At 61.5% G+C, this 49,264-nt stretch carries 46 protein-coding genes and 3 pseudogenes (1 of these 49 cut by a window edge); 34 read left to right on the top strand and 15 right to left on the bottom strand.

The genetic code is table 11. From position 1 onward, the window contains the following. Positions 1-600: 600 nt before the first annotated feature. Genes ACWUKX_RS06210 through ACWUKX_RS06195 form a run of 4 tightly spaced genes read right to left on the bottom strand, consistent with a single transcriptional unit; the run spans position 601 to position 3,771 of the window. Positions 601-1,284 carry a transporter substrate-binding domain-containing protein gene (locus tag ACWUKX_RS06210; RefSeq protein ID WP_456004882.1) on the bottom strand — a complete coding sequence of 228 codons (684 nt, stop codon included), beginning with the start codon at positions 1,282-1,284 and terminating at the stop codon, positions 601-603. Continuing rightward, positions 1,271-2,062: a 4-hydroxy-2-oxoheptanedioate aldolase gene (gene hpaI, locus ACWUKX_RS06205; protein WP_456004879.1), complete on the bottom strand. Its 792-nt coding sequence runs from the start codon at positions 2,060-2,062 to the stop codon at positions 1,271-1,273. Before hpaI ends, ACWUKX_RS06210 begins: the two co-directional genes overlap by 14 nt. A gap of 8 nt (positions 2,063-2,070) precedes the next feature. After that, the gene (locus ACWUKX_RS06200; RefSeq protein WP_456004877.1) at positions 2,071-2,853 is read right to left on the bottom strand and encodes a fumarylacetoacetate hydrolase family protein; all 783 of its coding nucleotides are present in this window, start codon (positions 2,851-2,853) and stop codon (positions 2,071-2,073) included. A 24-nt stretch (positions 2,854-2,877) separates the two neighbouring features. Next, the gene (locus ACWUKX_RS06195; RefSeq protein WP_456004874.1) at positions 2,878-3,771 is read right to left on the bottom strand and encodes an intradiol ring-cleavage dioxygenase; all 894 of its coding nucleotides are present in this window, start codon (positions 3,769-3,771) and stop codon (positions 2,878-2,880) included. Between the two features lie 247 nt (positions 3,772-4,018). On the opposite strand from ACWUKX_RS06195, the gene ACWUKX_RS06190 reads away from it, so the two are divergent. The 10 genes from ACWUKX_RS06190 to ACWUKX_RS06145 are packed head-to-tail and all read left to right on the top strand — an operon-like array spanning position 4,019 to position 11,389. After that, positions 4,019-4,756 (top strand): GntR family transcriptional regulator, encoded by a 738-nt coding sequence (locus ACWUKX_RS06190; RefSeq protein WP_456004872.1) that lies wholly within the window; start codon positions 4,019-4,021, stop codon positions 4,754-4,756. Next, positions 4,756-5,577 carry a sugar phosphate isomerase/epimerase family protein gene (locus ACWUKX_RS06185; protein WP_456004870.1) on the top strand — a complete coding sequence of 274 codons (822 nt, stop codon included), beginning with the start codon at positions 4,756-4,758 and terminating at the stop codon, positions 5,575-5,577. Before ACWUKX_RS06190 ends, ACWUKX_RS06185 begins: the two co-directional genes overlap by 1 nt. A 46-nt stretch (positions 5,578-5,623) precedes the next feature. Further along, positions 5,624-6,292, top strand: coding sequence for an amino acid ABC transporter permease (locus tag ACWUKX_RS06180; protein ID WP_135935590.1), 669 nt, complete (start codon positions 5,624-5,626; stop codon positions 6,290-6,292). 9 nt (positions 6,293-6,301) lie between these two features. Further along, a complete protein-coding gene (locus tag ACWUKX_RS06175; protein WP_135935591.1) occupies positions 6,302-6,952 on the top strand; it encodes an amino acid ABC transporter permease in 651 nt (216 codons plus the stop codon). A gap of 41 nt (positions 6,953-6,993) precedes the next feature. Then, positions 6,994-7,818, top strand: coding sequence for a transporter substrate-binding domain-containing protein (locus ACWUKX_RS06170; RefSeq protein WP_065009887.1), 825 nt, complete (start codon positions 6,994-6,996; stop codon positions 7,816-7,818). Positions 7,819-7,825: 7 nt separating this feature from the next. Then, entirely contained in the window at positions 7,826-8,599 is a 774-nt protein-coding gene (locus ACWUKX_RS06165) for an amino acid ABC transporter ATP-binding protein (protein WP_456004868.1), read from the top strand. 18 nt (positions 8,600-8,617) lie between these two features. Beyond that, positions 8,618-9,478 (top strand): shikimate dehydrogenase, encoded by an 861-nt coding sequence (locus ACWUKX_RS06160; protein WP_189522427.1) that lies wholly within the window; start codon positions 8,618-8,620, stop codon positions 9,476-9,478. Positions 9,479-9,492: 14 nt separating this feature from the next. Continuing rightward, positions 9,493-9,861 (top strand): 5-carboxymethyl-2-hydroxymuconate Delta-isomerase, encoded by a 369-nt coding sequence (locus tag ACWUKX_RS06155; protein ID WP_287099144.1) that lies wholly within the window; start codon positions 9,493-9,495, stop codon positions 9,859-9,861. Between the two features lie 33 nt (positions 9,862-9,894). Further along, positions 9,895-10,344: a type II 3-dehydroquinate dehydratase gene (gene aroQ, locus ACWUKX_RS06150; RefSeq protein WP_065009891.1), complete on the top strand. Its 450-nt coding sequence runs from the start codon at positions 9,895-9,897 to the stop codon at positions 10,342-10,344. A 7-nt stretch (positions 10,345-10,351) separates the two neighbouring features. After that, positions 10,352-11,389: a Gfo/Idh/MocA family protein gene (locus ACWUKX_RS06145; RefSeq protein WP_456004864.1), complete on the top strand. Its 1,038-nt coding sequence runs from the start codon at positions 10,352-10,354 to the stop codon at positions 11,387-11,389. A gap of 212 nt (positions 11,390-11,601) precedes the next feature. On the opposite strand, the gene ACWUKX_RS06140 is transcribed toward ACWUKX_RS06145, so the two are convergent. Next, positions 11,602-11,847 carry a hypothetical protein gene (locus ACWUKX_RS06140; protein WP_456004862.1) on the bottom strand — a complete coding sequence of 82 codons (246 nt, stop codon included), beginning with the start codon at positions 11,845-11,847 and terminating at the stop codon, positions 11,602-11,604. Between the two features lie 364 nt (positions 11,848-12,211). Between ACWUKX_RS06140 and ACWUKX_RS06135 the strand changes: the two genes are divergently transcribed. From ACWUKX_RS06135 to ACWUKX_RS06120, 4 genes are all read left to right on the top strand, one after another. Next, positions 12,212-13,864 carry an ABC transporter substrate-binding protein gene (locus ACWUKX_RS06135; protein ID WP_456004860.1) on the top strand — a complete coding sequence of 551 codons (1,653 nt, stop codon included), beginning with the start codon at positions 12,212-12,214 and terminating at the stop codon, positions 13,862-13,864. A gap of 224 nt (positions 13,865-14,088) precedes the next feature. Further along, positions 14,089-15,123, top strand: coding sequence for an ABC transporter permease (locus ACWUKX_RS06130; RefSeq protein ID WP_029351580.1), 1,035 nt, complete (start codon positions 14,089-14,091; stop codon positions 15,121-15,123). A 12-nt stretch (positions 15,124-15,135) separates the two neighbouring features. After that, positions 15,136-16,293, top strand: a complete 1,158-nt coding sequence (locus ACWUKX_RS06125; RefSeq protein WP_065009893.1) for an ABC transporter permease — start codon at positions 15,136-15,138, stop codon at positions 16,291-16,293. 52 nt (positions 16,294-16,345) lie between these two features. Beyond that, positions 16,346-18,550 (top strand): dipeptide ABC transporter ATP-binding protein, encoded by a 2,205-nt coding sequence (locus tag ACWUKX_RS06120; protein WP_456004857.1) that lies wholly within the window; start codon positions 16,346-16,348, stop codon positions 18,548-18,550. Positions 18,551-18,563: 13 nt separating this feature from the next. On the opposite strand, the gene ACWUKX_RS06115 is transcribed toward ACWUKX_RS06120, so the two are convergent. Continuing rightward, positions 18,564-19,154 carry a transglycosylase SLT domain-containing protein gene (locus ACWUKX_RS06115; RefSeq protein WP_456004855.1) on the bottom strand — a complete coding sequence of 197 codons (591 nt, stop codon included), beginning with the start codon at positions 19,152-19,154 and terminating at the stop codon, positions 18,564-18,566. Positions 19,155-19,372: 218 nt separating this feature from the next. Here ACWUKX_RS06115 and ACWUKX_RS06110 point away from each other — a divergent pair, with 218 nt between their 5' ends. Both ACWUKX_RS06110 and ACWUKX_RS06105 read left to right on the top strand, forming a co-directional pair. Then, positions 19,373-20,911 carry a trimethylamine methyltransferase family protein gene (locus ACWUKX_RS06110; RefSeq protein WP_456004852.1) on the top strand — a complete coding sequence of 513 codons (1,539 nt, stop codon included), beginning with the start codon at positions 19,373-19,375 and terminating at the stop codon, positions 20,909-20,911. A 118-nt stretch (positions 20,912-21,029) separates the two neighbouring features. Beyond that, positions 21,030-23,471: a GcvT family protein gene (locus ACWUKX_RS06105; RefSeq protein ID WP_456004849.1), complete on the top strand. Its 2,442-nt coding sequence runs from the start codon at positions 21,030-21,032 to the stop codon at positions 23,469-23,471. A gap of 19 nt (positions 23,472-23,490) precedes the next feature. On the opposite strand, the pseudogene ACWUKX_RS06100 reads toward ACWUKX_RS06105, so the two are convergent. Further along, positions 23,491-23,882, bottom strand: a pseudogene (locus tag ACWUKX_RS06100) (DoxX family protein). Positions 23,883-24,077: 195 nt separating this feature from the next. Here ACWUKX_RS06100 and ACWUKX_RS06095 point away from each other — a divergent pair. After that, entirely contained in the window at positions 24,078-24,566 is a 489-nt protein-coding gene (locus ACWUKX_RS06095; RefSeq protein ID WP_456004846.1) for a hypothetical protein, read from the top strand. A gap of 89 nt (positions 24,567-24,655) precedes the next feature. Here the strand turns inward: ACWUKX_RS06095 and ACWUKX_RS06090 are convergent, their stop codons facing one another. After that, positions 24,656-25,432, bottom strand: coding sequence for a VOC family protein (locus ACWUKX_RS06090; protein WP_029351571.1), 777 nt, complete (start codon positions 25,430-25,432; stop codon positions 24,656-24,658). Positions 25,433-25,605: 173 nt separating this feature from the next. On the opposite strand from ACWUKX_RS06090, the pseudogene ACWUKX_RS06085 reads away from it, so the two are divergent. The 6 genes and pseudogenes from ACWUKX_RS06085 to ACWUKX_RS06060 all read left to right on the top strand — a co-directional run bounded on the left by ACWUKX_RS06085 (position 25,606) and on the right by ACWUKX_RS06060 (position 30,937). Continuing rightward, positions 25,606-26,348, top strand: a pseudogene (locus ACWUKX_RS06085) (gamma-glutamylcyclotransferase). Between the two features lie 113 nt (positions 26,349-26,461). Continuing rightward, positions 26,462-27,826: an NAD(P)-dependent oxidoreductase gene (locus ACWUKX_RS06080; protein WP_456004843.1), complete on the top strand. Its 1,365-nt coding sequence runs from the start codon at positions 26,462-26,464 to the stop codon at positions 27,824-27,826. Positions 27,827-27,828: 2 nt separating this feature from the next. Further along, the gene (preA, locus tag ACWUKX_RS06075) at positions 27,829-29,142 is read left to right on the top strand and encodes an NAD-dependent dihydropyrimidine dehydrogenase subunit PreA (protein WP_456004840.1); all 1,314 of its coding nucleotides are present in this window, start codon (positions 27,829-27,831) and stop codon (positions 29,140-29,142) included. A 372-nt stretch (positions 29,143-29,514) separates the two neighbouring features. Then, positions 29,515-30,033: an RrF2 family transcriptional regulator gene (locus ACWUKX_RS06070; protein ID WP_456004838.1), complete on the top strand. Its 519-nt coding sequence runs from the start codon at positions 29,515-29,517 to the stop codon at positions 30,031-30,033. Between the two features lie 12 nt (positions 30,034-30,045). Further along, complete coding sequence (locus ACWUKX_RS06065; RefSeq protein WP_455841296.1) at positions 30,046-30,504, top strand: carboxymuconolactone decarboxylase family protein; 459 nt, start codon at positions 30,046-30,048, stop codon at positions 30,502-30,504. A 56-nt stretch (positions 30,505-30,560) separates the two neighbouring features. Further along, a pseudogene (locus ACWUKX_RS06060) lies at positions 30,561-30,937 on the top strand (DoxX family protein). 128 nt (positions 30,938-31,065) lie between these two features. Here the strand turns inward: ACWUKX_RS06060 and ACWUKX_RS06055 are convergent. Together ACWUKX_RS06055 and ACWUKX_RS06050 are read right to left on the bottom strand one after the other, a co-directional pair. Continuing rightward, positions 31,066-31,899, bottom strand: coding sequence for an SDR family oxidoreductase (locus ACWUKX_RS06055; protein ID WP_456004835.1), 834 nt, complete (start codon positions 31,897-31,899; stop codon positions 31,066-31,068). Between the two features lie 327 nt (positions 31,900-32,226). Beyond that, complete coding sequence (locus tag ACWUKX_RS06050; RefSeq protein WP_455841299.1) at positions 32,227-32,856, bottom strand: TetR family transcriptional regulator C-terminal domain-containing protein; 630 nt, start codon at positions 32,854-32,856, stop codon at positions 32,227-32,229. A 255-nt stretch (positions 32,857-33,111) separates the two neighbouring features. On the opposite strand from ACWUKX_RS06050, the gene ACWUKX_RS06045 reads away from it, so the two are divergent. The 5 genes from ACWUKX_RS06045 (at position 33,112) to ACWUKX_RS06025 (ending at position 38,130) form a co-directional block, all read left to right on the top strand. Further along, the gene (locus ACWUKX_RS06045; protein WP_456004833.1) at positions 33,112-34,440 is read left to right on the top strand and encodes an aminotransferase class III-fold pyridoxal phosphate-dependent enzyme; all 1,329 of its coding nucleotides are present in this window, start codon (positions 33,112-33,114) and stop codon (positions 34,438-34,440) included. Between the two features lie 112 nt (positions 34,441-34,552). After that, entirely contained in the window at positions 34,553-34,993 is a 441-nt protein-coding gene (locus tag ACWUKX_RS06040) for an endonuclease domain-containing protein (RefSeq protein ID WP_456004831.1), read from the top strand. Continuing rightward, positions 34,994-36,244: a Zn-dependent hydrolase gene (locus tag ACWUKX_RS06035; protein WP_456004829.1), complete on the top strand. Its 1,251-nt coding sequence runs from the start codon at positions 34,994-34,996 to the stop codon at positions 36,242-36,244. Positions 36,245-36,307: 63 nt separating this feature from the next. Next, positions 36,308-37,759, top strand: a complete 1,452-nt coding sequence (gene hydA, locus ACWUKX_RS06030) for a dihydropyrimidinase (protein ID WP_456004826.1) — start codon at positions 36,308-36,310, stop codon at positions 37,757-37,759. Beyond that, positions 37,756-38,130, top strand: coding sequence for a hypothetical protein (locus tag ACWUKX_RS06025; protein ID WP_240992766.1), 375 nt, complete (start codon positions 37,756-37,758; stop codon positions 38,128-38,130). The genes hydA and ACWUKX_RS06025 overlap by 4 nt, the downstream gene beginning before the upstream one ends. 35 nt (positions 38,131-38,165) lie before the next feature. Here ACWUKX_RS06025 and ACWUKX_RS06020 read toward each other — a convergent pair whose 3' ends face one another. Next, positions 38,166-38,570, bottom strand: coding sequence for a cupin domain-containing protein (locus tag ACWUKX_RS06020; RefSeq protein WP_029351539.1), 405 nt, complete (start codon positions 38,568-38,570; stop codon positions 38,166-38,168). Positions 38,571-38,704: 134 nt separating this feature from the next. Between ACWUKX_RS06020 and ACWUKX_RS06015 the strand changes: the two genes are divergently transcribed. The 5 genes from ACWUKX_RS06015 (at position 38,705) to ACWUKX_RS05995 (ending at position 43,711) form a co-directional block, all read left to right on the top strand. Beyond that, complete coding sequence (locus ACWUKX_RS06015) at positions 38,705-39,496, top strand: ABC transporter ATP-binding protein (RefSeq protein WP_095518685.1); 792 nt, start codon at positions 38,705-38,707, stop codon at positions 39,494-39,496. Between the two features lie 504 nt (positions 39,497-40,000). After that, the gene (locus tag ACWUKX_RS06010; RefSeq protein ID WP_456004823.1) at positions 40,001-40,879 is read left to right on the top strand and encodes an ABC transporter permease; all 879 of its coding nucleotides are present in this window, start codon (positions 40,001-40,003) and stop codon (positions 40,877-40,879) included. Beyond that, positions 40,876-42,012 carry an ABC transporter permease gene (locus tag ACWUKX_RS06005; protein ID WP_456004820.1) on the top strand — a complete coding sequence of 379 codons (1,137 nt, stop codon included), beginning with the start codon at positions 40,876-40,878 and terminating at the stop codon, positions 42,010-42,012. The genes ACWUKX_RS06010 and ACWUKX_RS06005 overlap by 4 nt, the downstream gene beginning before the upstream one ends. Before the next feature lie 80 nt (positions 42,013-42,092). Beyond that, a complete protein-coding gene (locus ACWUKX_RS06000) occupies positions 42,093-43,064 on the top strand; it encodes an ABC transporter substrate-binding protein (RefSeq protein ID WP_029351531.1) in 972 nt (323 codons plus the stop codon). A 197-nt stretch (positions 43,065-43,261) separates the two neighbouring features. Next, complete coding sequence (locus ACWUKX_RS05995) at positions 43,262-43,711, top strand: CHRD domain-containing protein (protein WP_456004816.1); 450 nt, start codon at positions 43,262-43,264, stop codon at positions 43,709-43,711. Between the two features lie 42 nt (positions 43,712-43,753). Here the strand turns inward: ACWUKX_RS05995 and ACWUKX_RS05990 are convergent, their stop codons facing one another. From ACWUKX_RS05990 to ACWUKX_RS05980, 3 genes are all read right to left on the bottom strand, one after another. Further along, positions 43,754-45,403, bottom strand: coding sequence for a thiamine pyrophosphate-binding protein (locus tag ACWUKX_RS05990; protein WP_456004813.1), 1,650 nt, complete (start codon positions 45,401-45,403; stop codon positions 43,754-43,756). Continuing rightward, positions 45,400-46,575 (bottom strand): CaiB/BaiF CoA transferase family protein, encoded by a 1,176-nt coding sequence (locus ACWUKX_RS05985; protein WP_456004810.1) that lies wholly within the window; start codon positions 46,573-46,575, stop codon positions 45,400-45,402. The genes ACWUKX_RS05990 and ACWUKX_RS05985 overlap by 4 nt, the downstream gene beginning before the upstream one ends. 97 nt (positions 46,576-46,672) lie before the next feature. Next, complete coding sequence (locus ACWUKX_RS05980; RefSeq protein WP_456004807.1) at positions 46,673-47,608, bottom strand: alpha/beta fold hydrolase; 936 nt, start codon at positions 47,606-47,608, stop codon at positions 46,673-46,675. Between the two features lie 200 nt (positions 47,609-47,808). On the opposite strand from ACWUKX_RS05980, the gene ACWUKX_RS05975 reads away from it, so the two are divergent. Beyond that, positions 47,809-48,834, top strand: a complete 1,026-nt coding sequence (locus ACWUKX_RS05975; protein WP_456004804.1) for a ribonuclease T2 family protein — start codon at positions 47,809-47,811, stop codon at positions 48,832-48,834. Between the two features lie 21 nt (positions 48,835-48,855). On the opposite strand, the gene ACWUKX_RS05970 is transcribed toward ACWUKX_RS05975, so the two are convergent. Beyond that, positions 48,856-49,264: the 3' end of a diguanylate cyclase gene (locus ACWUKX_RS05970; protein ID WP_456004802.1), read on the bottom strand. It continues 887 nt past the right edge of the window; 409 of the gene's 1,296 nt are visible here — the last part of the coding sequence; its start codon lies off the right edge, out of view — the gene reads right to left on this strand; the stop codon is at positions 48,856-48,858.

The raw sequence follows: 49,264 nt of genomic DNA, 5'->3' as shown, positions 1-49,264 counted from the left end.
TCAGGACATCGAATCTGATTTGCGCAAACTTGGGAATCCAGATTCAGTCAAAAGGCGAAGCGCTCTAGCGGGCATCAACGTTCTCACACGGCAACTCAAACCACACCGCGCTCCTCTTCGGCGTGCGCTTCTGGAGAGGCCGATAGTCCTACGCAGTCGTACCACCCGGCAATAAACCGCCGACCGGCTTCCGCGCCGCCGCCTGATGATGCTCACCCAGTCGGTCGCTATCGCGCTCGCAGTTTTCCCTGGCGTTCATGGTGCTGGGGGAGGAGCGCCGATCTGGGCCATTCTCGCGGTGGCGGCGGGGCGTGGCCGACGCGCGCGGGCACATCCACACGGTCGTCAGGACGCCGAATGGCAACGACTACGGCAAGGACTTGCTGCGCCAGCACCACGAAGCACACGCCCATGATCCAGGGCCACGGCCACCCCCAACCCTTCGGAACAAGAGTTGCTCGACATCGTACGCTAAGGCTCAACGAAACATGAACTTCCGAGTCAAAACGCTTGAGAGGGAAGAGGATTCCAATTGACTATTCGGGAGTTAACGTGTCGCGTCCCCTCGACCTGGCTCCCTCGCATGTCCCGCCAACTGCTTCAGTTGCTCGGCTTACCCGCACTGCAATGCTGTTGGATGAAGTCCGACAGGAAGGTTGAAGCGTGAACACACCTCCGATGCACAGCGATCGCCTGAGGCACTTTCGAGAATGTCCCCTCAACAATGCGGAAACCTGGATTCTCTTCGCAGAAACGTGACAGGGACTCGGTCAAGCCCGCAGCCGCATCGCACTGGGAGGCTACAAGCATGTCCAGGGCGGAGGCGAAATTTTCGGTATGGAGGACAATTGCATTTCTAACCTGTCGCTCAAGCTGCTTTGTATACGCTGCGGTTCTGGCGGCGGCAATGCGCACCCCTTCGACGTCAACATGCTCCACGCTGCCTAGCGGGCTACTGTCTGGCACCAGAAAGCTGGCGGTCACCGCGGTATAGGGGGGCGAGAAGGAGAACCTGTCGGCACGTGATGGATCGGAAGCAATGAACGCAACGTCCCACTCGTTGCCTTCGGCAGCCGCAAGAATGTCAGCGGCCGATCCGTATTGAACCAGCGACAAACCGCAGTCGAGTTCTGCCGCAAGTTCGATCGCGATCTGCGCGCTCGGCCCTGTTAGAAAGCCTGTCACTGGATCGAGTTGGACAAGTGCGGCATTCGACATGTTGACCGCCGCTCTGATGACTCCCGTCGGTGCGATTTCAGTGAGGAGCTCATCACGTTCCGACATCGTGGTACACTCCCTGAGATGCAAATCGTGCCGCGAGTGCTTCCGATCCCCTTGCCAGAACAGCGACATCGACACCAACGGCAGTAAATAGTGTTCCCAGCGAGAGGCACCGTGCCGCGAACTTCTCATCCGGGGTAAGAATGCCCGCAGGCTTGCCCAACGATTTCAGGCGTTCGATCGCGCCAACAATTGCATCGACCACCTCCGGGTGGCTCGGTTGGCCCCTGTGTCCGAAACTCGCTGCCAGGTCTGCCGGTCCTACGAATACGCCATCCACTCCCTCTACCGACGCAATCGACTCGAGGTTGCCAAGCGCTTCCCGCGTCTCAACTTGCAGCAACAGGCAAATTTCCCGTTCCGCATTTTGCGCATAGTTCGCAACTCGGCCGAAACGAGTGGCGCGCGTCAGGGCAGAAACACCACGAATTCCATCCGGAGGATATCGCACGGCCGCGACTGCGGCTTTCGCCTCTTCTGCGTTCTGAATGTGGGGAATGAGCAGTGTCTGAACGCCAATATCCAGGAAACGTTTGATGAGAACGGGGTCGTTGATGGCCGGGCGGACGACTGGGGAAACGTCGTATGGTGCGACCGCTTGCAATTGCGGCAGGACGGTCAGAACGTCACCTGGAGAATGTTCCGTGTCGAACAGGAGCCAATCGAAACCTGAAGGCGCGACGATTTCCGCGGCGTAGTTTCCCGGCAAGCCACACCACAGGCCGATCTGACTTTGACCAGAGAGAAGCTTCTGCTTGAATCGATTGACAGGATGTTCCATCTAGCACCTCACACAAACGACACGCCGATGGAGCCAACAGGGCCATAGTCGGCCTGAATGACATCACCTTTCGCGATATCGACAGGACGCGTGAAGGAGCCGGCCAGGACTATTTGTCCCTTCTTCAGGCCACCGCCCACAGCATAAAGTTTGTTGACCAGCCACGCGATGCCGGCTGCCGGATGTCCCATGATCGCCGCCGACACGCCCGACTCCTCGATGATGCCGTTCTTGGAAAGAGTCGCTCCGACCCATCGGATATCGATGTCCATCGGGCGAATTACACGGCCGCCAACGACGAGGGCGCCGAAAGCTGCGTTGTCCGCAATGGTGTCGGTGATCGCTCGAGGGACTTCGGTCCGGTAGTCGATAATCTCGATCGCCGGGACAACGAACTCGGTCGCACGCATGACGTCATAGATCTTGGTGCCGAGCCCGACGAGATCCTCACCCATAACAAAGGCCAGCTCGACCTCGAGGCGCGGCTTGATAAACAAGTCAGCCCTGATCTGCGCTCCGTCGTTGTAAAGAGCATCGTCAAGAATGCAGCCGTAGTCCGGCTCCGTCATTTTCGAAGCCATCTGCATTGCGCGTGACGTCAGGCCGATCTTATGCCCGACGATCCGTGCGCCCTTGGCCACCCTCGCCTCCGCCCACAAAGCCTGAATCCGGTAGGCGTCCTCGAGTTCGAGGTTCGGGTAGGTCTCGCTAGGCTGTATGATCGGCTTCCGCTCGATTTCAGCTTTGAGCAGCGCGTCTGCCGCGGCCTGGCGTTCTTCTTCGGTGATCATATCGTTTGCTCTGCTGATAGTGATTTATTTGATCGGGGGACGCGGCAAAACGGCTTCGCCGGGTTCCATGACATAGGTGTAGTGGAGCGAGAACCATGGGCCAGGAATATCCGTTTCGGTCGGATGGGGCGCCTCATGGCGAGTGAAGTCGCCGGTCAGGGCTGCCGTGACACCGAACTGAACATCGGAGTCGATGTTCGGGTCGCTGGGGTCAAAGACCTGGGAAATCAGCGTCTTGTATCCGTGCTTGAAGATCAGTGCGTGCAGGTGCGCTGGTCTGTACGGATGGCGTCCCTGAGCTTTGAGCAGGCGTCCGACCACGCCATCGACCGGTATGGGATACCCGACCATCTTGACGGTCCTGAACCAGAACCGACCTTGCTCGTCGGTCATGAATTTGCCGCGCAAGTTCATCTCGGCCTGGTCCGGGTCCTGGTTTTCGTAAAGACCGACGGGAGATGCATGCCACACATCCACTTCGGCGCCGGCAATTGGCTTACCGTCGCGGTCAACGACCCTGGCATGCACGAACAAGGGAGTGCCCGGCGTCTCGGATCGCATAATCGTCCCGCCATTTTCGACTCGCGGAGAGTTGAGGCGCCAGAATGGGCCCAACAGCGACTGGGAGGTCTCAGTCTGTCCCCTGTCGCCATTGTTCAGTAGGCAGACAAGTGAAGACACGCCAAGAGAACCGGCCATCAGCACAAACTCGTTGTGGTGATCAGTATGCAGTTGCCCGATCTCATTCAGCATGGCTGTCGCCTCCCGAAACTCGACCTCCGTCAGTCGAACCTCGCGCACGAAGGCATGAAGATGCGTGACCATCGCCACGAGGATTTCTCGCAGGCGGGGGTCTTCAGTGCGATTCATCACAGCGAGGACGGCTGGCGTCAGATCGCTTTCATTTTTGATCACCATGTGGGCTACCTCCCGATTTCCCCGACTATCCAAATAATCGATTATCTGTCAAGGCCACCGTACATTCTCGCGACTCCCACAAGTCGGGATAAAACAGGATATCGCATATAGTTGATTGATTTTATTATGTTTTATTCGCATAAAAGAAGCTAAGGCTGGACTTTTTGCAGATTTCAGCGCACTCAAGTTGACAGGAATAATCGTTTATTATATCGATCAGTTGGTTCGGGGAGCCTTGGGAGGAACAATGGTACCGGATGACGACGGCGCATTTGCTCCGACGACAGAAGATGCTCCATCGTCTTCTGGCTTTCTCGATGATGGCAAAAACACAATTGGGAGCCAGCTTGCATCCCGTCTTCGTGAAGCGATCATCTCCGGCGAGCTTCAGGCCGGCAGCAAGATCAATCTCGACAAGGCGCGCAAGACGTTCAACGTGAGCCTCAGTCCGCTGCGTGAAGGGTTGGCGCGGCTGATATCGGATGGTCTAGTGGAGTTCGAGGACAATCGCGGCTACCGCGTTTCATCAATTTCCTTGGCCAATCTGGAAGAGATAACCACCCTGCGCGAAGAGTTTGAAGTCTTTGCGCTTCGCGAGTCCGTGCGGGTCGGCGATGTGGAGTGGGAGGGTAACGTCATGCGCGCGCTGCATCGCCTTAACCGCACCAATCGTGACGCGGCTCGGCCAGAGACACTGGAGCGCTGGGAAGAGCTCCACCGCGAATTTCATCTGACACTCGTATCTGGCTGCGGGAAGCCGATCCTGCTCCATTTCTGCAGACTGCTTCTTAATCTCAACGACCGTTATCGCCGGGTGTTTCTGACCCGCACGTCGGGTGACCGCAACGTCAGCCAGGAGCACAGTGAGATTGCTCAGGGAGCCGTCGCCCGGGATCTGGACTATTCGTGCGATAGGTTGCGTGAGCATATTCACCGCACGGGAACCAATCTGCGCAATCACCTCGCGACAAAGGGGATCTTGTGATGACCGTCGCGACGCCAAGACCGGACCTTGGACTGGGCGTGGCGCATTTTTCATCCATCGCGCTGCCGCCCAAGGAATTCGCCGTGATAGCTGCTCGGGCGGGTTTTGCGTCGATAGGGCTGCGTCTGCACCCCGCCTTTCCCGGAGCCCCTTTCTACGAGTTGCCGGTGGGCAGCCAGAGTGCCCAGGAATTCAAGACAATTGCCGATGGCGAAGGCGTCAAGGTGTTCGATATCGAGTTCTTCGTGATCGACGAGAGCTTCGTCGCGGGCTCCCATGAGGCGACCGTGGCAGCCGCTGCGAACATAGGGGCGCGCCGGCTGAGTGTTTGCGGCGATGATCGAGACGGCGGCCGTCTTGCCACAAACCTTTCAGAGTTTTGCGCCCTCGCAGCGCGATATGGCATGTCAGTCGACATCGAAAACATGGGCTGGCGGACGGTAAGAACCTTTGGCGACAGCGTCGAGGTCGTGAATTCCTGTGGGGCAGAGAACGCCGGTGCTCTCGTTGATGGGGTTCACTTCTTTCGAAACGGCGCCTCGATCAACGAGCTTCGCGGAAATGCAGGGAAGGTAAAACACGTCCAGCTTTGCGACGTCCGCGGGCCTGCTCCTAAAACGTCGGACGCAATGATCGCCGAGGCGAGAAGCGGTAGGTTCGCTCCTGGAGAAGGCGAATTGCCATTGAAGGACCTCTGGGCTGCAACCGAATACGGTACTGCTATGTCGGTTGAAGTGCCACTCGTCGGGTCGGTGGACCCGGAGGCACATCTAAAACATCTCCATGACAGCGCACTGGGAATTTTGAAACCGGATCAGTGATCCGGCGCCAACGCGGCGTGGGCCGGTCGGAAGGAGGAAGTCTTACATGCCTTATACGTTCGATTTCGGTGCGGTCCTCGACCGGGCCCCGGAATTGCTATGGGGTTCGCTTGGAACGCTTGGCCTTGCGCTGGCTGGGATGCTCCTCGCACTCGTCATCGGAATCCTGGGCGTTGTTGCAAGGACTTCCAAGAGCGAGATCACGCGCACTTCCGTGATCGTTTTCGTTGAGGTCGTGCGTAATACGCCATTCCTCGTGCAGATCTTCTTCATATATTTTGCCCTTCCTCTCATGGGCATACGGCTCAATCCGACCGTTACGGCGATCATTGCCCTCGGCATCAATGGTGGGGCGTACGCAATCGAGATCATCCGAGGCGGGGTCGAGAGCGTGTCGCGCGGCCAGATCGAGGCAGGTTTCGCACTTGGACTGCACAAGGCGGACGTCTTCCGGCTCATCGTGCTCAAGCCGGCACTGCGGGCGATTTATCCCTCGCTCACAAGCCAGTTCATCATGCTGACACTGACAACGTCTGTCTGCACGTCAATCGCCGCTTACGAACTGACCTCGGCCGCTCAGCGCATTGAGTCTGACACCTTCCGCAGCTTCGAAGTCTATTTCACGGCGACCGCTATCTACCTGGTTATTTCGACGCTGATGATGGGCCTCTTTGCCCTCATTTCTCGCCACTACTTCAACTACCCGACGCGATAGGAGGCAGCCATGGGTCCCATCGGCGAAAATGAATTCTTCTTTTTGATGCAGGGTTTGAAGTGGACCGTGCTGCTCGCGATCGTGGGCTTCATCGGTGGGGGGATGTTCGGAATCCTGATCGCGCTGCTGCGCACCTCGAAGAAGAAGGTCGCCCGGACGATCACCGCAGGATATATCGGCATCTTCCAGGGCACGCCCCTTCTGATGCAGCTCTTCGTTGTCTATTACGGCGTTGCGCTGTTGGGCGTCGAGGTCAACGCGTGGATCGCGGTCGCAATCGCCTTCACGCTCCATGCTAGTGCCTTCCTGGGCGAGATCTGGCGCGGCTCCATCGAGGCTGTACCGAAGGGCCAGACGGAAGCCGCCAACGCCCTCGGTCTGCATTATGTCTCGCGGATGAAAGACATCATCTTGCCGCAGGCCCTGAAAATCTCGATGCCGGCCACGATCGGCTTCCTTGTCCAGCTCATCAAGGGCACGTCGCTAGCAGCAATCGTCGGCTTCATTGAACTGACTCGTGTCGGCCAGATCATTTCAAACCAGACCTATCGTCCGCTGCTCGTCTTCGGGATCGTCGGCGCAATCTACTTCATCATTTGCTGGCCGCTCTCCCATGCCGGAAGTGGCCTCGAAAAACGGATGGCGAAAGCTGCCCGCTAACCGCTTCGCTCGAAGCAAAACTCTTGAGGAGGAGAATAAGCATGCATAACAATCGTAGGAATTTTCTCGGACTTGCACTGGCAACCGTTGCCTTCGCAACCGTTGGCGCTGCCGCCGCCTCTGCGGCAACTGTAGAGGAAATCAAGGCAAAGGGCACGCTTGTGGTCGGCATCCAGGGCGACAATGCGCCATGGGGGTTCGTCAACACAAGCGGCCTGCAGGACGGCTTCGACGCTGACGTCGCCAACCTTTTTGCCAAGGAGTTGGGCGTGAAGGTTCAATTCCAGCCGCTCGCCGTTGCCAACCGAATTCCGGCGCTTACGACCGGGAAAGTCGACATCCTGTTCGCAACGATGGCGATGACGGAAGAACGTGCGAAATCAATTCAATACAGCAAGCCCTACGCCGCTAACACGATTTCGCTTTATGCGGCGAAGTCCGACACGGTTACGAAGCCTGAAGACGTTGCGGGATGGGAGATCGGCGTTCCGAAGTCCAGTTCGCAGGATAAGGCAGTAACGGACGCCGTCGGATCCACCGCAACGGTTCGCCGCTTTGATGACGATGCCACAACCATCCAGGCTCTCATCTCCGGACAGGTAAAGGCGGTTGGCGGCAACCAGTTCTATGGTCAGCGTCTGGATGCCGCGAATGCCGGCACCTATGAGCGCAAGATTAACTTTCTGACGACCTACAACGGCGTCGGGACCCGGCTCGGCGAGAAGGACTGGAACGAAGCCGTCAACGCCTTCATCGACAAGATCAAGGCCAATGGTGAGCTTGCCGCCATCACGAAGAAGTGGATGGCGATCGAGCTGCCACAGTTCCCTGAATCCATTCCGAACATCCCGTTCACCGTCAATTAAAGCCCAAATGGAGAGTTCCGTGCTCAATTCTGCAAAAGATCAATCGACGCTGATTTCCCTTGAGGACGTGCAGAAGTGGTACGGCGATTTCCATGCTTTGAAATCCATCAGTCTGTCGGTCCGCAAAGGCGAAAAAATCGTCCTCTGCGGGCCGTCAGGCTCCGGGAAATCAACGTTAATCCGCTGCATCAATGCCCTCGAAACGATCGAGGACGGCAAAATCGTCGTCGAGGGTCAGGTACTGGACGGAAGCACCAAATCCGTCGATGCGATACGTCGCGAAGTGGGAATGGTCTTCCAGAGCTTCAATCTCTTCCCGCACATGACTGTACTTCAGAACTGTACACTCGCCCCGATGCGTGTTCGAGGCACAACCCACACTGACGCAGAGCGACTGGCTCGAAAATATCTCGAGCGCGTTCGAATCCTTGACCAGGCCGAAAAGTTTCCTGCACAGCTATCCGGCGGGCAACAACAACGCGTTGCCATCGCTCGCGCGCTCTGCATGGAGCCGAAGGTCATGCTCTTCGACGAACCAACCTCTGCCCTCGATCCGGAAATGGTGAAGGAAGTGCTCGACACCATGATCGGGCTCGCCCGTGACGGCATGACGATGATCTGTGTCACGCACGAAATGGGCTTTGCCCGCCAGGTCGCTGATCGCGTCATCTTCATGGCCTCAGGAGAAATCGTCGAAGAGGCCGAACCGGAGATCTTCTTCAAGTCTCCCAAGCACGAACGCACGAAAACCTTCCTCGGCGAAATCCTTGCCCACCACTGACGTTCGAAAGCGATACCAATGCATGACAAGAAATTCCTCGTAGGGCTGATCGGGGCCGACATCCTAATGTCAAAGTCCCCGGCGCTCCACGAAACGGAGGCTCGACATCAGGGCTTCGATTACCGTTACGAGCTTCTCGATCTGGCCGAGCGAGGCCTTCCTGCCTCGGCGCTACCGGACCTCCTCGACGAGGAAGAGCGGCGCGGTTTTGCCGGGAGCAACATTACACATCCGTGCAAGCAGTCTGTGATCGCCCACCTCAGCCGCCTTTCCGAGGATGCAGAGATGCTCGGTGCGGTCAACACCGTGGTCTTTCGTGACGGCGAGAGGATCGGCCACAACACTGATTGGTACGGTTTCTACGAGAATTTCCAGCGCGGCCTTCCGCACGTCGCGAAGTCGCATGCCGTCCTGCTTGGCGCCGGCGGTGCCGGTGTCGCCGTGGCGCATGCTGCAATCAAGCTCGGTATTAAGCGATTGTCGATCTTTGATCAGGATTCGAAACGAGCAGAAACCTTGGCGGGGCAGTTGAACGATCGGTTCTCAAGGGATTGCGCTCGTGCCACGACGGATGTGGGCAGCACCCTGCGCTCCGCGGACGGCCTTATTCACGCGACACCGACGGGTATGAAGAGCCATCCTGGTTCGCCGATCGACCCGGAATGGCTTCTTTCACGGCATTGGGTCGCCGACATCGTCTATATGCCGCTCGTCACAGAGCTCCTTGCTCTCGCCGAAAGAAAAGGCTGCCGGACCCTTCGTGGCGGCGGCATGACCGTCTACCAGGCAGCAGCGGCTTTCGAATTGTTCACCGGGATAGCACCCGACGCAGAGCGCATGTCCCGTCACTTTATGGACTTGTGCCGCCTGTCGGCTTGATGGGGAGATCCCAAATGCCGCATATCATCATCGATTATAGCCGGGGCGCAGGCGAGCATGTAGCCATGGACCGGCTCACGCTGACCGTGCATCGCTGCGTTCGCGATGGCGGCCTTGTGAAACCTTCTGTCGTGCGCACGCTTGCGCGGGAAGCGACATATTCCTGCGTGGGCGATGAGCATGTCGATAATCATTTCATCCAAATTATCGTGCGGATGGCACCGGGTCGTACTGCAGAGACTAAGCAGAAGCTTCTCACTGCCGTTCTCGAGGCCGCGCGGGCGATCGCCGCGCCTGCTCTCGAAGCTGGAAGGCTCGGCTTGCGCGCAGATCTCTACGAGTCGGACCCTGATTTTGCTGTTCAAGCAATCGCGTTCGTCTGACCAGGACAGCGTGCTCAAGAAGGAAATTATACTATGAGCCTGATCTACGTTCTCAATGGACCAAACCTCAATCTGCTTGGCAAACGCCAGCCGCACATCTACGGGCATGAAACGCTCGCAGACGTAGAGGCGGACTGCCGCAAACTGGCGGCCGAACTCCGCCATGAAATCCGCTTTCACCAGAGCAACCGGGAATACGAGATCATCGATTGGATTCATGAGGCGCGCGAGGACGGTGCGGGCATCGTCATCAATCCGGCAGCCTTTACCCATACCTCACTCGCCATCCTCGACGCTCTGAACACATTTGAAGGGCCTGTAATCGAGATCCACATCTCCAATGTGCACAAGCGCGAAAGCTTCCGACACCATTCGTTCGTTTCGCACCGCGCGGACGGCGTGATCTGCGGCCTTGGAACAGAAGGATACCAGCTTGGCATCCGGCGCGCGGCGACAATGATCAAGGCGGCGAGCAAGGGCTGAGGTGACCATGACCCAACGGGTTAAGCTGGCCGTACTTGGCGCAGGCCTCATCGGTAAGCGCCATATTCAGCACGTCCTGGCCGAGCCCTCGGCGCAACTCAGTGCCGTGGTCGATCCCTCGCTGGTTGGCGAGACTATTGCCAAGGAAGCCAGCGTGAAGTGGTTTACAAGCTTCGCGGACATGGTTGCCGCAGACCGACCTGATGGGATCATCGTGGCTACGCCCAACCAGGCTCACGTCCAGAACGGGTTGGAAGCCGTTGAAGCCGGCGTTCCCGCACTCATCGAGAAGCCTATCGCCGACGACATTATATCCGGGGAAAAGCTGATTGCAGCGGCTGAGGCAAAAGGTGTTCCTCTTTTGGCTGGCCATCACCGCCGACACAATCCGGTGATGCAGAAGGCAAAGGAAGTCATCGAAAGCGGGAAGCTCGGCCGCGTTCTTGTTGTCAATGCGATGTTCTGGCTGTTCAAGCCCGACGATTACTTCGACATCTCGTGGCGTCGTGAGCGCGGTGCGGGGCCGGTTTTCCTCAATCTCATCCACGATGTCGATAATCTGCGTTACCTTTTCGGCGATGTGGCCGCGGTTCAGGCACGCGAGTCCAACGCAGTGCGCGGCAACGCAGTTGAGGAAACGGCTGTGATCCTGATCGAGTTCAAGAATGGAGTTTTGGGAACTGCGACAGTCTCGGACTCGGTGGTCGCACCGTGGAGCTGGGAGATGACAACCGGAGAGAATCCGGCCTACCCCAGAACCGAGCAATCCTGTTACATGATCGGAGGAACGCACGGGTCGCTGGCTGTTCCGTCGCTCGAGGTCTGGCGCAATCCTGGTAAACGGAGCTGGTGGGAGCCACTTGACCAAAAGCGTATCGAGGTCGACGACGAGGACCCGCTCGTCCTGCAGATCAGGCAATTCTGCAACGTGATCCGCGGAGACGAACCGCCGCTTGTCAGCGGGCGTGAGGGGCTCGAAACCTTAAGGGTAATCGATGCGGTAAAACGCTCGGCGGCAACGGGAGAACGTATTGAGTTGAACTGACGCCTGAGCAATGTGTAACGCAACCGCCTGCTCGCCCTTCGTGTCTCCTTGCATCCGATGCGAGGAGAACGCCGGCTCAACACCGACGAACGAGCAGTTGCGGCGGTCCTGTTTTCGAGCGCTCCTGTTCGAGACCGCTGGCAGTTAAGCCACTTCGACATTCCTCAAATCGGCTGCATGCGCCGCATGTCGGATAGCTGGCCACCCTCGACTTAGGCATCGCCCTTCTGGCGGAGGAAATCGTCGCCGAGGATTTGGCCGATGGCCGTCTGCGTCACTGCCGCCGCTCTGTCTTCGCCACCATCGAAACGCGCCCGCTTCCGGCAACGACGCAACGCTTCATCGAATTTCTGGGTGACTGCTTGGAGCCGACTTAGGCGAGAAATCAACGTCCGCCTTGAGCGTACCTTTTTGTCATTCGGTACTTGGGTCCGGATGTCCGCAACGGGTCGCAGCATGCCGTCCCCGAGGTGCCCATCTAACCACCGTTGTTTGGCGGCGGCCATATCCCCGTCGTGTGAACGTTGCCATGACGCTTAAACTAATAGGGATTATGCGCGAAATCAAAGTGCTACAGCGTCCTTTGCGCGCCCCAGAGGACGCGCGGCGCTGTCGTGAATGTCTCAGTTTGATCGATCCCGGAGATTCGAACGAAATCTGCCGGGCGATAGCAATTTTGCGCCAAGACTGTCGTTATCACGCGAACTGCTTCCCTTCCAAAGTTGCACATTCCTTGGCATGTTCCCAAGCCGTGCCGTTTTTGACATCATGGCCCGGATGCGGAATGGTAAAAGGCAGAAAGCCAACAATGGGAGTTTCGTGATGACAATCTACAGGAGTAATGGCGATCGCGTTCCGGATCACATCCATGCAATGGCCGAAGAAGCCAAGGCCGGACGTGTCGATCGCCGCGAGTTTCTGGCTCTGGCCAGCGTCTTCGGCGCGTCCACGGCGATGGCCTATGGAATGCTCGGCCTCGCCGACCCGACGCCGGCGAGAGCGCAGGACGTACAGGGCAAGAAGGGCGGCATATTGAAGGTCGCCATGTGGATCAAGGATCCGAAGGATCCGCGCAAGGCCGACTGGTCGGAAATCGCCAATGCCGAGCGCCAGGCACTCGAGCCGTTGGTCAAGTACACAAACGAATTCACGTTCCGCCCCTACCTGCTCGAGAGTTGGGACGTTAACGACGACGCCACCGAATACACGCTGCATGTGCGCAAGGGCGTCACCTGGAACAACGGCGATCCGTTCACCGCGGATGACGTCATCTTCAACTTCAAGCGTTGGGCCGACAAGAAAGCCGAAGGCAATTCCATGCCCGGTCGTCTCGGCTCGCTGGTCAAGGACGACAAGCTGGATGAGAGCGCAGTCACCAAGGTCGATGAACACACGGTCAAGCTAAAGCTCAGCACGCCTGATATCGCGCTCATTCCCAACGTGTGCGACTATCCCGGCCTCATCGTCCACAAGACCTTCGACGAAAAGGGCGGCGATTTCAAAGCCTGCCCGATCGGCACCGGCCCGTTCGAGCTCGTCTCCTACGATGTCGGCCAGAAAGTCGTCTACAAGCGCCGCGAAGACAACAAGTGGTGGGACGGCGAGGTCTTCCTCGACGGCATTGAGTTCATCGACTACGGCACCGATCCCGCGGCTACGGTCAGCGCCTTCGAATCGGGAGAGGTCCATACCAATTTCGAGACGTCAGCCGACTACGTGTCGATCCTCGACGGTGTCGACCTGGTCAAGTACGAGGTGGTCACCGCAGCGACCATCGTCTGCCGCACCAATGTGGCCAACAAGCCTTATGACGATCAGAAGGTCCGCAACGCGCTGCAGCTAGCAGTCGACAACGCCGTCGTGCTGCAGCTTGGCATGGCCAATGCCGGTACTGTCGCCGAAAACCACCATGTCTCGCCGATCCATCCGGAATATTACGAACTGCCGAAGATTGCCCGCGATCCGGCCAAGGCGAAGGCGCTGATGGAGGAAGCCGGTCAGGCCGATTTCGAGCACGAGCTGATCACGGTCGACGAAGACTGGCACAAGAATACCGGCGATGCGATCGCCGCGCAGATGCGCGACGCCGGCATCAAGGTGAAGCGCACGGTGCTGCCGGGTTCGACGTTCTGGAACGACTGGACGAAGTATCCGCTGTCGATGACCAACTGGAACATGCGGCCGCTCGGCGTCCAGGTTCTGGCGATCGGCTACCGCACCGGAGAAGCCTGGAACGAAACCGCCTGGTCGAATCCCGAATGGGATGCCAAGCTCAACGCCGCGCTTGCGGTCGCCGACGCCGCCAAGCGCAAGGAGATGATGAAGGACATCGAGCAGATCCTGCAGGATTCCGGCATCATCATCCAGCCCTACTGGCGCAAGCTCTACAGTCACTCGGTGGCTGCCGTTAAGAACTACGCCATGCACCCAACCTTCGAGCGCGATTACGGCAAGGTCTGGCTCGACGAGGCCTGATCGGATCGATCGTGGAAGGGGCGGTTCGCCCCTTCCACCCACGCCATGCATGGTTCCAGAACCGAAGTAGGCGCAGCAAGAAAGGCGCGGACTCTTCGGATAGGGGCGTGCAATAACAGGGTTGATCGCATTCTGAGGGTCCGTTTGACAGCCAACTCTGCCGCTAGCGGCTGAAGTGGCGCCAAGCCGGCCTCAACCCCAACCAGACCGGCAGGGGGACCGCCATGCTTTCTTTCATCCTTCGACGCCTCGGCACCATGGCATTGACGATGCTGTGCCTGACGTTGGTCGTCTTCTTCCTGATCAATCTCGACCCCAATCTGAAAAAACTGGCGATCAGCCAGACCGAAATGCACACCTCGGCCGAGCAGCTCGAAAGCTGGCTGGTCAACCATGGCTATCGCCAGAATTTCTTCTCCCGCTATGGCCAATGGCTGGGTATCGTGCCCAAACAGCCGGTCACAGACCCGGCAACGGGCAAACCCGCGCGACGTTTTTCCTTCTGCAACGATCCTGTCGAGCCAACGTTCTCCGGCGTGCTACAGGGTGATTTCGGCTGCTCGACGAAGTTCAAAACGACGGTCGCGTCGAAGCTTTTCCCGGCGCTCGGCGCCACCGGTATCCTGATGTTCTGGGTGCTTGTGGTGATGGTGCCGATCTCGCTTCTGATCGGCATCCTCGCCGGCATGCGCGAAGGCTCGCGAACCGATCGAACGTTGTCCGTCGCCTCGATCGCCTCGACGGCGACGCCCGAATATGTCTCGGGCGTCATTTTCACCGTCATTTTCGCCTCATGGCTCGGCCTGCTGAACGGTTCGGCGGCTTCGGCCAGCCGGGGCATCACCTTCTACAATTTCACTTTGCCTGTGATGACGCTGGCGATCTACGGCATCGGCTACATCGCCCGCATGACCCGCGCCTCGATGGTCGAGGTGATGACGCAGCAATATATCCGCACCGCGCGGTTGAAGGGCCTCTCCTTCGGCAGCGTCGTGGTCAAGCATGCGCTGCGCAACGCGCTAATCGCGCCGTTCACAGTCATCATGCTGCAATTTCCCTGGCTGCTCACCGGCGTCGTCATCGTCGAGGTGATGTTCCGCTACCAGGGGTTTGGCTACACGCTGGTCGAGGCGGCCGGCAACAACGACATCGATCTTTTGCTTGGCTGCTCCCTGGTCTCGGTGTTCATCGTCCTGATCACGCAGCTCATTTCCGACGTCGGTTACGCGTTTCTCAATCCGCGTATCAGAGTTCAATAGGGGATCGGGCGGATGCAGCTTGAATATATCGGCGCCTTCGATGTGGTGCTTGGCGTGCTTGCGCGTTTCTGGCCGGTCTGGATCGCTCTCGTCCTGGTGATGGGGGCGAGCTTCGCCTACAAGAAGAGGCTTGGCCTCTACGGTCAGCTGTTCGACAGCAGCGTCGGCATCGTCGGCGTCGGCATCTGCCTGTTCTGGCTGTTCACGGCGATTTTCGCGTCGACCATCTCGCCCTTCAATCCGCTTGTCCAGATCCCGATCATGAAGGATGCACTGCCGGGCGCGATCGAGCCGCAATCGGGACTTGTCTACCTGTTCGGCGGCGACAAGCTTGCCCGCGACGTGTTCAGCCGCATGGTCTATGGCAGCCAGATCGTGCTGATCATTGCGCCGGCGGCGACCGGTTTCGCGCTGATGGTCGGCATCACGCTTGGCCTGCCGGCCGGCTATTATGGCGGCAGGATCGATACGGTGCTGTCATTCCTCGCCAACCTGGTGCTCGCCTTCCCGGTGATTCTCCTGTTCTACCTCTTGGTGACGCCGGGCATCATGGAGACGCCGATCCCCTATGCGATGGCCGGGCTGTTCTTCCTGTTCCCGATCATCTTCTTCAGCGTGCTGTTCTGGACGCGCTACAAGAAGCGGCCGGACCGCCTTTACATCCTCCTGGGACTGACCCTTGTCATTGGCGGCTGGGTCTATGCCGGCCTGGTCTTCGATGCCGACCCGTTCAGGATCATCCATATCGATCCCAACCAGCTCAACATCTTCGTGGCGGTGGTGTTCGCCTCCAGCCCTGGCGTGTTCCGCATCGTGCGCGGCCTTGTCATGGACATCAAGACGCGCGACTATGTGGCGGCGGCGCAGACGCGCGGTGAATCGCCCTGGTATATCATGCTGTGGGAGATACTTCCCAATGCACGCGGGCCGCTGATCGTCGATGCCTGCCTGCGTATCGGCTACACCACGATCCTGCTCGGCACGCTCGGCTATTTCGGCCTGGGGCTGGCGCCTGAGAGCCCGGACTGGGGCACCGCGATCAAGGACGCCAGCCGGCTGCTGCGCTCCTTCATCCATCCGGCGCTGCCGCCGACGATCGCGCTGATGTCGTTCGTGCTGGGCCTTAATCTCTTGGCCGACTCGCTGCGTGAACAATCGATGAAAGATTGATGGACGGGTTCTCGACCCGATATGCTTGAAAGAACAAGGATTGGAGCGACCCATGAATGAGGCAGTTCGAAATCCCGCCGAGCCGATCATCGAGATCGAGAACCTGTCGATCTCCTTCTTCACCCGCAAGGGTGAAATACCGGCCGTTATGGACTTCTCTTGCACGGTCATGCCTGGCGAAGCGATGGGCATCGTCGGCGAATCCGGCTGCGGCAAGTCGACCGTGTCGCTCGGCATCATGCGCGACCTCTCCAACATCGGAAAGATTGTCGGCGGCCGGATAAAGTTCCAGGGCAAGGACATGGGCGAGCTGTCCGACGAGGAACTGCGCGCCATCCGCGGCAACAAGATCGCGATGATCTACCAGGAGCCGATGGCCAGCCTGAACCCGGCGATGAAGGTCGGCCAGCAACTGATGGAAGTGCCGCTGATCCACGACAAGGTGTCGAAGGAAGAGGCTTATAGACGCGCGCTGGAAATGGTGCGCGCGGTCAGGCTGCCCGATCCAGAGCGCATGATGCGCTCCTTTCCGCACCAGCTTTCCGGTGGCCAGCAACAGCGTATCGTCATCGCCATGGCGCTGCTGTCGAAGCCGGCGCTGCTCCTGCTCGACGAGCCGACGACGGCGCTCGACGTGACGGTGGAAGCCGGCATCGTCGACCTGGTCAAGGGGCTTGGCGAGAAGTTCGGCACCTCGATGATCTTCGTGTCGCATAATCTCGGCCTGATCCTGGAAACCTGCGACCGCATCACGGTGATGTATTCGGGCGAAGCGGTGGAGACCGGCAAGATCAAGGACGTCTTCGACCGGATGCGCCATCCCTACACCCAAGGCCTGTTCCGCTCGATCCCGCTGCCCGGCGCCGACAAGAATTCGCGGCCTCTGATCTCCATCCCGGGGCAATTGCCGCTGCCGCACGAGCGGCCGAAGGGCTGCAATTTCGGCCCCCGCTGCCACCATTTCGTCGAGGGCGTCTGCAACGCCGCCGAAATCCCGATGATCGCGGTCGACGGCCATGAAGGCCATTTTTCGCGCTGCGTGCGCTTCAACGAGATCGACTGGGAGGCGCTGCCGCCCGGCGCCAAGAAGGTCAACGAGCGCGTCGAGCCCGGCGCGCCGGTGCTCAAGATCGAGGACCTCAAAAAGTACTACAAGGTCGGCGGCAGCGAAGTGTTCGGCTCAAGCGAAGGCCGCGTCGTCAAGGCCAACGAGACGATCTCCTTCATGGCGCGCGAATCCGAGACCGTCGCCATTGTCGGCGAGTCCGGTTGTGGGAAGTCGACGCTGGCCAAGGTGCTGCTCGGGCTGGAGACGGCAAGCTCGGGCAGCGTGACGCTCGGCAACCAACAGATCCAGTCGACCGGCGTCGAGAAGCGCAGTGTCGAGACGGTGTCGTCGATCCAGATGGTGTTCCAGAATCCGTTCGACACGCTCAATCCCAGCCATACGGTCGGTTCGCAGATCATCCGCACGCTGGAAAAGTTCAATGTCGGCAACACGGTCGCCGATCGCCGTCAGCGCATGCTGGAGCTTCTCGACCTGGTGAAGCTGCCGCGAGCATTCGAGACCCGCAAGCCGCGCCAGCTTTCCGGCGGCCAGAAACAGCGCATTGGCGTGGCGCGGGCCTTTGCCGGCGACGCCAAGGTGGTGGTGGCCGACGAGCCGGTCTCGGCGCTCGACGTGTCGGTGCAGGCGGCGGTGACTGAGCTCCTGATGGACATCCAGCGCAAGAACAAGACGACGATGCTGTTCATCAGCCACGACCTGTCGGTGGTGCGCTACATCGCCGATCGTGTAGTCGTCATGTATCTCGGCTATATCGTCGAGCAGGGCACGACCGACCAGATCTTTTCGCCGCCCTATCACCCCTATACCGAGGCGCTGCTCTCGGCGATCCCGATCGCCGACACCAGCGTGATCAAGAAGCACATCGTGCTGGAGGGCGACATCCCATCGGCGATGAACCCGCCAACCGGCTGTCCGTTCCAGACGCGCTGCGGCTACAAGAAGCTGGTGCCGGACAATCTTTGCGAGACGCAGGTGCCGCCGGTGAAGAATCTCGGCGACGGTCATATGAGCCTGTGCTGGCTTGCCGACGACGTGCTGGCGAAAATGGAGCCGGTGATCAAATTCGACAAGGAGCATGCCGCCCATGAGGGGTTGCCGGACGACGCGCCGCAAGGCATCGGTCCTGGCTTTGCCGGCGCTCCGCCCAAGCGTCCGCGCGGAAAAAGGCCGAAGCTGACGGATGGCTAGATCCTTCGCTTCATCAACGCGCGCATTGGCGTAGCTGCGCGGCATAATCCCGAGCCATCTTCTCGGTGGCTCGCGCATAGCGCTGCACGCCGGCATCGCCGCGATTCCCGCGGCCATAGGCCGTCCAGCCGAGATAATAGGCCAGGTAGAGGTTGTAGGTGTCGTTGCGGGCGACGCCGAGCGTGTCTGATGTCTTGGAATGATACCAGCCGACGAAATCGACGGCATCGGCAAAGCTGGTGCGGCGCGCCGCCCAGCTGCCGGTCTCGCTTTGATACTGCGCCCAGGTGCCGTCGAGCGCCTGCGAGAAGCCGGTGGCGCTGGAGACACGTTTCCAGGGAATGAAGCCGAGAAGCTTGGTGCGCGGCGGCCTGGCGTTGCTCTTGAAACCGGATTCGTTCCGCACCGTCGCCATCAGCACGGGAACCGGCACGCCGTGCTTCTGTTCGGCGCGTTCGGCCGCCGCCTGCCAGTTGTCGAACCAACCGTCATTCTGCTCGAACACGGCGCAGACATCGTTGATATGGCGTGGCGGCGTCGCGCAGGCCGACAGCGCCAGCAACACGGTAACAGCTATAATTTTACTAAAACTCGATCTTCCCATTGCAAGAGGATTAGGCCGAAAACATAAAAGGAATCTTGCTGCGTTCCTTAACGGCCCATCGGCCGCTTTGGTCGCGGCAGAGGGAGGATAGATATTCCGACGTTTTATGTCGCTTTTGTCGGCGTGAAATTCCCGATATGCCGCCTTGGCTAAAATCACGCCCGCGGGTGGCGGATTTCTGACAGCCCGATCCTCGTGCCGGCGCTTTGATGCCCCGCATGAACGAACCGAGACGCAAGCGCGGCGCCGAGCGAACCAGCAACAGGGGACCGGCCGCCATTCCGCAACTGCCGTTGCGCCGCGTGACAAATCCCTATCCGCCAATGGCGATGCTCTCGGCCGAACAGATCGAGGCGATCCACCAGGCGTCGATGCACATTTTGGAGAATTTCGGCATCGAGGTGATGAGCCCGCGGGCGCTCTTGCTGTTCGAGAATGCCGGAGCCAAGGTCGATCACGCGTCGATGACTGTCCGCATCGACCGCGGCATGATTGATGAGGCACTGAAGACGACGCAGTCGAGCTACACGCTGACGCCGCGCAACCCGGCCCATGCCGTCCATCTCGGCGGCAACACCATCAACTTCACCCTGGTTGCCGGGCCGCCCAATGTGCATGACATGGAACGCGGCCGCCGCGCCGGAAACCTGCGCGACTATTGCGATCTCACCCGGCTGGCGCAGCATTTCAACTGCATCCACATGCTGGGCAACCAGGTCTGCGCCCCGGTGGAACTGCCGGCCAATTCACGCCATCTCGACACCTATTTCGCCAATCTGACGCTGGCCGACAAAAGTTTTCACGTCTCGGCGATCGGCCGCGGCAGGGCGCTCGACGGCATCGAAATGATGGCAATCGCGCGCGGATTGACGCTTGATGAGATGCGCGACGATCCCGGCATCACCACCATCATTTCGGTCAACTCGCCGCGCCGCTTCGACGAGATGATGGCCGAAGGGCTGATGACCATGGCCGAATTCGGCCAATCGGTCGCGGTGACGCCGTTCACGCTGATGGGGGCGATGAGCCCGGTGACGCTTGCCGGCGCGCTCGCCCAACAGAACGCCGAGGCGCTGTTCGGCGTGCTCTTGACGCAGCTTGTCCGCCCTGGCGCCCCGGTCATGTATGGCGCCTTCACCTCCAATGTCGACATGAAGTCCGGTGCACCGGCGTTCGGCACGCCGGAGAACACCAAAGCCAACATCGCCTCCGGGCAGCTGGCGCGGCGCTATGGACTGCCCTACCGGACGACGCCGGGCTCGGCCTCCAACGCCGCCGACGCGCAAGGCGCCTATGAGACGCTGATGGCCCTGTGGGGCGCGGTGCTCGGCCACGGCAATCTCGTCTACCACGCCGCCGGCTGGCAGGAGGGCGGGCTGACCGCGTCGTTCGAAAAGTTCATCATCGACGTCGAAATGATCCAGCACATGATGGAGTTTTTGCGCCCGATCGAAGTCAACGAGGCCGAACTCGCCGTCGAGGCATTGGGGGCGGTGCCGACCGGCGGCCATTTCTTCGGCGAGCCGCACACGCTGGAGCGCTACGCCACCGCCTTCTATCAGCCGATGCTCTCCAATTGGCAGAATTACGAGGCCTGGCAGGAGGCCGGCGGGCTCGACGCCACCGCGCGGGCGACGCGGCTGTGGAAGAAAGCGCTGGAAGATCATGTCGAGCCGGCGATGGATATTTCCGTGCGCGAGGCGCTGGAGGCGTATGTGGCAAAGCGCAAGGAAGCGATCGGGCAGGGCGAGCCGTGATGTTGTGTCGTGCGTCCTCGAGAACCCCCTCTGGCCTGCCGGCCAGAGGGGGTGATTTAGCTCCTTCCATCCCGATTCACCTCACCCGTCCAACCCACTGAAATAAACGAGAAAATCCATGAAATCGCATGCAAAGGTCGTGGTCATTGGCGGAGGCGTCGTCGGCTGTTCCGTGCTGTTCCATCTCGCCCGTCACGGCTGGACCGACATTTTGCTTCTGGAGCGTGACGAGCTGACCTCCGGCTCGACCTGGCATGCGGCCGGCGGCATGCATACGATCAATGGCGATCCCAACGTCGCCAAGCTGCAGAAATACACGATCTCGCTCTATAAGGAGATCGAGGAGCTGTCCGGCCAGGCGACCGGCGTGCATCTGACCGGCGGCGTGCTTTTGGCGGCGACCGAGGCGCGGCTCGACTGGCTGCGCGGCGTCGTCGCCAAGGGCCGCTATCTCGGCATCGATCTGGAGGAGATTTCGCCTGATGAGGCGGCCGAACTGATGCCGCTGCTCGATCCGAAGCAGTTCGTCGGCGCCGTCCGCAACAAGGAGGACGGTCATCTCGATCCATCGGGCGTCACCCATGCCTATGCCAAGGCCGCGAGAAAACTTGGCGCGGAGGTTGAGCGCTTCACCAAGGTCGAGGGCATCGTGCGCCGCCCCGACGGGCTGTGGCGCGTCATCACCAACAAGGGCGACGTGGTGGCCGAGCATGTCGTCAACGCCGGCGGTCTATGGGCGCGCGAGGTCGGCCGCATGATCGGGCTGGAACTGCCGGTGCTGGCCATGGAGCACATGTACCTGATCACCGAGGACATGCCGGAAGTCGCCGCCTGGAACCAGAAGACCGGCACGGAGATCATCCACGCGGTCGACTTCGACGGCGAGCTGTATCTGCGCCAGGAGCGCGGCGGCATGCTGATGGGTACCTATGAGAAGGCCAATAAGACATGGTCCGAATTTTCCACGCCGTGGAATTTCGGCCACGAACTGCTGGAGCCCGACATCGACCGCATCGCGCCGTCGCTGGAAGTCGGCTTCAGGCATTTCCCGGCCTTCCAGAACACCGGCATCAAGCAGATCATCAACGGTCCCTTCACCTTCGCGCCGGACGGCAACCCGCTGGTCGGACCGGTGCGCGGCCTGCCGGGTTTCTGGGTCGCCTGCGGCGTCATGGCGGGTTTCTCACAGGGCGGCGGCGTCGGCCTGGCGCTGGCGAACTGGATGATCGAGGGCGATCCGGGCGCCGACATCTGGGCGATGGATGTCTCGCGCTACGGCGACTGGGCGACGATGGCCTACACCAACGCCAAGGTGCGAGAGAATTATTCGCGGCGTTTTTCCATCCGCTTCCCCAATGAGGAGCTGCCTGCCGGGCGGCCGCTCAAGACCACGCCGGTCTATGACCTTTTGTCGGCCAAGGGCGCGCAATGGGGCGTGGCCTATGGGCTGGAAGTGCCGCTGTGGTATGCGCCCGAGGGCGTCAAGGACGAGTTCTCGTGGCGGCGCTCGAGCGATTTCCAGCATGTCGCAAAAGAGGTGAAGACGGTGCGGACACGTGTCGGCCTGTCGGAAATCTCGTCATTCGCCAAATACAGGGTGACGGGCGAGGGCGCGGCGGACTGGCTCGACCGCCTGCTTGCCTGCAAGCTGCCAAAACCCGGCCGCATGACGCTGGCGCCGATGCTGAAGGAAGACGGCAGGCTGATCGGCGACTTTTCGCTGGCCAATCTCGGCAGTCCCAATTCCAACGGGGAGGACTGGTTCCTCGCCGGCTCCGGCATTGCCGAGCAGTATCACATGCGCTGGTTCGAGGCGCATCTGCCGCAAGATGGCTCGGTCCGTATCGAGGCGCTGGGGGCGAAGCTGACGGGCCTGTCGATCGCAGGACCCAAGGCGCGGGACGTGTTGGCCAGAGTTACGCGGGCGGATGTGTCGAATGCGGCGTTTCCGTTCATGGCTACGGCCAAGATGGATGTCGGCATGGCGCCGTGCCTGGTCGGCCGCGTCAGCTACACCGGCGATCTCGGCTACGAGATCTGGGTGGCACCGGAGTATCAGCGTGCCGCGTACCAGACCTTGATGGCGGCGGGCGAAGAATTCGGCATCGGCCTGTTCGGCTCACGCGCGCTCAACGCGCTGCGGCTTGAGAAGAACTACGGCTCGTGGGCGCGCGAATACCGGCCGATCTACGGGCCGCTCGAAGCCGGCCTCGACCGTTTCGTCGCCTATGGCAAGGAGGCCGATTTCATCGGCAAGGAGGCTGCAGTGGCTGAGCGCCAGCAAGGCGGCAAGCTACGGCTGCGCGCCTTTGTCGTCGATGCGGCGGACGCCGACGTCATCGGCGACGAGCCGATCTGGTTCGACGGCACCGTGCGCGGCTGGGTCACGTCAGGCGGCTACGCGCACCATTCGGAGACGTCTGTGGCCATGGGCTATGTCCCGAAGGAAATCGCCGACGAGGCCGACGGTTTCCAGATTGAGCTGTTGGGCAAGTGCTTTCCCGCGCGCGTGCAGTCGACACCGCTGTTCGACGCGAATCTCGAGCGGATGCGGGGGTAAAGGCGCCGCTGGTGGCGGCTCAAGCGCTGCGGCGGTTGTCCAGCGCCAAGGCGCCGGGACCGGCGAACACAAGATAGAGGAAGATGAAGCAGAAGGAGATTGCCGCATCGCCGCCATTGTTGACCGGGAAGAAGTCATGCGGCATGTGGGCCATGAAATAGGCGATCGCCATCTGGCCGCTGAGAAGGAACGCGACCGGCTTGGTGAACAGCCCCAAACCAGCAGGATGCCGCCGACGAATTCGAGGACGCCCGCGGTGAGCGATAGCCCACTCAGGGCGCCGGCAGAATCGCTGACGGGAAAATTGAACAGTTTCTGGGTGCCGTGCTCCATAAACTGCAGCGCCGTCATGATGCGCAATGCCGCGAGAGCCTGCGGCTGGTATCTGGCGAGACCGTCAAAAAACTTCATCAAAAGCTCCATTCCACTCGTCGGGATCGGCCATAAATTATGGCCAGGCCATGGACCACTCAATTGCCATGGCCTGCCATCAACAATCGGTGGTTGGAAATGGTTTACCTCATTTATTTTTTCTCTCTATGGTTGCATTAGTATCTCTGTGGTTGTATTGATGTGTAGCTTCAAACCATGCGGGTTACCTTTGCCATGAAAAAAGTCGTCGTCAGCCTATTCGCAATCCTTGCAGGCACGAGCGTCGCCATAGCCGACGACGCCAGCTGTGCTGCTTTCAAATGGCCGGTGACGCGCGAGCAGGCCCTGTTTGCGGCAGCGCCCGCCGCGCAGTCCGGGGCTGACCTTTCGGTCGGCGAGGCTGCAGATGTGGCGTTGGCGCCGGTCGACACGATCAGCTTCACAATTCCGCCGGAACGCGCGCCGGCAGCCGGTACATTCGGCGCGACGGCAAGCGTGGCCGTGCCCCCTGAGGGAGAGCTCCAGATCAGCCTGTCTGATGAGGCCTGGGTCGATGTCGTTCAGGACGGCAGAGCCGTGAAGTCGGCGGCTTTCAGTCGTATGAAGACCTGTCCGGGGATTCGCAAGAGTGTGCGCTTCAAGCTGGCCGCCGGTCCGGCCACCGTGCAGTTCAGCGGCGCGAAAAAAGATACCCTCAAGGTCGCGGTGCTGACGCCGGAGTAATTCTCGAGGGGCCGGAAGGACAGGGCTCCTCCTTGTCCTGCCGGACATCTCCCCCAATCGGGGGAGATCGGCCACTGCTGCCGACGTTGTTACCGCACCGGCGCCGTTAGCGCGAAATGGGCGCCTTGCGGGTCCGTGCACATTACGATCCAGCTTCCACCCGGAACCTCCATCGGGCCCACCAGGATCTGACCGCCATTGTCGGTCACGCGCTTGGCCGCCGCGTCGATGCTAGGTACATTGAAATAGAACTGCCAGACCGGCACGGGGATCTGCTCGGGCTTGTTCATCATGCCGCCAATAGGTTCGCCGCCGGCGGTAAAGAGCTGGTAGATGCCCATCGGCCCCATATCCATGGCATCGCCCGTTTCCCAGCCGAACTGGTCGGAGTAGAAATCGAGGGCCGCCTTCCAGTCTGATGTATAGAGCTCATGCCAGCCGATACTGCCAGGAGTGGTGGCCGGCAGGGCAGGCTGGTCCGGACCGTCGGGCTGCAGGAAATTGAACACCGCGCCTTGCGGATCGGCGACGACGGCAAAACGACCGACACCGGGGATGTCGTCGGGTTCGCGGTGAACAGTGCCGCCCGCCGCCTTCAACGACTTCGTCGCGGCGTCGACATCCCTGGTATGGATGTAGCCGACCCAGGCCGGCGGCATGCCCGTCTTGCGTACTTCTTCTGGCTGCGCCATCAGCCCGGCAACGCCGCGCTCGCCGACATTCATGACAATGTAACGAGGCATGCCTGGCGCCCCGTCGAAAACCTGCGCTTTCCAGCCGACCACATTCGTGTAGAAGGCCTCGGCAGCGTCGAGATCGGTGGTCATTAGCTCGTACCAGAAGAAGGGCATGGGGGATTCTGGCATCGTCGTGCTCCTTGCGTTTCTGTCGTTGATCGTGTGCGATCCATCCTAGGACGATCTTCGCGACGTGAATCCGACACCTGGGTCAAGAATCGACCGAGGCAAGGCACCGCCGTTCAAGTCTTGCGTACTTCGCGGTTTTCGCCTTTCCTTTAGTCAACGAGGGGTGTTGGTCCATGCGCCGGATGTCGCTCACTTCAGAGCTTGTCGCGCTATGCCATCGGAGGAGGCCGATCCCGGTCCCGATGGAAGCTGGACGCAACTGAACGATGAGGATTTCCAGACCCTCGCGTCGCGGCTATCGAGCGAAGCAGGCGCGGGCCCCTTGTGGGTGTTCGCCTATGGCTCGCTGATCTGGAAGCCGGCTTTCGAGTCCGTCGAACGACAGCGCGCTACCGCTTTCGGCTGGCACCGGTCCTTCTGTCTCGACATTGCCCGCTGGCGCGGCAGCGCTGCGCAGCCGGGACTGATGATGGCGCTAGAACGAGGTGGCCGATGCGATGGTGTGATCTACCGCTTGCCGGAGGGGGAAAAGCCGCTGCAGATCGAAAAACTGTTGCGGCGCGAGATCGACGATCACGAGAGTGTCGGCTCGGTCAGGTGGCTTCCGGTGCGTACGGCTCAAGGCACGCTCAGCGCGCTGGGCTTCTGGGTCGGCGTAACCGGCAGGGGCACCTCGCTCAATCAGCCCTTGGAAAATGTGGCGCGGGTGCTGGCCAGGGCATGCGGGCATGTCGGGTCCGGCGCCGAATACCTCTACAACACCGTGAGTCACCTGGAAGAATTCGGCATTCGTGACCGCAATTTGTGGCGGCTGCAGGAACTGGTCGCGGACGAGATCAGGTCGATCCATGGCAGCACCCCCCGGAATGGGCCTGCTCTCCACACAGTGATCGCGCGTGAAATCTCGATAACATGAGTTTATTTATCATATTTTATTGTGGGTTTTCAGCGGCTTGCGTCGAAAATTGACCAATTGATAAAAAAACAAAACGTGTTAGCCTTCCTCAACACTCAAGAATGGGGAGCGGAATGGCGACTGGTCATTTCAAGCAGGGCATTGCCGGCGGCCGGCTTTCGCCCGAACAGTATGCCGATAATTTTTCCGACCTGCATCCGCCGCTCGATCATCACGAGGCGCTGGTCGAGTCCGATCGCTGCTATTTCTGCTACGACGCTCCGTGCATGAACGCATGCCCGACCTCGATCGACATCCCGTTGTTCATCCGCCAGATCTCGACAGGCAATCCGATCGGCTCGGCCAAGACGATTTTCGACCAGAACATGTTGGGCGGCATGTGCGCTCGCGTCTGTCCGACCGAGACGCTGTGCGAAGAGGTCTGCGTGCGCGAAGTGGCGGAAGGCAAGCCGGTGCAGATCGGCCGGCTGCAGCGTTATGCAACCGATGTCGCCATGGCTGAGAATAAGCAGTTTTATGCGCGCGCCGCGCCGACCGGCAAGACGGTCGCCGTGGTCGGCGCCGGACCGGCAGGTCTTGCCGCCGCCCATCGGCTTGCCCGCCATGGTCATGAGGTGACCATCCTCGAAGCCCGTCCGAAAGCCGGCGGTCTCAATGAATACGGCATCGCCGCCTACAAGAGCATCGACAATTTTGCCCAGGCCGAGGTCGATTATGTCCTGTCGATCGGCGGCATCGACGTCCAAAATGGCAAGGCGCTCGGCCGCGACTATCAATTGTCGGACCTGACCAGGAATTATGACGCGGTGTTTCTCGGCATGGGGCTTGGCGGCGTCAATGCGTTGCGCGCCGACGGCGAGGACGCGCAAGGCGTCACCAATGCGGTGGAGTTCATAGCGGAGCTTCGCCAGGCCAGTGACCTTGCCAGCCTGCCGGTCGGCCGGCGCGTCGTCGTCATCGGCGGCGGCATGACGGCGATCGATGCGGCGGTGCAGTCGAAGCTGCTCGGCGCCGAAGAGGTGACGATCTGCTACCGGCGCGGGCAGGAGCACATGAACGCTTCCGAATTCGAGCAGGATCTGGCTGCCGCCAACGGCGTCGTCATCCGTCACTGGCTGCAACCGAAGCGGGTCATTGCCGAAGGCGGCAAGGTCTCGGGCATCGAACTCGAATACACGGCGATGGATGGCGACAAGCTCGTCGGCACCGGCGAGCGGCTGACACTGGTCGCGGACCAGGTGTTCAAGGCGATCGGCCAGAGCTTCGTCCCGGCTGCGCTCAACGGCAGCGGCGCCTTGCTTGCTTTGGAAGCCGGCCGCATCAAAGTCGATGCCGAAGGCCGCACCTCGCTGGCCAATGTCTGGGCCGGCGGCGACTGCATCTTTGGCGGCGACGATCTGACCGTCTCGGCCGTGGCGCAAGGCCGCGACGCGGCCGAATCGATCCACCGGGCACTGACCTCAATCGGGAGGGCATGAGCATGGCAGATATCAGAAACAATTTCGTCGGCATCAAATCGCCGAATCCGTTCTGGCTGGCCTCTGCCCCGCCGACCGACAAGGCTTACAACGTCATCCGCGCCTTCAAGGCGGGCTGGGGCGGCGTGGTGTGGAAGACGCTCGGCGAAGAGGGGCCGCCGGTGGTCAACGTCAACGGTCCGCGCTACGGCGCGATCTGGGGCGCCGACCGCCGCCTGCTCGGCTTGAACAACATCGAGCTGATCACCGACCGCGACCTGCAGGTCAATCTGCGCGAGATCAAGCAGGTCAAGATGGACTGGCCCGACCGCGCCATCGTCGTCTCGCTGATGGTGCCTTGCGAGGAGCATGCGTGGAAGGCGATCCTGCCGGTGGTCGAGGAGACGGGGGCCGACGGCATCGAGCTCAATTTCGGCTGTCCGCACGGCATGTCGGAACGCGGCATGGGCGCCGCCGTCGGCCAGGTGCCGGAATACATCGAAATGGTGGTGCGCTGGTGCAAGGCCAACACCCGCATGCCGGTTATCACCAAGCTGACGCCCAACATCACCGACATACGCAAGCCGGCGCGTGCCGCTCTTGCCGGCGGCACCGACGCGGTGTCGCTGATCAACACCATCAATTCGATCACCGGCGTCAATCTCGATAGTTTCGCGCCGGAGCCGACGATCGACGGCAAGGGTTCGCATGGCGGCTATTGCGGCCCGGCGGTGAAGCCGATCGCCATGAACATGGTGGCCGAGATCGCCCGCGATCCGGAAACGCATGGCCTGCCGATCTCCGGTATCGGCGGCATCACCACGTGGCGCGACGCTGCCGAATTCATGGCGCTTGGCGCCGGCAATGTGCAGGTCTGCACGGCGGCGATGACCTATGGCTTCAAGATCGTGCAGGAGATGATCGCCGGCCTGGAGAACTGGATGGACGAGAAGGGCCATGCCTCGCTCGATGACATCATCGGCCGCGCCACGCCCAATGTCACCGACTGGCAATATCTCAACCTCAATTACGTCGCCAAGGCGCATATCGACCAGGAGGCCTGCATCAAATGCGGCCGCTGCCACATCGCCTGCGAGGACACCTCGCACCAGGCGATCACCGCAATCGTCGATGGCGTCAGGCATTTCGAGGTGATCGAGGCCGAATGCGTCGGCTGCAATCTCTGCGTCAATGTCTGCCCGGTCGAGAACTGCATCACCATGGAGCCGCTGGCGGCTGGCGTGATGGACCAGCGCACCGGCAGACCGGTGTCGCCGGTCTACGCCAACTGGACGACGCATCCAAACAACCCGATGGCCAAGGTGGCGGCGGAGTAGGGCTCGCTTCAGCCGGAGTTCCTCGCCCCACGAAGTGGGGAGAGGTGGCCCGGCGAAGCCGGGACGGAGAGGGGTCTTCGGGGCGACTGGGAATGGCTCCCTGATGGCCTTTTATCCTGCGCCTCATCCTTCACCGTTTCTGTCATCGCAAACGTCATGCCCCTCTCCGTCCCGGCTTCGCCGGGCCACCTCTCCCCGCTCTGCGGGGGCGAGGAACAGAAGTCGCGTGCTGCGTGTCGAAAGCCGCCAGACCTTCGCTCTTCGGCAATCTCTCTTTCGCGGCCATCGCAAACACGCAGAGATTTTTCATTTTCATATTGCGGATAAAAATTATCCACGATAAACTGTATCCATGAATCGGAGATCAGCACGATGAAGCTGGGCGAGGGCGTCGAAGCGGCCATCCACTGCGCCGCGATGCTTGCCGGAATGGAAGGCGCGGCGACCATGCCGGGTGCTGCCATGGCGGAAGCGTTCGGCCTGTCGCCGAGCTATCTCCTCAAGCATCTCAACGCGCTGAAGACGTCGGGCATTCTGGAATCGGTGCCCGGGCCATCGGGCGGTTACCGGCTGGCGCGGCCGGCGGAGCGCATAACGCTGCTCGACATCGTGCAAGCCGTCGAAGGACGTGAACCGGCCTTCCGCTGCGGTGAAATCCGTCAGCGCGGGCCGGTCAGGCTCGATGCCGCGGCCTATGTCAAACCCTGCGGCATCAACGTCGCGATGCTGAAGGCCGAGGGCGCCTATCGCGCGGCTCTTGCCGAAGCCCGTCTTTCCGACATCGTGGCGCAGTATAGGAGCGATGCCGATCCCCGTTCAGTCGCCGCGAACTGCGCCTTTGTCGAACGCCATCAGCGACCGCAGAAATCGATTTCAACCAAGCAAGCGTGAAAGGTGAAGACGATGAAACAGAGGCTGCAATTCTTCGGCGCGGCGCCGGAAATCATGAAAGCGGTATCGGCGCTCAACAAGGCGGTCGACGAATGCGGGCTCGAGGCAAGCCTGTTGCACCTGATCAAGCTGCGGGCGTCGCAGATCAATGGCTGTTCGTATTGCGTCGAGATGCACAGCCGCGAGGCGCGCCATGACGGCGAGACCGAACAGCGGCTTTACCTCGTCTCCGCCTGGAAGGAATCGCCGCTGTTTTCCGAGCGCGAACGCGCTGCCTTCGCCTGGACCGAAACGGTGACGAAGATCGCCGATAACGGTGTTTCGGACGAACTCTATGCGCGGACGCTCGAGCATTTCTCGGAAGAGGAATTGGTAAAGCTGTCTGTCGCGCTTGGCATGATCAACACCTGGAACCGGCTTTGCATCCCGTTCCAGGCCATTCATCCGATGCCGGCGGCGAACGCCGCCTGAGCGGTCGAACCGGCGCGCGGCCTTGCGCCGCGAGCCTTTTTGCTGGGATCAAGAACATGTTGTCGAATTTTGAGAATGAGATTCTTCTTGCCGCCCGTCTGTTGCTTGGCGGCGCGTTCGTCTTTGCCGGCCTGCGCAACGTCCAGAACGCAACCTTCCTTACCAGTTGATGGCGACACGCGGCGTGCCGCAGGCGCGGCTGATGCTGTGGCTGGGGATCGTCCTCCAGATCGTCGCCGGAGTTCTGGTGATATCGGGTGTCTGGACCGCTGCCGCCGCTCTGTGCCTCGTGCTGTTCCTAATTGTCGCCACCCCGATGTTCCACAATTTCTGGGATCATCAGGGGCCCGAGCGCGCGTCCCGTATCAATGGCTTTGTCGGCAATGTGGCGTTGACCGGAGGGTTCCTGGCGTTGGCGGCGCAGCCGCTTTGACGGTTTGGATGGCCGCCTCGTGGAGGCCGCCGCCACGGTCTTTGGCGTCAGCCAGCTTCCGCGCCGCGCGGCCGATGCGGAAGAGCCGCCGACGATCACGGCATGTGAGGGTTTCTCGCTCGTGAACGTTATCTCGAGGTTACGGGGGCTGACTGACGCCCGACGAGGTCGAGGCTCAATGTCCGCAATTGCTGTCTTGCCTTTGCGTCATAGGCCTGTGCATTGGCGCGAGATTCTCTCTGGCCGTCGAAATAGAGGCCGCTCCGCCCTTCGAGCGCGGGCGACGTGGCAAGGTTGAGGATGGCGTCAGCGCCGGTCTCGACCGAACTCCACGGCGTGATGCCTGCCTGCCGGACCATGGTGGTGTTCATGTAGCTTGCGGGATGCAGGCTGTTGACGGTCACATTGGTGCCCTTCAGTTCCTGCGCCAGATCGATGGTGAACATGATTTGCGCCAGCTTGCTCTGGCTGTAAGCGCGAACGCCGTCATAGTTGCGGGTCAGCATGACATCGTCGAAATCGATCGCCTGCTGGCCGGCCGAGGCGACATTGACGATGCGCGCCGGCGCGCTCGCCTTGAGCAGCGGCAGAAGCTCCGATGTGAGCAGGAAGCCGGCGAGATAGTTGACGGCAAAGCGCAGTTCGTAGCCGTCGGCGCTGACCTGTCGTTTGGTGCCTGCGGTGCCAATGCCGGCGTTGTTGATGAGAATGTCGAGCCGGTCAGTCCTGGCGCGCACGGCCTCGGCGAGGCGGCGGACCTCGACCATTGACGAGAGGTCGGCGACGAGAAGCTCGGCCTTGCCACCAGCGGCTTCGATCTCGGCGACCGCCGCCTGGCCCCGTGTCGCATCGCGACCATGCACCAGGAGCCGCGCGCCGCCCGCGCCGAGCCTTTGCGCGACCAAGCGGCCGACGCCGTCGGTCGATCCGGTGATGAGGACGGTCTTGTCTTTCAGTTCCATGCTTGGAGCCTCCGTGTCGTTGCTCTGAGTGGAAGATGGGACGTCCGGCACGCGTCAAACAGGTCAACCTTTATCGATACTGCTAATGACGCCGATGGGTCCCCGACGCATTCAGCCGATGGTGGCCGCAGCGAAGCGGCGTCGCGAAGACCGGGGATCTATGCCGTGACATCAACGAGGAATGCCGCGGAGTAGAATTCTGCCCCTCAGCAGCGCTGTGAGGTCACGGCATGGATCTTGGGGTCTGCGCTGCGTCGCTCCGCTCCTTGCTGCGCCCAGGATGACGAAACGAAGAGCGCTTCGGCCAATCTCCACGATACCCGAGAGTCAGCTTTTTGGCTTCAGCCCGTCGACGAACAATTGCTCGAGAAACCTTGCCGCATCCTCGAAGCGGCCGTCGCCGCCGCGGTTGGGGCCGAGCACGGCGCGGACCTGAACGTCGAAATCGGCATAGTGCTGCGTCGTCGCCCAGATCGAGAAGATCAGGTGCCAGGGGTCGGTGCGGGCGATCTTGCCGGCGCGCATCCAACCCTTGATGATGGCGGCCTTCTCGTCGACCAGAGTCTTCAGCTCGCCTTCAAGCATCGGCATGATGCGCGGCGCGCCCTGCAGGATCTCGTTGGCGAACAGCCGGCTTTCCCTAGGAAAATCGCGCGCCATTTCGAGTTTGCGCCTGATGTAGCTGCGCAATTCGGTTAGGGGATCGCCGATGTCGTCCAGTTCGCGCAACGGCGCCAGCCAGGTGTCCAGAAGCCGCTGCATCAGCGTCTCGTGGATGTCCTCCTTGCGGCGGAAATAGTAGAGCAGATTCGGCTTCGACATGCCGGCGGCTTCAGCGATCTGGTCGATGGTCGAGCCGCGAAAGCCGTTGGTTGAGAAGACCTCGAGCGCCGCCTCCAGGATGAGCTCGCGCTTTTCCTGCTGGATGCGGGTGCGGCGCGGGGCAGGGGTGTCCATGCCTGTCGTCATCCCCGCAGGACATTGCCGCGAGGGTCATCTGGACCAATTCTCTGGACCAGTTTTTCTCCGGCCTGTGGAGCGCGCCTCAGCTGCCGCATTTCCGCTAGTAATCCCTTGACCGCCGACAGGGCGGTGCTAACGTTTGTCCAATCGGTCAAAAATTTGCGTAGCACGAAAACGCAGTAGAGACCAAGTGTCGGGAAGACCAAGCGTTAGCCGCACCGAAACAGGTTACAAGGGGAAGTCTTGGTCATGTCCAACCGGCTGAAAGTCACGCCGAACGATCTCAGCGCATTCTGGATGCCGTTCACGGCGAACCGGCAATTCAAACAGGCGCCTCGCATGATGGTGTCCGCCAAGGACATGCATTACACGACCAGCGACGGGCGCAAGGTTCTCGACGGCACCGCCGGCCTGTGGTGCGTCAATGCCGGCCACTGCCGGCCGAAGATCACCGAGGCGATCCAGCAACAGGCCGCCGAACTCGACTATGCGCCTGCCTTTCAGATGGGCCACCCGATCGTCTTCGAACTGGCGAACCGTTTGGTCGACCTCGCGCCGAAGGGCATGGACCACGTGTTCTTCACCAATTCCGGATCGGAATCGGTGGAGACCGCGCTGAAGATGGCGATCGCCTACCATCGCGCCAAAGGTGAAGGCTCACGCACCCGCCTGATCGGCCGCGAGCGCGGCTATCACGGCGTCAATTTCGGCGGCATCTCGGTCGGCGGTATCGTCACCAATCGCAAGATGTTCGGCACGCTGCTCGGTGGCGTCGACCACATGCCGCACACGCATCTTCCCGAGAAGAATTCGTTCACCAAGGGCGTGCCCGAGCATGGCGCGGAATTGGCCAACGAGCTGGAGCGCATCGTTGCGCTGCATGATGCCTCGACCATCGCGGCCGTCATCGTCGAGCCGGTGGCCGGTTCCACCGGCGTCATCCTGCCGCCGAAGGGCTATCTCGAGAGGCTACGCGAGATTTGCACCAAGCACGGCATCCTGTTGATCTTCGACGAGGTCATCACCGGCTTCGGCCGCCTCGGCACGCCGTTTGCCGCCGACTATTTCGGCGTCACCCCCGATATTATGACGACCGCCAAGGGCGTCTCCAATGGCGTCATCCCGATGGGCGCGGTGTTCGTCAAGAAGGAGATCCACGACGCCTTCATGACCGGCCCCGAGCATATGATCGAGTTCTTCCACGGCTACACCTATTCGGGCAATCCGATCGCCTGTGCGGCTGCGCTCGGCACGCTCGACACCTACAAGGATGAGGGGCTGCTGACCCGCGGCGAGGAACTGGCGCCGTATTGGGAAGACGCGCTGCATTCGCTGAAGGGCGAGCCGAACGTCATCGATATCCGCAACATCGGCCTGATCGGCGCGATCGAGCTGGCACCCATTCCCGGCAGTCCGACCAAGCGTGCCTTCTCGGCCTTCGTCAAGGCGTTCGAGCGCGGCGCCCTGATCCGCACCACCGGCGACATCATCGCGCTGTCGCCGCCGCTGATCATCACCAAGGGCCAGATCAACGAATTGATCGACCATGTGCGTGAAGTGCTGAGGGCGATCGATTGAAGAACTGGGCGCGGATATCCCTCCCCCTCGAGGGGAGGGTGGCCGCGAAGCGGTCGGGTGGGGTCGGTGCGGCAGTGCGCCGACCTGATCTTTTGCCGCGAGGTCTCTGCTGATGCCTCGTTCCCGCGTGAGTTTCGAAATGCGCCAAAAGGCGCGCGCGCTTCGAGTTCACGCGACCAAGGGCGAATCCTTGCTGTGGTATGAACTGCGCGCGCTGAAATCGGCCGGCATCAAGTTTCGTCGCCAGTGCCCGATCGGACGCTATGTCGTCGACTTCGCTTGCCTCGCTGTGAAGCTGGTGGTGGAAGTGGATGGCGACTTGCACGAACAGGAGAGGGGCAAGCGGCACGACGCCGTCCGTGACGCCTATCTGCGATCGCTCGGGTTCGATATCTTTCGCGTCGACGAGCCCGATGTCATAAACAGTGCCTGGCATGTCGCGCAGGTGGTGAAGGAGAAGGTCGTGCGCATGTCAGGCGACCCCACCCGACCGCTTCGCGGCCACCCTCCCCTCGAGGGGGAGGGGGACGCCGCGCAAACGATGAGGTTTTGAATGGCCGCTCCCGGCGAGAATCTGCGAATCAATTCAGACCGTTTGTGGGATTCGATAATGGAGATGGCGAAGATCGGCCCCGGCATTGCCGGCGGCAACAATCGCCAGACATTGACCGACGAGGACGGCGAGGGGCGGCATCTGTTCAGGCGCTGGTGCGAGGCGGCGGGGCTCGAAATGGGCCTCGACGAGATGGGCACGATGTTTGCCCGCCGCGAAGGCGCCGACCCTGATCTGCCGCCGGTCTATGTCGGCAGCCATCTCGACACCCAGCCGACCGGCGGCAAGTATGACGGCGTGCTCGGCGTGCTTGGCGGGTTGGAGATCGTGCGCTCGCTCAACGAGCTCGGCATCAAGACGAAACATCCGATCGTCGTCACAAACTGGACGAACGAAGAAGGCGCGCGTTTCGCGCCGGCCATGATGGCATCCGGCGTCTTCGCCGGCGTCCTCGACCAGGCCGACGTCTATTCGCATGTCGACAAGGACGGCAAGAAATTTGGCGAGGAGCTCGAACGCATCGGCTGGAAGGGCACCGAGAAAGTCGGCGCGCGCCAAATCCACGCCTTCTTCGAGCTGCATATCGAGCAAGGTCCGATCCTCGAGGACGAAGGTATCGACATCGGCGTCGTCACCCATGGCCAGGGACTGAAATGGCTGCAGGTGACGTTGACCGGCAGGGAGGCGCATACCGGCTCGACGCCGATGCCGAAGCGCCGCAACGCCGGGCTCGGCATGGCGCGGGTGATCGAGCTGGTGCACGAGATCGCCATGGACTACCAGCCCGATGCCGTAGGCGCGGTCGGCCACATGGAAGCCTATCCGAACTCGCGCAACATCATCGCCGGACGCACCGTCTTCACCATCGACATCCGCTCGCCGGAAAAGGAGGTGCTCGACGCGATGGACGCGCGCATCCGCGAAGGCATCGACACGATCTGCGAGGCGCTCGATATCAAATATCAAATCGAGCAGGTCGGTCATTTCGATCCGGTCGCTTTCGATGCGGGCTGCGTCAAGGCTGTGCGGGATGCGGCGGAGCGCTTGGGTTATACGCATCGCAACATCGTCTCCGGCGCCGGCCACGACGCCTGCTGGATCAACCGCGTCGCGCCCACCGCAATGGTGATGTGCCCGTGCGTCGATGGGCTGTCGCACAATGAGGCCGAGGAAATCACCAAGGAATGGGCGGCGGCCGGCGCCGACGTGCTGTTCCACGCGGTGGTGGAAACAGCGGTGATTGTGGAGTGAACTAGAAACCAAGATTCCGAATGCCGCTCACCAAGAAGCGCGAGAAAAACAAGGGAACAAAAAATGTCCAAAGTCATCAAGAACGGCACCATCGTCACCGCCGACCGCACCTGGAAGGCCGACGTGCTGTTCAAGCACGGCAAGATCATCGCCATCGGCCCGGACCTGCATGGCGACCACGAGTTCGATGCCACCGGCTGCTATGTGATGCCGGGCGGCATCGATCCGCATACCCATCTCGAAATGCCGTTCATGGGCACCTACTCGGCCGATGATTTCGAGAGCGGCACGCGCGCCGCACTTGCCGGCGGCACGACGATGGTCGTCGATTTTTGTCTGCCGTCGCCGCAGCAGTCGCTGCTCGAGGCCTTGCAGATGTGGGACAACAAGACCTCGAAAGCCTCCTGCGACTATTCCTTCCACATGGCGATCACCTGGTGGGGCAGGCAGGTATTCGACGAGATGGCCACCGTCGTCGACAAGGGCATAACCTCGTTCAAGCACTTCATGGCCTACAAGGGCGCGCTGATGGTCGACGACGACGAGATGTATTCGTCGTTCCAGCGCTGCGCCGACCTCGGCGCGCTGCCGTTGGTTCATGCCGAGAATGGCGATGTGGTGGCCGCGCTTTCGCAGAAGCTTCTGGCTGCCGGCAACAACGGCCCGGAGGGGCATGCCTATTCGCGCCCGCCGGAGGTCGAAGGCGAGGCGACCAACCGCGCCATCATGATCGCCGACATGGCCGGCGTGCCGCTCTATGTCGTGCATGTCTCCTGCGAGCAGGCTCACGAAGCCATTCGGCGGGCGCGGCAGAAAGGCATGCGCGTCTTCGGCGAGCCGCTGATCCAGCATTTGACACTCGACGAGAGCGAATATTTCAACAAGGACTGGGATCATGCGGCGCGCCGCGTGATGAGCCCGCCCTTCCGCAACAAATTGCATCAGGATTCGCTGTGGGCCGGCCTGCAGGCCGGATCGCTGCAAGTGGTGGCGACAGACCATTGCGCCTTCACCACCAGCCAAAAGCGCAACGGCGTCGGCGATTTCACCAAAATCCCGAACGGCACCGGCGGGCTCGAGGACCGCTTGCCGGTGCTGTGGACGACGGGCGTCAACACCGGCCGGCTGACGATGAACGAATTCGTCGCGGTGACCTCGACCAACATCGCCAAGATCCTCAACATGTATCCGAAGAAGGGCGCCATCGTTGAAGGTGCGGACGCCGACATCCTCGTCTGGGACCCGAAGCGCAAGAAGAAGATCACGGCCAAAAAGCAGCAGTCGGTGATCGACTATAACGTCTTCGAAGGTTTTGAGGTGACCGGCCTGCCGCGCTTTGTCTTCTCGCGCGGCGAACTGTCGATCCAGGAAGCTGAGGTCAAGGCGAAGCCCGGCCATGGGGAGTTCGTCGCTCGCGAGCCGAATGCAGCGGTCAACCGGGCGCTGTCGACCTGGAAGGAAATTTCCGCACCGCGCAAGGTGGAACGCACCGGCATTCCGGCGACCGGGGTGTGAGCTTGGCGCGTTCGGCAGCGATCGCCTCACTGGTTGTGGCGAGCATTACCGGCGTACCGGCAGCGGCTGAGGTTCTTGCCGGTTCCTATGGCAATGATGTCGGTTGTGCCGGTGTATGGCTCGGCTATCAGGACAGCGATGCCTATGTCGTGCTGACCGCCGACGGCGTCGAAACCTATGGCAGCGGCTGCCGGTTCGCGCGGCAACTGGTGACGGCGCCTGGTACGCAGTCGTTGAGCTCGACCTGTTTCGCTGAAGGCGAGGAGGGAACGACGACTGAGACCGTCAAGGTCACCAACAAGGGAGCTGACGGTTTCTTCGTGACCATTCCCGGCCTTGAAGAGATAGGGCCGTTGAAATCATGTTCGTGACGGTGCCGATGATGGCCTCTCCGTCGATGCCGACCTCAGGCGACCAGCCCATCCAGTTCCGGCAGCAGGACGACACTTTCCTGTTCGTTGGGATCGGTGCGGGCGATGACCGCCGAGGCCGAACTGTCGCTCAGATTGGCCGGCAGATGCGGCACCCCGGCAGGAATGTAGAAGAGGTCGCCGGCCTTGACCACGATCTGCTGTTCGAGCCGGTCGCCATACCAGGTATGAACCTCGCCGGAGAGCACATAGATCGCCGTTTCATGGCTTTCGTGCATATGCGCCTTGGCGCGGGCACCGGGCGGCATGGTCAGCAGGTGCATGCAGATGCCGGTCGAGCCGACCGTCTCGGCGGCGATACCGGTGAAATAACTCAGTCCCTGCTTGCCTTCATAAGAGCTTTCAGGGCGGATAAGATGACAAGTGGGTTTGGACGACATCTGGGATGCTCTGGGCGTCGATCGAGTGGGAACTCTCAGTCGGATAGGACGGGGCGAGTGGAAAGCAACATCGCGGCAAAATCAACCGGATTCCGCCCGGCGCAGCAGCGGCGCGAAAAGGCAGGCTGCGGCCTATGACGGGAACATCGCCAGCCGTCGTTTCGGCAAGCAAGCTCGGCCTGACCTTCCAGACCAATGACGGCCCAGTGCAGGCGCTGTCGAATGTCGACCTGACCATCGGCAAAGGTGAATTCGTCTCCTTCATCGGGCCGTCCGGCTGCGGCAAGACGACCCTGCTGCGGGTCATCGCCGATCTGGAAAAACCGACATCGGGAAGCATCTCCGTCAACGGCATGACGCCGGAGCAGGCGCGCCAGAGCCGCGCCTACGGCTATGTCTTCCAGGCGGCGGCGCTTTATCCGTGGCGTACGATCGAGCGCAACGTGGCGCTGCCGCTGGAAATCATGGGCCTGTCGAAGACAGAGCAGGCGGCGCGGATCAAGCGCACGCTCGACCTCGTCAACCTGGGCGGCTTCGAGCAGAAATACCCGTGGCAGCTTTCCGGCGGCATGCAGCAGCGCGCCTCGATCGCGCGGGCGCTGGCCTTCGACGCCGATCTCCTGTTGATGGACGAGCCGTTCGGCGCGCTCGACGAGATCGTGCGCGACCATCTCAACCAACAGCTTCTGGAGCTTTGGGAGCGGACCAACAAGACCATCTGCTTCGTCACCCATTCCATTCCCGAGGCGGTCTACCTCTCGACGCGGATCATCGTCATGTCGCCGCGTCCGGGCCGCGTCAGCGACGTCATCGAATCGACGCTGCCCAAGCAGCGGCCGCTCGACATCCGCGAGACGCCGGAGTTCCTGGCGATCGCGGCACGCGTGCGCGACGGGCTCAGGGCAGGACACAGCTATGATGATTGAGGTGAAGCGGCACTGGCTTGCGCCTTCAACGCAGGAGGTGCATCGCCCTAGCGAGGCAGACGCTAACCGTGCTTTCGTCATCCTAGGGCGGAGCCGCCGCGAAGCGGCGTGCGCAGACCCTAGGATCCATTCCGTGACTTCGGCCGAAAGGCCCAAACGGTTCAGAATGTCCGCCACGCAGGCGACGACGGCTGACGTTTTCTTCAGGTCGGGAGCATTGTTCCGCACCGTTGCGGAGCGCGAAAGTTACGGCATGGATCCTAGGGTCTGCGCCGCGTCGCTTCGCTCCTTGCTTCGCCCTAGGATGACGAAGGCGTGGTTGGCCGCTCCCTCTACGCACGCCGCTTTCCGGCTCCGCCCTAGGATGACGAAGAACAGGCATGGCCACATACGCGGCAGCGCTGCCAGCAGAGGGTGGTTGGCGGCGTTGCAGCCGATGTCACCCGGCCTCCGCTTCGCTCCGGCCACCCTCTCCCCGTTGGGGAGAGGAGGGGGACGCCGCTGATGGACTCCTTTCGCGACAAGATCGTTCCGGTGACCTCGATCCTCGTTGGCGTGGTCGTTGTCTGGTATGTTTTCGCCGTCATCCTCAACGCGCCGTTCCAGCGCGATCTCGACCGACGTGCCGGCGAGACGCCGGGGGTTGTGGAATTCATCGGCAAGACGATGTCGCAGCCGAAGCCGACGCTGCCGGCGCCGCATCAGGTGGCTGTGAATTTCTTCGAGAACACGTTTCTGCGCAGCGTCACCAGCAACCGCAGCCTTGTCTACAATGCCTGGGTGACTTTGTCCTCGACGCTGCTCGGCTTTGCCTTCGGCACGGCGCTCGGCATCGTGATTGCCGTCGGTATCGTGCATGTGGCGACGCTCGACCGCAGCCTGATGCCGTGGATCATCGCCTCGCAGACCATTCCGATCCTGGCGGTGGCGCCGATGATCATCGTCGTGCTGGCGGCGATCGGCGTCACCGGGCTGATCCCGAAGGCGCTGATCTCGACCTATCTGTCGTTCTTCCCGGTGGCTGTCGGCATGGTCAAGGGTTTGCGTTCGCCCGAGCTCACCCATCTCGATCTGATGCACACCTACAATGCCAGCCCCTCGCAGACCTTTTGGAAGTTGCGCGTGCCGGCGTCGGTGCCGTTCCTGTTCACCTCGATGAAGGTGGCGGTCGCCGCCAGCCTGGTCGGCGCCATCGTCGGCGAACTGCCGACCGGCGCCGTCGCCGGCATCGGCGCCAAGCTGCTCGCCGGCGCCTATTACAGCCAGACCATCGACATCTGGTCGGCGCTGGTGGCCGGCTCGGTCGTGGCGGCCTTGCTGGTGATGGTGGTCGGCATTGCCGGGCGCATCGTCGATCGCGCCATGGGCGGGAGGCCGGCATGAGCGATCTCCTCAGCCTTTCGTCGATCACGCCCCGCTCGTGGCAAGGGTATGCAGCGCTTGCGCTTCTTGCCGGGGCGATCCTTCTTTGGCCGCTTGTCGATGCGGCGCCCGGTTATGGCGTCGCCATCGCTGCTTTGATTTTCTTGTTGCTGCTTCTGGCAATCGAGGCCGATAATTTCCCACCGGCAATTGGGGTGGTGTTGCTCTTTCTTGGCGCGCATGGCGCGGCGTGGCTGCTGCTCGCCGGCATAACCGGCAACGAAGGCACCGCTCGCGCATCGTTCTATCTGCTGCTTGCCGCGGCATGGCTTCTGGCCTGGCGATGCGTGACAGCCCTGTCCGCGCTTCGCCCGACCTCGCGCTGGGCGGCGACCGCTTTGAGGCTGATCATTCCGGCTATCTTCGGCGCCTGGATCCTGATCATCTGGGAGGCGGTGACGCGCGGCGCGGGCATCCCCTTCATTCTGCTGCCGCCGCCAAGCGCCATCGGCGTGCGCATCGCCAATTCGCTGCCGGTGCTGGCCGCCGACGTGCGGCAGACCATCTTCAAGGCGGTGATCTTCGGCTATGTGGTTGGCAGCGGCGCCGGCTTCCTCGCCGCCATCGCGGCCGACCGCGTGCCGTTCCTGCGGCGCGGGCTTTTGCCGATCGGCAACATGGTGTCGGCGCTGCCGATCATCGGCGTGGCGCCGATCATGGTCATGTGGTTCGGCTTCGACTGGCAGTCGAAGGCCGCCGTCGTCATCATCATGACCTTCTTCCCGATGCTGGTGAATACGGTCGCGGGCCTTGCCGCCTCCGGCCACATGGAGCGCGACCTGATGCGCACCTATGCGTCGAGTTACTGGCAGACGCTGTTCAAGTTGCGGTTGCCGGCGGCAGCCCCCTTCATCTTCAACGCGCTGAAGATCAATTCGACGCTGGCGCTGATCGGCGCCATTGTCGCGGAGTTCTTCGGCACGCCGGTGGTCGGCATGGGATTCAGGATTTCGACCGAAGTCGGGCGAATGAACATCGATATGGTCTGGGCCGAAATCGCAGTTGCAGCACTTGCGGGTTCGGTCTTTTATGGCGTGGTCGCTCTTTTCGAGAGAGCCGTTACGTTTTGGCATCCCTCCGTCCGTGGTGGATAGAGCGGTGGCGGGTTTGGAATCAGGAGCGCATTGAAGGTCCTGATCCTAAGGGTGAACACTTAACTTCAGAGGGTAAAAGCATGAAAAGACTTGTTATTTCGATGCTGGCCGGCGCGATGTCGCTTGCCGCGTTCCAGGCGATGGCCGCGGACAAGGTGACGCTGCAGCTGAAATGGGTCACGCAGGCCCAGTTCGCCGGCTACTACGTCGCCAAGGACAAGGGGTTCTACGAGGCCGAGGGCCTCGACGTCGAGATCAAGCCGGGCGGCCCCGATATCGCGCCGGAGCAGGTGATCGCCGGCGGCGGCGCCGACGTCATCGTTGACTGGATGGGCGGCGCGCTCGCCGCCCGCGAAAAGGGTGTGCCGCTGGTCAATATCGCCCAACCGTTCAAGAAGGCCGGCATGCAGCTGGTCTGCCCGAAGGACGGCCCGGTCAAGACCGAAGCCGACTTCAAGGGCCATACGCTCGGCGTCTGGTTCTTCGGCAACGAATATCCGTTCTACGCCTGGATGAACAAACTCGGCCTGAAGACCGACGGCGGCCCGGACGGCGTCACCGTGCTGAAGCAGAGTTTCGACGTGCAGCCGCTGATCCAGAAGCAGGCGGATTGCATTTCGGTCATGACCTACAACGAATATTGGCAGCTCATCGATGCCGGCTACAAGCCGGAAGAGCTGATCGTGTTCAACTACTCCGCTATGGGCAACGACCTGCTTGAGGACGGGCTCTATGCCCTGGAGGACAAGCTCAAGGATCCGGCCTTCGAGGACAAGATGGTGCGTTTCGTGCGCGCCTCGATGAAGGGCTGGAAATACGCCGTCGACAATTCCGACGAGGCGGCCGGCATCGTCATGGACAATGGCGGCCAGGACGAGAACCACCAAAAGCGCATGATGGGCGAAGTCGCCAAGCTGATCGACAATGCCGACGGCAAGCTCGACCCGGCGACCTACGCGCGCACCGCCAAGGCGCTGCTCGACCAGAAGATCATCACCAAGGAGCCGACCGGCGCCTACACGACCGCCATCACCGACAAGGCGATCAAGTAGGGCAGGGCCATCAATAGGGCGGTCGGGTAGAGGCGATCAACCTGGCCTCTGCAGCCTGCAATTCGGAAAGGGGCGGGCGACCGCCCCTTTTTGCTGGGATGTAAAATAGCCGTTACCGGTGGAAACATCCGCTCGCCACAACCGTTGTTCCAGTGCATCCAGCTTCAGCGGATGTCACCGCCACAACGGAGATTCCCATGCGCATACAATCCTTCTCGCCGAAGCTTTCGGCGCTGGCCGTTTCGGCTTCCGTCCTATGCGCTTCACCGGCCTTGGCCGACATGATGAAGATGAAGGCGACGCTCGATGGCGCTCAGCAGAATCCGCCCATCACTACGGAGGGCAAGGGCACCGCCGCTCTCGTCTTCGACACCGCCACGAAACAGCTCACCTGGAACGTGACGTATTCAGGTCTCAGCGGCCCGGCGACGGCCGGACATATTCACGGTCCGGCGGCAAAGGGTGAAAATGCCGGCGTCGCCGTCCCGTTCAAGGGCGCTCCGAAAAGCCCGTTCAAGGGGGCGGCGATTCTGACCGACGCGCAGGCTGCCGACCTGATGGCCGGCAAATACTACATCAACATCCATACGGCGGCCCACGAGGACGGCGAGATCCGCGGACAGATCGAGAAGGCGGCGACGATGTAGCCAAGTCTTGCGCCAACGGAAAGGGCAGCCCTTCCTATCGAATCACGACCTGTCTCTTATCTGGGTCATCGTGCGGGTTGGCGTGATGGCCTCGGGGTCGAGCCTGATCTCGACAATCGACGGCTTGCCGCTGGCGCGCGCGCGTTCGAAGGCCGGCGCGAAATCGGCCGTCTTCTCGACCGTTTCGCCATGGCCGCCATAGGCGCGGGCCAAAGCCGCAAAGTCGGGATTCCGCAGATCGGTGGCGACGACGCGGCCCGGATACTCGCGCTCCTGATGCATGCGGATGGTGCCGTAGATGCCGTTGTTGACGATGACGACGATGATCGGCAGATCGTATTGCACGGCGGTGGCGAACTCCTGCCCGTTCATCAGGAAGCAGCCGTCGCCGGCAAAGGCTATCACATCGCGCTCGGGGAACAATTCCTTGGCTGCGACCGCTGCCGGCGTGCCGTAGCCCATCGAGCCGGAGGTGGGGGCGGCCTGCGTGGCAAAGCGCCGGGAACGGTGGAAACGGTGCACCCAGGTGGCGTAGTTGCCGGCGCCGTTGGTGAGGATCGCATCGTCGGGCAGCATTTTTTCGAGATAGTTCATGATCGGTCCCATCTGGACGGTGCCAGGACCACTTTCGGGCGGTGTCGACCAGTCGAGATAGGCGGCGTGCAGCTTCGGTGTTTCATCCGCCCAGACCGGCGTGGCGGCTGGCTTGCGCCCGGCGAAGGCTTCGACGAACGCGGAAGGCGAGGCGTTGATCGCCAGCGTCGGCCGATAGACACGGCCGAGCTCGCCGGCATCGGCGTGGACATGGACCAGCGTCTGGTCGGGGTAGGGGCTCTTGAGCAGCGTGTAGTCGGAGGACGGCATCTCGCCCATGCGGCCGCCGATCAGCAGCACGGCGTCGGCCTGCTTGATCGCGGTGGCCAGCTTCGGGTTGATGCCAATGCCCACATCGCCGGCATAGTTCGGGTGGAGATGATCGAACAGCATCTGGCGGCGGAAGGAGCAGCCGACCGGCAGCGACCAGGCTTCGGCGATCGTCCGCATCCGCGCGACGGCCTCCGCATCCCAGCGCGTGCCGCCTAGGATAACGAAAGGGCGCTGCGCCTTATTGAGGAGCTTTTCGAGAGCATCGAGCTCGGCCTCGCCCGGCCGCGTTTCGACCGGCGTGTGGGGCAGGGCTTCTGGCGCCTCGGCAAGGCTGGTCAGCATGTCTTCCGGCAGCGAGATGACGACCGGGCCGGGGCGGCCGGACGTCGCCACCGCGAAGGCGCGCGTGACGAATTCGGGAATGCGCGAGGCATCGTCGATCTCGACCACCCATTTGGCGATATCGCCGAAGAACCTGACATAGTCGACCTCTTGAAAAGCCTCGCGCCCCTTGGCATGGCTGGCGACCTGGCCGATGAACAGGATGACGGGAACCGAATCCTGCATGGCGATGTGGATGCCGGCCGAGGCGTTGGTGGCGCCGGGTCCGCGGGTGACGAAGCAGATGCCGGGCTTGCCGGTCAGGCGGCCATGGCAGTCGGCCATCATTGCAGCACCGCCTTCCTGGCGGCAGACGATGGTGCGGATCGTTGAATCGTGCAACGCGTCGAGCACCGCAAGATAGGATTCCCCGGGCACGCAATAGATGCGGTCGGTGCCGTTGGCTTCAAGCGCATCGACGATCAGTTGTCCGCCGCTCTTCATTTTCCTGACCTCTCCAGTTCGGCAAGGATTTCTTCGGTGTGTTCGCCGAGACGCGGCGAGGGCCGCTCATAGACCAGCGGCGTGCCCGACATGACCATCGGCGCGCGCACCGAGGGCAAGAGATTGCCGTGGCCGTCGTCGAGGTCGAGCCGCATGCCGCGCGCGATGGTCTGCGGGTCGGCGAACATCTGCCCGATCGTGTTGATCGGGCTGGCAGGCACACTTGCCGCCTCCAGTTTAGCCAGCAGCGGATCGCGATCGAAGGTTTTCAGCGCCTCGATTATATGCTCGCGCAGCTTCGCCCGGTTGGCGACCCGGGCGGGATTGGTGGCGAAATCGGGGTTCGATGGCAGATCGTCCAAGCCGATGGCCGCGCAGAATTTAGCGAACTGGCCGTCATTGCCGATCGCCAGGATGATATGGCCGTCCTTCACCGGCACCACTTCGTAAGGCGCAATGTTCATATGCGCGTTGCCCATCTGCACCGGCGATTTTCCGGAGACCAGATAATTGAGGTTCTGGTTGCCGAGCGCCGAGATCTGGGTGTCGTAGAGCGCCATGTCGATATGCTGGCCTTCGCCGGTCGTCTCGGCATGGCGAAGTGCGGCCTGGATGGCAATCACCGAATACAAGCCGGTGAAAATGTCGGAGACGGCGACACCGGCCTTTTGCGGCTCGCGGCCGGCCTCGCCGGTGATCGACATCATGCCGGCCATGCCCTGGATGATGAAGTCATAGCCGGCGCGCGGCGCATAGGGCCCGTCCTGGCCGAAGCCGGTGATCGAGCAATAGATCAGCCGCGGGTTTATTTCCCTGAGGCTCTCATAGTCGAGGGCGTATTTCTTCAGGCCGCCGACCTTGAAGTTTTCGATCAGAACGTCCGATGCGGCGACCAGCCGGCGCACTGTCTCGGCGCCCTCGGGCGTCGAGAAATCGATGGCGATGGAGCGCTTGCCGCGATTGCAGGAATGATAGTAGGCGGCCGAGAGGTTTTCGCCGTCATGGCTCATGACGAAGGGCGGACCCCATTTGCGGGTGTCGTCGCCGCCATCCGGGCTCTCGACCTTGATGACGTCGGCGCCGAGATCGGCAAGCAGCTGCCCCGCCCACGGTCCGGCCAGTATGCGGGCGAGTTCGATTACGCGGACACCTTTCAGCGGAGGCTCAGTCATGGATCACCGTGATTGATCGGAAACGCAGCCTGTATCAATCCCGCGTGATGCTGTCACGGTTCTTGCAATGGGCCAAACTCGATCTTGTCGATGTCGATCATGGTTGTTTCAGCACGCTGTCGGCCCATGCGGCGAAATCGTCCATGATTTTATCTCGATTCACCTCGTTCAGACTTTCGTGGCGGGTCTCGGCGTAAACCTTTGAAACGAGATTCGAAAAACCCATCCTGTGCAGGCGGCCAGCGAGATGGCTGACCGCCCTGCCGCCGTCGGTGGCGGGGTCCTTTTCGCCGCCGACCAGGCAGATCGGCAGGGCCTTGCGGACACCGGAAAAATTAGTGTCGTCGGCACCGTCGAAGACGAACCCGAACAGGTCGCGCCACATCGACACGGAGGCATCCCAACCGCATAGCGGATCGGCGATATACTTGTCGACTTCGGCTGCGTCGCGCGACAGCCAGTCGAACGGCGTGCGGTGATCGGGGACGGCTTTGCCCCAGGCTTGGAAGGTCAGTCGCGGCAGCATACGCGACGGCATGTCGGAGCCGAGCCGGAATTTTTCCCAAGCCAGGATGATTTGCGCGGCACGGCTGGCGAGCCCGGCGGAAAAATTAGCGTTCCAGATGGCGGCCGCGTGCAGGCGGCTCGAATGGTGAAGCATGAAATTCAGCGCGACGAGGCCGCCCATGGAATGGCCGAAGACGATGACGGGCAGGCCGGGGTGGTCGCCGGCGATCAGGTCGTGCACAGCCGCGACATCGGCGACGACCTTGGCGCCGCCGTGTTTTTGAGCGAACCTGCCGAGTGGGGCATCGGGCGCCTTGGTTGCGCCATGGCCGCGATGATCATGGGCGTAGATATGGAAGCCGCGCTCACCCAGAAAGGTAGCGAAGCGGACATAGCGCGCGGCGTGTTCGGCCAGCCCGTGATTAATTTGGACGACCGCGCGCGGGCGGCCCTCGGCACGTTTCACATAAAGGTTGAGCTCGGCGCCGGTCGGCGATCGGAGCACGCGCTGCTGGCTGAATGACATTGTCGCTTCGTCTCCAACGCGTCTTTCACGCCTGCGGACGTTTGTGTGCGCCGACGCCGGTTTTGCGTCAATCCGTTGGCCTTGTTTTCCGCAGTGCTGTTCTTGCGTCGCAACGCGGTATCGCAATTCTGACATGGAGAATTTGATACCAAGAGAGGGCGGCAGTCTGTTGCCGCAGCATTTTTCCCCGGGGTACTTTCATGCATACGCGGACAGGTCTGGTTTTCGAATTCGCGCTTGTCGCCGCGTTGCTAACGGGTGCTGCTCGGGCCGAGGTGAAGATGAGCGGCTCCTTCGTGGCCGACGCCACCTGTCCAGCGACACAGGCCATCAAGAACGGCAAGAATCCCGGCAATATCGCGACTGATGCGGGACAGAGCTACGAGCTTCTGGCCGGCAACAGGCATGCTCCCACGCACTATCTGATCCGCGTGCCGGGGGCCGATCCGGAGCGCCGCTGGGTGAGGATCGACTGCGGCCATGTTTCGGGTGGCAGCGCATCCACGGAACCGGCAGCACCCGCGCCGGTCGACCGGGAGAAGTCCGCTGCGCCGATCTCGGGAAGGCCCGGATATGTCCTCGCGCTGAGCTGGCAGCCGGCGTTTTGCGAAACCAAGCCCAGCAAGACCGAATGCAAGGCGCAGACCGCGGCCGGTTTCGAAGCGAGGCATTTCACCTTGCATGGGCTGTGGCCGCAGCCGAACGGAAATTTCTATTGCGAGGTGGCAGCGGCCGACAGGGCGAACGACAATCCGGCGCACTGGCGGGACCTGCCGCCGGTCGAGCTCGAGCCGAACACGCGGTCGGAGCTCGATCAGGTGATGCCAGGCACCGCATCTGATCTCGACAGGCATGAGTGGATCAAGCATGGCACCTGTTACGGCAAGAGCCAGCAGGAGTATTTTTCCGATGCGCTGAACCTGACGCGCGCGGTGAATGCTTCACCGGTGCGTGATCTTTTCACACAAAACGTTGGCCGGGATCTGACCTCCGACCAGATCCGCAGCGCCTTCGATAGTGCTTTCGGTCCCGGCGCGGGCGAGCGGGTTCGCGTCTCCTGTCTGAACGACCATTCGAGCGGCAGGCGGCTGATCGGCGAACTGACGCTCGGCCTGGCCGGCCCGATCGGTCCAAACCCTTCGCTCAGTGAGCTGTTGCTGGCATCGGTGCCGACGAACAATGCCGGCTGTCCGAAAGGCACCGTCGATCCGATCGAGTTCCAGTGACACGCCGAGCCGGTCTGGATGTTATGCGCCGATGCCGCGTCCTGATCTGGTCCACGCGGTGAGGCTGTCAGCCTCGTGGCCGCCCGGTTCGCCGACGACGCGGTCGCGTCCGGTCGATTTGGCTTTGTAGAGGCGCTGATCGGCCAGCGCAAAAACATCGGCAAGGCAGCGGGTCGTCTCGCTGACAGTGGAGATGCCGGCGCTGACGGTGATGTCGAACCGGCTCGTGCTTGCGGATGCCTTGACCGCGTGCCTGATGCTTTCGCCAAGCAGCCTGGCGACCGAATGCGAACGTGAGCAGAGGATGGCGAATTCCTCGCCGCCAATTCTGAACACCTGATCCTCTGGACCGACAACCTCGCCAAGCAGGGCGGCGACGGATTTCAGCACCTTGTCGCCCTCGGCGTGGCCGAAGCGGTCGTTGATCGAT

The sequence above is a fragment of the Mesorhizobium sp. f-mel genome (assembly GCF_053850215.1).
This window is presented reverse-complemented; position numbering and strand designations above follow the sequence as displayed.

Coding starts and splice junctions, on each gene's coding strand:
- ACWUKX_RS06045 (WP_456004833.1), top strand. CDS start 33,112: ATGTCCAACCGGCTGAAAGTCACGCCGAACGATCTCAGCGCATTCTGG.
- hydA (WP_456004826.1), top strand. CDS start 36,308: ATGTCCAAAGTCATCAAGAACGGCACCATCGTCACCGCCGACCGCACC.
- ACWUKX_RS06105 (WP_456004849.1), top strand. CDS start 21,030: ATGAAATCGCATGCAAAGGTCGTGGTCATTGGCGGAGGCGTCGTCGGC.
- ACWUKX_RS06095 (WP_456004846.1), top strand. CDS start 24,078: ATGAAAAAAGTCGTCGTCAGCCTATTCGCAATCCTTGCAGGCACGAGC.
- ACWUKX_RS06155 (WP_287099144.1), top strand. CDS start 9,493: ATGCCGCATATCATCATCGATTATAGCCGGGGCGCAGGCGAGCATGTA.
- ACWUKX_RS06170 (WP_065009887.1), top strand. CDS start 6,994: ATGCATAACAATCGTAGGAATTTTCTCGGACTTGCACTGGCAACCGTT.
- ACWUKX_RS06000 (WP_029351531.1), top strand. CDS start 42,093: ATGAAAAGACTTGTTATTTCGATGCTGGCCGGCGCGATGTCGCTTGCC.
- ACWUKX_RS06200 (WP_456004877.1), bottom strand. CDS start 2,853: ATGATCACCGAAGAAGAACGCCAGGCCGCGGCAGACGCGCTGCTCAAA.
- ACWUKX_RS06210 (WP_456004882.1), bottom strand. CDS start 1,284: ATGTCGGAACGTGATGAGCTCCTCACTGAAATCGCACCGACGGGAGTC.
- ACWUKX_RS06050 (WP_455841299.1), bottom strand. CDS start 32,856: ATGGACACCCCTGCCCCGCGCCGCACCCGCATCCAGCAGGAAAAGCGC.
- ACWUKX_RS06020 (WP_029351539.1), bottom strand. CDS start 38,570: ATGTCGTCCAAACCCACTTGTCATCTTATCCGCCCTGAAAGCTCTTAT.
- ACWUKX_RS06135 (WP_456004860.1), top strand. CDS start 12,212: ATGACAATCTACAGGAGTAATGGCGATCGCGTTCCGGATCACATCCAT.
- ACWUKX_RS06195 (WP_456004874.1), bottom strand. CDS start 3,771: ATGGTGATCAAAAATGAAAGCGATCTGACGCCAGCCGTCCTCGCTGTG.
- ACWUKX_RS06055 (WP_456004835.1), bottom strand. CDS start 31,899: ATGGAACTGAAAGACAAGACCGTCCTCATCACCGGATCGACCGACGGC.
- ACWUKX_RS06185 (WP_456004870.1), top strand. CDS start 4,756: ATGACCGTCGCGACGCCAAGACCGGACCTTGGACTGGGCGTGGCGCAT.
- ACWUKX_RS05990 (WP_456004813.1), bottom strand. CDS start 45,403: ATGAAGAGCGGCGGACAACTGATCGTCGATGCGCTTGAAGCCAACGGC.
- ACWUKX_RS06180 (WP_135935590.1), top strand. CDS start 5,624: ATGCCTTATACGTTCGATTTCGGTGCGGTCCTCGACCGGGCCCCGGAA.
- ACWUKX_RS06080 (WP_456004843.1), top strand. CDS start 26,462: ATGGCGACTGGTCATTTCAAGCAGGGCATTGCCGGCGGCCGGCTTTCG.
- ACWUKX_RS05980 (WP_456004807.1), bottom strand. CDS start 47,608: ATGTCATTCAGCCAGCAGCGCGTGCTCCGATCGCCGACCGGCGCCGAG.
- ACWUKX_RS06005 (WP_456004820.1), top strand. CDS start 40,876: ATGAGCGATCTCCTCAGCCTTTCGTCGATCACGCCCCGCTCGTGGCAA.
- ACWUKX_RS06110 (WP_456004852.1), top strand. CDS start 19,373: ATGAACGAACCGAGACGCAAGCGCGGCGCCGAGCGAACCAGCAACAGG.
- ACWUKX_RS06125 (WP_065009893.1), top strand. CDS start 15,136: ATGCAGCTTGAATATATCGGCGCCTTCGATGTGGTGCTTGGCGTGCTT.
- ACWUKX_RS06190 (WP_456004872.1), top strand. CDS start 4,019: ATGGTACCGGATGACGACGGCGCATTTGCTCCGACGACAGAAGATGCT.
- ACWUKX_RS06145 (WP_456004864.1), top strand. CDS start 10,352: ATGACCCAACGGGTTAAGCTGGCCGTACTTGGCGCAGGCCTCATCGGT.
- ACWUKX_RS05975 (WP_456004804.1), top strand. CDS start 47,809: ATGCATACGCGGACAGGTCTGGTTTTCGAATTCGCGCTTGTCGCCGCG.
- ACWUKX_RS06140 (WP_456004862.1), bottom strand. CDS start 11,847: ATGCTGCGACCCGTTGCGGACATCCGGACCCAAGTACCGAATGACAAA.
- ACWUKX_RS06160 (WP_189522427.1), top strand. CDS start 8,618: ATGCATGACAAGAAATTCCTCGTAGGGCTGATCGGGGCCGACATCCTA.
- hpaI (WP_456004879.1), bottom strand. CDS start 2,062: ATGGAACATCCTGTCAATCGATTCAAGCAGAAGCTTCTCTCTGGTCAA.
- ACWUKX_RS06120 (WP_456004857.1), top strand. CDS start 16,346: ATGAATGAGGCAGTTCGAAATCCCGCCGAGCCGATCATCGAGATCGAG.
- preA (WP_456004840.1), top strand. CDS start 27,829: ATGGCAGATATCAGAAACAATTTCGTCGGCATCAAATCGCCGAATCCG.
- ACWUKX_RS06065 (WP_455841296.1), top strand. CDS start 30,046: ATGAAACAGAGGCTGCAATTCTTCGGCGCGGCGCCGGAAATCATGAAA.
- ACWUKX_RS05985 (WP_456004810.1), bottom strand. CDS start 46,575: ATGACTGAGCCTCCGCTGAAAGGTGTCCGCGTAATCGAACTCGCCCGC.
- ACWUKX_RS06165 (WP_456004868.1), top strand. CDS start 7,826: ATGGAGAGTTCCGTGCTCAATTCTGCAAAAGATCAATCGACGCTGATT.
- ACWUKX_RS06070 (WP_456004838.1), top strand. CDS start 29,515: ATGAAGCTGGGCGAGGGCGTCGAAGCGGCCATCCACTGCGCCGCGATG.
- ACWUKX_RS06015 (WP_095518685.1), top strand. CDS start 38,705: ATGACGGGAACATCGCCAGCCGTCGTTTCGGCAAGCAAGCTCGGCCTG.
- ACWUKX_RS06175 (WP_135935591.1), top strand. CDS start 6,302: ATGGGTCCCATCGGCGAAAATGAATTCTTCTTTTTGATGCAGGGTTTG.
- aroQ (WP_065009891.1), top strand. CDS start 9,895: ATGAGCCTGATCTACGTTCTCAATGGACCAAACCTCAATCTGCTTGGC.
- ACWUKX_RS06035 (WP_456004829.1), top strand. CDS start 34,994: ATGGCCGCTCCCGGCGAGAATCTGCGAATCAATTCAGACCGTTTGTGG.
- ACWUKX_RS06040 (WP_456004831.1), top strand. CDS start 34,553: ATGCCTCGTTCCCGCGTGAGTTTCGAAATGCGCCAAAAGGCGCGCGCG.
- ACWUKX_RS06090 (WP_029351571.1), bottom strand. CDS start 25,432: ATGCCAGAATCCCCCATGCCCTTCTTCTGGTACGAGCTAATGACCACC.
- ACWUKX_RS06130 (WP_029351580.1), top strand. CDS start 14,089: ATGCTTTCTTTCATCCTTCGACGCCTCGGCACCATGGCATTGACGATG.
- ACWUKX_RS06115 (WP_456004855.1), bottom strand. CDS start 19,154: ATGGGAAGATCGAGTTTTAGTAAAATTATAGCTGTTACCGTGTTGCTG.
- ACWUKX_RS06010 (WP_456004823.1), top strand. CDS start 40,001: ATGGACTCCTTTCGCGACAAGATCGTTCCGGTGACCTCGATCCTCGTT.
- ACWUKX_RS05995 (WP_456004816.1), top strand. CDS start 43,262: ATGCGCATACAATCCTTCTCGCCGAAGCTTTCGGCGCTGGCCGTTTCG.